Raw genomic sequence first — 57,671 nt, forward strand, 5'->3', positions numbered from 1 at the left:
CCGGACCGCAGCACAAGAAGTTGCTCGTGCACCGCGGTGTCTCGCCCGTCGTGTTCGTCCCGGAGTTCACGATGTCGACCTCGGTTGCGCGCGGCCTCGCACCCCTCCAGGTGACGAGAGAGGATGCCGTTTTCAACGTCTCGCGATCGGCCCTGCTGATTGCGGCGCTCACCCAGAGCCCGGAACTCCTGATGGCGGCGACCGAAGACAAGCTGCACCAGTCCTACCGCGCGCACGCGATGCCGGCGACCGATCACCTGGTGCGCGCCCTGCGTGCCGAGGGCTTCGCGGCCGTCGTCTCGGGGGCGGGGCCGAGTGTGCTCGTGCTCGCCGATGGTCCCGGTCAGCGCCTGGCCGCCGCGGAGCTTGCGGCATCCGTCACCGACACCCCGTGGGAGGCCCGCATGCTGGCCGTCGACGTCCGGGGTGGTACAGTGAGGGACTATCCGGAGGGTTCCACGCTTCGCGCGTGAATCTGGCCTCCGTCGCAATCTGCGAACCCCTGCATCACCCCCCGTCGCGCCGCCATCCGATATCCGTCTCGGATTCACGATGTCTGCACGGGACTACGCGCCTGTCGTGGACGGCGCACGATGCAGTTGCCCTGTCCACGTTCTACTGAAGGAGAACTCATGGAGTCCCTCTCCGAGACCCAGACCGAAGAAAACCAGATCGTCGGCGAGGATGCCGCGGCCCAGAACGTCGCCGCCGAAGCCCCCGCCACCGAAGAAGCGCCCGTCGAGGAGGCTCCCGTCGCTGAGGAGGCCCCCGTCGCCGAGGAGGCTCCCGCTGAGGAGGCTCCCGCCGCCGACGCATCCGTCCAGGAAACTCCCGTCGAGGCGCCTGCTGACGAGGCGCCTGCTGACGAGGCGCCTGCTGACGAGGCGCCTGCTGACGAGGCGCCTGCTGACGAGGTTCCCGCCGCTGACGAGGCTCCCGCCGAGAAGCCGGCCGCTGCCGTGAAGGCGCCCCGCAAGCGCGCGCCGCGTCGCGCCAAGAGCTCCGACGTGCCCGCCGCGGACGCCGCCCCCGTCGAGGCAGCCTCCGCCGACGCGCCGGCATCCGACCAGTCAGCTGCCGACGTCGCACCTGCTGCAGACGACGCACCCGCGTCCGACGCCGCGCCTGCAGAAGAGGCCGCGTCCGCTGAGGCGACGCCCGCCGTCGACAACGCGCCGTCGACCGATGAGCAGTCCGCCACCGAGGGTGAGGCCTCGACCGACGGCCCGGCGCCCGCCGAGGGTGAGACCAGTGGTCGGTCGCGCGGCCGCAGCCGCAGCCGTAGCCGCAACCGCAACGGCAACGCCCAGAACGCTCAGAACGGCAACGCCCAGAACGCGCCCGCCGCGCAGAACCAGCCCGCTGCGGCCGCCGACGACAAGACGGACGACGACGACCAGCCCCAGAGTGGCGGTCGTGGTCGTCAGCGCCCGGCCAAGCGTCGCGGCCAGAACGGTCCGACCGACGAGTTCGACACCGAGATCGGCGAGGACGACGTCCTCATCCCGATCGCCGGCATTTTGGATGTCCTCGACAACTACGCGTTCGTGCGCACGACCGGCTACCTCCCCGGTACCAGCGACGTGTACGTATCGCTCGGTCAGGTCAAGAAGTACAACCTGCGCAAGGGTGACGCCGTCGTCGGTTCGATCAAGCAGCCCCGCGAGGGTGAGCAGTCCAGCCGCCAGAAGTACAACGCGCTCGTCAAGGTCGACTCGGTCAACGGTCTGTCCGTCGAGGATGCCGCCGGCCGCGTCGAGTTCGGCGAGCTCACCCCGCTCTACCCCCAAGAGCGTCTGCGCCTGGAGACGGGTTCGGAGAAGCTGACCCAGCGCATCATCGATCTCGTCGCCCCGATCGGCAAGGGCCAGCGCGGACTCATCGTCGCGCCGCCGAAGGCCGGCAAGACGATCGTCCTGCAGCAGATCGCGAACGCGATCGCGACGAACAACCCCGAGGTCCACCTCATGGTCGTCCTCGTCGACGAGCGGCCCGAAGAGGTCACCGACATGCAGCGCACGGTCAAGGGTGAGGTCATCGCCTCGACGTTCGACCGTCCCGCCGAGGACCACACGACGGTCGCCGAGCTCGCCATCGAGCGCGCCAAGCGTCTCGTCGAGCTCGGTCGTGACGTCGTCGTGCTGCTCGACTCGATCACGCGCCTCGGCCGCGCCTACAACATCTCGGCCCCGACCTCGGGCCGCGTGCTCACGGGTGGCGTCGACGCGTCGGCGCTCTACCCGCCGAAGCGCTTCTTCGGCGCGGCGCGCAACATCGAGAACGGTGGATCGCTCACGATCCTCGCCACGGCGCTCGTAGAGACCGGCTCCAAGATGGACGACGTGATCTTCGAAGAGTTCAAGGGCACGGGCAACAGCGAGCTGCGCCTGTCGCGTCAGCTGGCCGACAAGCGCATCTTCCCCGCCGTCGACGTCAACGCATCGTCCACGCGTCGCGAAGAGATGCTGCTCAGCGCCGACGAGGTCAAGATCACCTGGAAGCTGCGTCGCGCCCTCGCCGGTCTCGACCCGCAGCAGGCGCTCGAAGTCGTCCTCGGCAAGCTGAAGGAGACCTCGAGCAACGTCGAGTTCCTCGTGCAGATGCAGAAGTCGATGCCCGCACCCGCCGCCGGTGGGCACAGCCACGGGCACGAGAACAGCATCCGCTGATCGACGTGTTCGAGTCCGTCAAGGGACTGATCGACGAGCACCGCGCCGTTCAGGAGGAGCTCTCCGATCCGGCGCTGCACGCCGACGCCCGGCGTGCCAAGCGTGTCAACCGTCGCTACGCCGAGCTCAGTCGGATCGTCGCCGCCTACGATGCGTGGGTGGCGGCCTCTGACGACCTCGAGGCGGCGCGCGAACTCGCCCGCGAAGACGATGCCTTCGCGGCGGAGGTGCCGTCCCTCGAGGAACATCGTGCCGCGGCGCAGGAGCGCCTGCGGCGTCTGCTGATCCCGCGGGATCCGGACGACGCCCGCGACGTGATCATGGAGATCAAGGGCGGCGAGGGCGGTGCCGAGTCGGCGCTGTTCGCCGCGGATCTGCTCCGGATGTACCTGCAGTACGCGGCATCCAAGGGATGGAAGACAGAGCTCCTCGAGCGCAACGAATCCGACCTCGGCGGTTACAAGGATGTCCAGGTCGCGATCAAGGGATCCTCCACTGATCCTGCGCAGGGCGTCTGGGCGCACCTGAAGTACGAGGGCGGTGTGCACCGCGTCCAGCGGGTGCCGGCGACCGAGTCTCAGGGCCGCATCCACACGTCGACGACGGGCGTGCTCGTCTTTCCCGAGGTCGACGAGCCCGAAGAAGTCCAGATCGACCCGAACGATCTGAAGATCGATGTGTTCCGCTCGTCCGGCCCGGGTGGACAGTCCGTCAACACGACCGACTCGGCCGTGCGCATCACACACCTGCCGACCGGGATCGTCGTGTCGATGCAGAACGAGAAGAGCCAGCTGCAGAACCGCGAGGCCGGCATGCGTGTGTTGCGTGCGCGGATCCTCGCCAAGCAGCAGGAAGAGTTGGATGCTGCGGCATCCGATGCCCGGCGCTCGCAGATCCGTGGGATGGATCGCTCCGAGCGGATCCGCACGTACAACTTCCCGGAGAACCGCATCGCCGACCACCGCACCGGCTACAAGGCGTACAACCTCGATCAGGTGATGGACGGCGCGCTCGAGCCGATCATCCAGTCCGCGATCAGCGCCGACGAAGAGGCCCAGCTCGCGGCACTCGCCGCAGACTGACATCTGCGCGCTGATCGGGCCGCCGCGCGCGAGGTTCCCGCGCGGCGTGAGCGCGGGGTTCATCCAGCTGAGATCGCGGCATCCGTCTCGGGATGCCGTGTATTGCGCCGTCTGACCCTTTGCATGTCCCACTTACGGCGCTGCGTGTCCCACTAACGGCGGAGAATGTCCCACATTCGGTCGTTCTGACCGGCGTAAACCGACCATAAGTGGGACCGGTCAGATGAAGTACTCGGGCGCAGTCAAGATGCTCCGGGTGTCCTCGCCGGTGGTCCGGGGGCGGGCCTTGGCGGGCACGCCCACGAGCACGGAGTCCTCGGGCGCATCGCGGGTGACGACCGCGTTCGCGCCGATGACGGACCCCGCGCCGATCGTGATCGGCCCGAGGATCTTCGCGCCGGAGCCGACGGCCACTCCGTTGCCGAGGGTCGGATGCCGTTTCCCGCCCTCGCGGGTGCGTCCGCCCAGGGTGACCCCGTGGTACAGCATCACGTCGTCGCCGACTTCGGCGGTTTCGCCGATGACAACGCCCATCCCGTGGTCGATGAAGAAGCGGCGTCCGATCGTCGCACCGGGGTGGATCTCCACTCCGGTGAGCCATCGGGTCAGTTGCGACAGCGCCCGCGCGGGGAAGCGCAACCCGCGCTCCCACAGGAGGTGCGCGACCCGGTAGGACCAGATCGCGTGGAGGCCGGAGTACAGCACCGCGATCTCCAGCCCGCTGCGGGCGGCCGGATCGCGGAGCTTGGCAGCGGCGAGGTCTTCGCGGAGGCGGGAGAAGGCGCTCATGCGGCACCCTCCTCATCGCGAAGGTGGGCGTACAGTGCAGTCGACAAATAGCGCTCCCCGGCATCCGGCACGATCACGACGATTCTCTTCCCGGTCGATTCGGGTCGGCCAGCGATCTCGAGCGCTGCCCAGACGGCTGCTCCCGCCGACATCCCCGCCAGGATCCCCTCACGCGTCGCGAGGTCGCGTGCGACGCGGATCGCATCGTCGAACTCCACATCGAAGATCTCGTCGACGACGGAGCGGTCGAGGACCTCGGGGACGAAGTTGGGGCCGATGCCCTGGATGCGGTGTCCGCCGGCTCGCCCTTCGGTCAGCACGGGGGAGTCCTTCGGCTCGACGAGGGCGACTTTCAACGCGGGGTTCTTGGCCTTGAGCGCCTGGCCCACTCCGGTGATCGTCCCGCCTGTGCCGGAACCCGCGACGAACCAGTCGAGCTGTCCGTCGGTGTCCCGCCAGATCTCCTCGGCTGTGGTCTGCCGATGGATCGCGGCGTTCGCGTCGTGCTCGAACTGATGCGCGAGGACCGCGCCGGGAGTCTCGGCAACGATCCGGTGTGCCGCATCCACCGCCTCCGTCATGCCCTTGTGCGGATTCGTGAGCACGAGCTCCGCGCCATAGGCCTTCAGGAGCGTCCGGCGCTCCTTCGACATCGACGCCGGCATGGTGAGGATCACGCGGTATCCCCGCGCCGCGCCGATGAGCGCCAGCGCGATGCCCGTGTTGCCGCTCGTGGACTCGACGATCGTCCCGCCGGGTCGGAGCTGCCCGGACTTCTCCGCCGCCTCGATGAGTGCGAACCCGAGACGATCCTTGACGGAGCCGCCGGGGTTGTAGAACTCCAGCTTGGCGAGGACGTCGGCACCCACCCCGTCGGTCAGGGCATTGATGCGAACCAGCGGGGTGTCGCCGAACGCCGTGGTGATATCGGGGTGGATGCCCGCCACGTCAGTCGCGGAGGTGCTCGTAGAGCGCCGTCGACAGGTACCGCTCACCGAAGGAGGGCACGATCACGACGATGTTCTTGCCCTCCGACTCGGGACGCGCGGCGACCTCGAGTGCGGCCCAGATCGCGGCGCCGGAGGAGATTCCGACGAGGATTCCCTCCTTCGTCGCCACCTCGCGCGCGACGCGGATCGCGTCGTCGAAGGACACGTCCTGCACCTCGTCGATGACCGACTGGTCGAGGATCGGCGGGATGAAGTTCGGGCCGATGCCCTGGATCTTGTGTGGACCCGGCGTTCCGGTCGTCAGCAGGGGGGAGTCGGCCGGCTCGACAGCGACGACCTGCACGCCCGGCACGCGCTCCTTGAGTACCTGGCCGACGCCGGTGATCGTGCCGCCGGTGCCGATGCCGGCGACGAAATAGCCGATCTGGCCGTCGGTGTCGCGAAGGATCTCTTCGGCCGTGGTCTTGCGGTGGATCTCGACGTTGGCCTGGTTGGCGAACTGCTGCGCCAGGACGGCGCCCGGCGTGGCGGCGGCGATCTCTTCGGCTTTGGCGACGGCGCCCTTCATACCGAGCGCAGGTTCGGTGAGGATGAGTTCCGCACCGTAGGCCTTCAGAAGCAGGCGACGCTCGATCGACATCGACGACGGCATCGTCAGGATGACCTTGTAGCCTCGGGCGGCTCCCACCATCGCCAGCGCGATGCCGGTGTTACCGCTCGTGCCCTCGACGATCGTGCCGCCGGGCTGCAGTGCGCCGGACGCTTCGGCCGCGTCGACGATCGCGATCCCGAGGCGGTCCTTGACGGAGGAAGCGGGGTTATAGAACTCGAGCTTGGCGAGCACCGTGCCCGGCAGTCCTTCGCTGATGCGATTCAGACGGACCAAGGGGGTGTTGCCGAACGCGCTCGTGATGTCGGGGTGAATGCCGGACATGGGTCTGCCTTTCATACGGGAGTCGTTCCAGCCTAATTCGGCCTGCACCACCCGGGCCGAATGTGACGAATCAACACGGCTAGGCTGAGGGGACCCATGACCGCCGTGCCCGACTCCCGTGCGCCCGAGGCCCTTTCCGAGCTGTTGCGCCGCGCCTCCGCGATCCTAGCCGCCGCCGGCGTGACCACGCCGGACGCAGATGCCGAACTGCTCGCCGCCCACGTGTTCGGGCAGAGCAGGGGAGAACTGGCCGCAGCGGCGTTCCGTGGTGACGCCGCCCCGGCGGAGACGCCGGAGTTCGAGGCGTTGGTGGCGCGCCGCGCTGCGCGTGAACCCCTCCAGCACCTCACCGGCCGTGCCCCGTTCCGGCACCTGGAACTGCGGGTCGGGCCCGGGGTGTTCGTGCCGCGGCCCGAAACCGAGATGGTCGCCCAGCTGGCCATCGACGCACTCCGTGCGATGCCGGGCGATGCGCCGATCGCCGTCGACCTCGGTACCGGGTCGGGCGCCCTCGCGCTCGCGATGGCGACCGAAGTGCCGCACGCCGAGGTCCACGCCGCGGAGAACGCGGTGGATGCCTTCGTCTGGGCGAAGGAGAACTTCGCCGAGCATGCTCCGCACGCACGCCTCGCCTTCATCGACCTTGCCGCTGCGTTCCCGGAGCTCGACGGCAGGGTCTCGGTCGTCGTGTCGAACCCGCCGTACGTTCCGGATGCCGCCATCCCGCGTGACCCGGAAGTGCGGTTCTGGGACCCCCCGACCGCGCTCTACGGTGGCGCCGATGGACTCGACGTCGTGCGCGTGCTCTCGGGGGTGGCTCGGCGGCTCCTCCATCCGGGCGGAACGCTCGTGATCGAGCACGGGGAGTGGCAGGGCGCGCCGATCCGCGACCTGCTCACGGCGGACGGGTGGCGCGCCGCGGCCACGCATCCGGATCTGACCACCCGCGACCGCGCAACGACGGCGATCCGGCCCTGACGCGGGAGCCTGCGGCGCTCCGCCGTAGAATGGACGCGCCATGTCCTCCCTCTTCGATTGCCGCGATCCCGAGCAGCTCCTGCCCGGAATGCGCCAGGCCCGTCAGGCCATCGGTCGTGGCGAGCTGATCGTGATGCCCACCGACACGGTGTACGGCGTTGCGGCCGACGCGTTCAGCGCGTCCGCTGTCGCCCGGTTGCTGACGGCGAAAGGGCGTGGACGCCAATCGCCGCCGCCGGTGCTGGTGGCGGGGCTGGCGACTGCTCGCGCCCTGGTGGCCGAGGTTCCCGAACCCATCGAACGGCTCGTCGAGGAGTTTTGGCCCGGGGGGCTCACCATCGTGCTGCCGGCCCAGCCGTCGCTCTCCTGGGATCTGGGAGAGACGAACGGTACGGTCGCCATCCGGATGCCGGCCGAGCGCATTGCGCTCGAACTGCTCGAAGAGTGTGGACCGCTGGCGGTGTCCAGCGCCAACCTGACCGGTAAATCGGCGGCGATCGACATCGACGGCGCGCGCGACATGCTCGGAGACAGCGTCGCGGTCTACCTCGACGGCGGCATGTCGACGACGGGCATCGCCTCCACGATCATCGACGCGACCGGACTCGTCGGTCCCGCCGAGGAGCCACGACGAGTGCGCGTGCTCCGCGATGGTGCCGTCTCGCGCGCGGCCCTGCGCACCATTCTCGGCGATCTTCTCGAGCCCGACCCGGACCACTTGCACGAAGGTCATGGCGCTCAGCCCGGGGTCGCCGGCGGACCGGCGTGACCTTCTACCTGTTCACCGTCATCCTGACGGCCGTCGCGACCCTGGCCTTCACCTGGATCGTGTGGCGGGTGGGCATGCGGTACAAGATCTACCCGGAGATCCGCGAACGCGACGTCCACACGACGCCGAAGCCCCGCATCGGCGGCGTCGGCATGTTCCTCGGTGTGCTCGCGGCGTTCGCGCTGTCATCACAGGTGCCGTACTTCGACATCATCTGGACCGATCCGGCTGTCAATTGGTCGATCATCGGTGCCTGCCTGCTGATCGTGATCGTCGGTGTGGCTGATGACCTGTGGGATCTCGACTGGATGATCAAGCTCGGTGCCCAGTTCCTCGCGGCGGGGATCGTGGTCGGGTTCGGCGGCATCCAGATCTACGCCATCCCCCTGGGCGTCCAGGTGATCGTGTCGAGTTGGGTGAGTTTCGCGCTTTCGGTGCTCGCGATCGTGATCGTCATGAATGCCGTGAACTTCATCGACGGGCTCGACGGGCTGGTCGCCGGCGTTGCGCTCATCGCCAACGGTGTCTTCTTCGTCTACACCTACCTGGTGCTGCGTGACCTGGGGTCCTCGAGTTACTCGGATCTCGCGCCGTTCATCGCGATCGTGCTGATCGGCGTGTGCATCGGCTTCCTGCCGCTCAACTGGAATCCGGCAAAACTCTTCATGGGTGATTCCGGTGCGCTCCTGATCGGTCTGCTCATGGGCGCGTCGGCGATCGCGGTCACCGGCAGCCTCGATCCCGGTCTCCTCGGCGACAACGATGTGTTCGGCCGTTCGCAGCTGCTCGGTGCCTTCATCCCGATCCTGCTTCCGGTCGTCGTCGTGCTGTTGCCGTTGCTCGATTTCGGCATGGCCATCGTCCGCCGCATGGCGCGCGGGAAGTCGCCCTTCTCGCCCGACCGGAAGCACCTGCACCACCGGATGCTCGACATGGGGCACAGCGACCGCGACGCCGTGCTGATCTTCTACGCGTGGACCTCCATCGTGAGCCTCGGCGTCTTGCTGATGTACATCGGCACGACCGAGGAATGGCCCGGCGATTACGTGCTGGGCGTCGCCTATCTTGTGCTCGGTGCGGCGGCCTGCCTGGTCGTCACGCTCCTTCCCTCTAGGGCGACGCCGCCTTCGCCGGCCGCGGTGCCCGCTTCGATCGAACAGAGAGTCTGATGTCCCGACCGACCGTCTCCAGCACGCCCGTCCTGCGCACGACCCTGATGTGGTCGGCCGTCGCGACCGGCGCCCTCGCCGTGATCGGCGCCGTGGTCGGCTTTCTCGTCGGCGGATCGGAGGGCCTGTGGAGTGCGCTGATCGCCGTCATGCTCACCGCAGTCTTCCTCGGCCTCACCGGAGGCAGCATCCTCTTCGCGAACCGCTGGTTCGGCGACCCGCTCTACATTCCGATCTTCTTCGGTTCCGTGATGGGTGCGTGGCTGGTCAAATTCGTCCTGCTCATCGTCGTGCTCTTCGTCCTGCGCGGACAACCGTGGCTCAACCAGGGGGTGTTCTTCGTCGCGCTCGTGATCAGCGTCGTCGTGTCGCTCGTCATCGACGTGCTCGTCATGACGCGGATGCGGATCCCGCACGCCAGTGACGTGACCCTTCCCACCCTCGCCGACCTCCCGGAAGAAGGGAAGGCGCCCGCGGCGGACGAGAACCCGTCTCGGGGCTGATACGCTAGTCCTGCGCCCGCTCGCACCCGCGATGTGCGTGCGCAGTGACGCTCACACCGACCATCGTCGCATCGGTTCACGCCGACGCCCCGAAGCTGGAGCCAGCGCTGTTCAATCTAGCCGCGACTTTGATCGCACAGACTGCCGAAGACGGACCCGAGTTCCACGGACCGTCGATCAATGAGTTCTTCCCCGAGGCGGTCTTCACCTTCCCCGGCATCGTCCTCTTCGGTGAACCCCTTGTCATCAACCGGATCCACCTGATCCAGTTCATCGCGACCATCGCGATCGTCCTGATCTTCTGGCTCGGCACCCGCCGGATGCGTCTCATCCCCGGCCGCGGTCAGTCACTCGTCGAGATGGGCCTGGACTTCGTCCGCGTCAACATCGCCGAAGACCTGCTGGGCAAGAAGGACGGCCGCCGGTTCCTGCCGATCCTGACGACGATCTTCTTCATGATCCTGTTCATGAACATCACGGGAATCATCCCGTTCATGAACATCGCGGGCACGAGCATCATCGCGGTGCCGCTCCTGTTGGCCGTCGTCAGCTATGTCACCTTCATCTACGCCGGCATCAAGAAGAGCCCGAAGAACTTCTTCAAGAACTCGCTCTTCCCGTCCGGCGTTCCGTGGCCGATCTACATCATCGTCACGCCGATCGAGCTGATCTCGACCTTCGTCATCCGACCGGTGACCCTCACGCTCCGACTCCTCATGAACATGATGGTCGGTCACCTGCTGCTGGTGCTGTTCTTCGCCGCCACGCAGTTCTTCCTGCTCGACATGGGCGGGTGGTGGTCGGCACTGGCCGCGGGTTCGCTCGCGTTCGGATTCGTCTTCACCCTGTTCGAGATCCTGGTGGCTGTCCTCCAGGCGTATGTCTTCACCATCCTCACCGCGGTCTACATCCAGCTCGCGGTAGCAGAAGAGCACTGAGCGGGCGGGCGTTAGCCCACCCACCCAACCCCGAAAGGAAACACCCGTGGACGCAACTACGGTTCTCGCTGACATCACCGGCTCGATCGCGACGGTCGGCTACGGCCTCGCCGCCATCGGTCCCGCCATCGGTGTGGGCATCGTCGTCGGAAAGACGATCGAGGGCGTCGCCCGCCAGCCCGAGCTGGCCGGTCGCCTGCAGGTCCTGATGTGGATCGGTATCGCCTTCACCGAGGCGCTCGCCTTCATCGGTATCGCCACCGCCTTCATCTTCGGCTTCTGATCACGCCTACCAGTCTTAAGGAGACAGGATGCTGAATCTTGTCGCGTATGCGGCGGAGGAGGGAGCGGCACCCAACCCGCTCATCCCCGCGTGGTACGACATCATCTGGTCGGCCGTGTGCTTCGTCATCATCCTGTTCGTCTTCTGGAAGATCGCTCTTCCGAAGATGAAGGACATGCTCGACCAGCGCGCTGCCGCCATCGAGGGCAACATCGCCAAGGCCGACGAGGCCCAGCGCAAGGCCGAGGCGGCGCTCGTGGAGTACACCTCCCAGCTCGCCGAAGCGCGTAAGGAAGCGGGCGAAATCCGCGATGCCGCCCGCGAGGACGGCAAGAAGATCGTTGCCGAAGCCAAGGATGCCGCCTCCACCGAGGCATCGCGTCTGACGGCGGCCGCGCACACGCAGATCGAGGCTGAGCGTCAGTCCGCTCTCGTCTCGTTGCGCGGCGAGGTCGGCACGCTCGCGCTCGACCTGGCCGGCGGAGTCATCGGTGAGACCCTCTCCGACGACGCCAAGGCACAGGCGGTCGTCGACCGCTTCCTCGCTGAACTCGAAGCATCCGAGGCGGCGAAGTAATGGGCAGCGCGACCACTCAGGCACGGGCGGCCTCGGCCGCGGCGCTGGACGCCGCGACCGGAGTCGACCTCGACGTCGCACGCGAGCTGTTCGCGGCCGCGCGCGCCCTCGGGGACACCCCCCAGCTGAGCGGCGCGCTGGCTGCCGCGGCGGCTCCGGTCGCCGCGCGGCAGAAGGTCGTCGCCGACGTCTTCGGTGGCTCGGCGCCGGTCACGGTGACCCTGCTGAACGCGATCGCCGCTCAGCGCTGGTCGTCGTCGACCGATCTCGTCGAGGGTGTGGAAGAGCTCGCTGTGCGTGCCGCGTCGATCGCCGAACCGGCCACCGACATTGCGGGGGAGCTGTTCGAGGTCTCGCGCACGGTCGCCGCCAACCCGGAGCTCGAGCTCGCGCTCGGAAGCCGTCTCGGTGACCCGTCCGCGAAGAGCGCTCTCATCGAGACGCTGCTGGCGGGACGCGCCGGTGTGGCGACGGTGCTGATCGCTTCCTCGCTCGTGCGGCAGCCCCGCGATCGTCGAGTGCGTTCGCTGCTGACGTGGGCCAAGGAACTCGTCGCCGAGCAGCGCGGTCGGATCGTCGGCACCGTGTACTCGGCCGTGGCACTGAGCGACGCTCAGGTGGCGCGCCTCGGTGCGTCGCTCGGCCAGCGCTACGGCGGTCAGGTCGAACTCAACGTCGTCGTCGACCCCACGGTCGTCGGGGGACTGCGGGTAGAGATCGGCGACGACGTGATCGACGCCACCGTCTCCTCCCGCCTCAGCGACCTGCGCCAGCGGCTCGCGAGCTAAGAACTTCCCGCTCCACCGGGGCGGTCGCGGTGAGATTCCCTCTCATCGAAAGACATTGCAGAAGAAGGAACACCATGGCAGAACTGTCCATCAGCCCAGATGTCATCCGTGACGCGCTGAAAGACTTCGTCGCCGCATACGAGCCCACCGGGGCCGCAGCGACCGAGGTCGGCACCGTCGTGGATGCCGCGGACGGCATCGCCCACGTCGAGGGCCTCCCCGGCGTCATGGCGAACGAGCTCGTCCGATTCGACAACGGCGTGGAGGGTCTCGCGCTGAACCTCGACGAAGACGAGATCGGTGTCGTCGTGCTCGGCGAGTTCTCCGGCATCGTGGCGGGCCAGAAGGTCACCCGCACCGGTGAGGTTCTTTCGGTCGCCGTCGGTGATGGATACCTCGGCCGCGTCGTCGACCCGCTCGGCAACCCGATCGACGGTCTCGGCGAGATCGCCAACGAAGGCCGTCGCGCTCTCGAGCTCCAGGCGCCCGGCGTCATGAGCCGTAAGAGCGTGCACGAGCCGATGCAGACCGGCATCAAGGCCATCGACGCCATGATCCCCGTCGGCCGCGGACAGCGCCAGCTCATCATCGGCGACCGCCAGACGGGCAAGACGGCGATCGCGATCGACACGATCATCAACCAGCGGGCCAACTGGGAGTCCGGCGACGTCAACAAGCAGGTTCGCTGCATCTACGTCGCCATCGGTCAGAAGGGTTCCACGATCGCCTCCGTCAAGGGTGCGCTCGAGGATGCCGGTGCCATGGAGTACACGACGATCGTCGCTGCTCCCGCATCCGACCCCGCTGGCTTCAAGTACCTCGCTCCCTACACCGGCTCGGCCATCGGCCAGCACTGGATGTACGGCGGCAAGCACGTCCTGATCATCTTCGATGACCTGTCGAAGCAGGCTGAGGCCTACCGTGCGGTGTCGCTGCTCCTGCGTCGCCCGCCGGGCCGCGAAGCGTACCCGGGTGACGTCTTCTACCTGCACTCGCGTCTGCTCGAGCGTTGCGCCAAGCTCTCCGACGAGCTGGGCGCGGGCTCGATGACGGGTCTGCCGATCATCGAGACGAAGGCCAACGATGTCTCGGCCTACATTCCGACCAACGTGATCTCGATCACCGACGGCCAGATCTTCCTGCAGTCCGACCTCTTCAACGCCAACCAGCGTCCCGCGGTCGACGTGGGTATCTCGGTGTCGCGTGTCGGTGGTGATGCTCAGGTCAAGTCGATCAAGAAGGTCTCCGGAACCCTGAAGCTGGAGTTGGCCCAGTACCGCTCGCTGGAGGCGTTCGCGATGTTCGCCTCTGACCTCGACGCGGCTTCGCGCCGTCAGCTCGAGCGTGGTGCGCGTCTGACCGAGTTGCTCAAGCAGCCCCAGTACGACCCGTACCCGGTCGAAGAGCAGGTCGTGTCGATCTGGGCCGGTACCAACGGCAAGCTCGACACGATCGCGGTGGAGGATGTCCTCCGCTTCGAGCGTGACCTCTTGGACTACCTGAAGCGCAACACGTCGATCCTCGACACTCTGCGTGAGACCAACGTTCTCGACGACGACACTCTCGCCGAGCTGGAGAAGCGCACGGACGAGTTCGTCCTGGAGTTCCAGGGCGGCAAGGGACAGGCGATCAACGCGCCGGGTCACGAGGAGATCGCCGCGGCACACGCGGAAGACGTGAACCAGGAGAAGATCGTCAAGGGTCGCCGCGGCTGACGCCGGGGTTCTTCAGCCATGGGCGCACAACTCCGGGTCTACAAGCAGAAGATCGCTTCTGCTCAGACGACCAAGAAGATCACGAAGGCGATGGAACTCATCGCGGCTTCGCGTATCCAGAAGGCGATGACGCGCGTGCGCGCATCCTCGCCGTTCGCGCGGGCTGTGACGCGTGCTGTTTCGGCCGTCGCCACCCACTCCAACATCCAGCATCCGCTCACCACCGAGCGCGCCGTGATCAAGCGTTCGGCCGTCGTGATCTTCGCGTCGGACCGGGGCCTCGCCGGTGCCTTCAACTCGCAGATCCTCCGCGAGGGTCTGCAGTTGGGTGAACTCCTGCGCAGCGAGGGCCGCGAGCCGGTCTACTTCCTCGTCGGGCGTCGTGCCGTCGGCTACTTCCAGTTCCGGCAGATGCCGTGGGCCGGCGAGTGGAGCGGTGACACCGACACCCCGCACTTCAACACCGCGGAACAGATCGCTGGCGCCCTCTTGGACGCCTACGACCGCGGCGGCGACGAAGAGGGCGGCGTGGACGAGATCCACCTCGTGTTCAACCGCTTCGTCAGCATGATGACGCAGGAGCCCGAGACTGTCCGGCTCCTGCCGCTCGAGGTCGTCGAGGCCGATGAGGTTGCTGCCGAGCAGGCGGCGCCGCAGCAGGTCTACCCGCTGTACGAGTTCGAGCCGAGCCCTGAGGTCGTCCTCGACGCGCTCCTGCCGGTGTACGTGCAGAGTCGGGTGTTCAACGCACTCCTGCAGTCTTCCGCTGCCAAGCACGCCGCGACGCAGAAGGCCATGAAGTCGGCCAGCGACAACGCGGACAACCTCATCACCGATTACACGCGTCTGCGCAACAACGCGCGCCAGGCGGAGATCACTCAGCAGATCGCAGAGATCGTCGGCGGCGCCGACGCTCTGTCGAGCAGCAAGTAATACCCAACCGAAAGAGACAACAATGACCACCACCGCCGAAGCCCCGACCACGGTCGTCGGCCGGGTCGCGCGCGTCACCGGGCCTGTCGTCGACATCGAGTTCCCGCACGACTCGATTCCCGACATCTACAACGCGCTGAAGACCACGATCACGATCGGCAGCGATTCCACCGAGATCACGCTCGAGGTCGCTCAGCACCTCGGCGACGACCTCGTGCGCGCCATCTCCCTCAAGCCCACCGACGGCATGGTCCGCGGCCAGGAGGTGCGCGACACGGGCGGCCCGATCACGGTGCCCGTCGGTGACGTCACCAAGGGCCGGGTGTTCAATGTCACCGGTGACATCCTCAACCTGGAGCCGGGCGAGCAGGTGGAGATCACCGAGCGCTGGGGCATCCACCGTCAGGCGCCGAACTTCGACCAGCTCGAGTCGAAGACCGAGATGTTCGAAACGGGCATCAAGTCCATCGACCTCCTCACCCCGTACGTCCAGGGTGGAAAGATCGGCCTGTTCGGTGGTGCCGGTGTCGGCAAGACCGTGCTGATCCAGGAGATGATCCAGCGTGTCGCGCAGGATCACGGTGGTGTGTCGGTGTTCGCCGGTGTCGGTGAGCGTACCCGTGAGGGCAACGACCTGATCGCCGAGATGGAAGAGGCGGGCGTCTTCGACAAGACCGCCCTCGTCTTCGGCCAGATGGATGAGCCGCCGGGAACGCGTCTGCGCGTGGCCCTGTCGGCCCTGACGATGGCGGAGTACTTCCGCGATGTGCAGAAGCAGGACGTGCTGCTCTTCGTCGACAACATCTTCCGCTTCACGCAGGCCGGATCCGAGGTCTCGACCCTTCTGGGCCGCATGCCCTCCGCGGTCGGTTACCAGCCGAACTTGGCCGACGAGATGGGTGTGCTCCAGGAGCGCATCACGTCGACGCGTGGACACTCGATCACGTCGCTCCAGGCCATTTACGTCCCCGCCGACGACTACACCGACCCGGCCCCGGCGACGACCTTCGCGCACCTCGACGCGACGACCGAGCTGAGCCGTGAGATCGCGTCGAAGGGTCTGTACCCCGCGATCGACCCGCTCACCTCGACGAGCCGTATCCTCGACCCGCGCTACATCGGCGACGACCACTACCGGGTCGCCACCGCGGTGAAGCAGATCCTCCAGAAGAACAAGGAACTGCAGGAGATCATCGCGATCCTCGGTGTCGACGAGCTCTCCGAAGAGGACAAGATCGTCGTGTCGCGTGCGCGCCGCATCCAGCAGTTCCTCTCGCAGAACACCTACATGGCCAAGAAGTTCACCGGCGTCGAGGGCTCCACAGTCCCGATCAAGGAGACCATCGAGTCGTTCGACGCGATCGTCAAGGGTGACTTCGACCACGTCGCCGAGCAGGCATTCTTCAACGTCGGTGGCATCGCCGACGTCGAAGAGAAGTGGGCGAAGATCCAGAAGGAGAACGGCTGACATGCGTGCACTGAGCGAGCGGGGAGAGTCGAAGTGGCGCTGACCGTCACCCTCGTCTCCGCCGAGGAGCAGGTCTGGCACGGCGAGGCGAGCCTCGTCGTCGCCAAGACCGTCGAGGGCGAAATTGGCTTCATGTCCGGCCACGAGCCCGTATTGGCGATCCTCGCCGAAGGTCAGGTGCGCATCACCCAGGCCGATGGCACGAAGGTCGTCGCGACGGCTGAGGACGGTTTCCTCTCCATGGAAGCCGACCAGCTGACGATCGTCGCCGGTCACGCCTCGCTCGCGTCCTGAGTAGACACCACCGCAGAGAGACCACCCCCGCGCACGCCGCCACTGCACAGTGGCACGTGGGGCGGGGGTGGTTTCTCGCTGTTTCCGGGAGAAGTACCATGCTCGTCCTGCTGCCCCCGAGCGAGACCAAGCGTGAGGGCGGCGAGGGCCCCGCGATCGATCTCGACGCGCTCGCGCTGTCCGTGCTCACGCCTCAGCGCTCGGTAGTCATCGATGCGCTCGTCGCGCTCAGCGCGGATCCCGTTGCGGCGGCGCGGGTACTGAAGCTCTCCGCACGCCAGCGGGGAGACATCGCGCACAACGCGGTGCTGCGGAGCGCCGCCACGATGCCGGCGGTCGATCGCTACACCGGTGTGCTCTACGACGCGATGGATGCCGCTGTGCTTCCCGCCGCGGCCCGCCGGTGGCTCGGCGCCCACACGATGATCCACTCCGCCCCGTTCGGCCCGGTGGGGGCTCTTGACGGCATCCCCTCCTACCGCCTCGCTGCGGGGGCGTCTCTCCCCGGCATCGCGCCGCTCCGGCGCGTGTGGGCGGATGTGGTGAGCTCGGCGTTGGAGGGTGCGGCCCCGTCCTTCGTCCTTGATATGCGTTCAGAGGCATACGTTGCTCTCGGACCGGTGCCAGCCGGCATCCCATCGGCGTATGTGCGCGTCGTGACCGAAGCTGAGGGCTCGGCTGTGCGGGCACTCAACCACTTCAACAAGCATGCCAAGGGAGCGTTCGTGCGCACCCTGGCGGAGGGACGCCCCGCCGCCCAGACGCCCGCCGGACTGTGTCGCTGGGCGCAGACGCGCGGGTGGATGCTGCGACCCGGCCGACCCGGCGAGCTCGAGCTCGTCGTCTGAGCTCAGACGCGCTTCGTGTGCGCGGCGGTCCGCTCGGTGTTCTCGGCGATCGCGACCAGGGCGACCCCCGCTTCGATCACGAAGCGCACGACGACGATCGCGAGGAACGCGAGCACCGGAACGACGATCAGGGTCGAGATGATGAGAGCGATGCCCCCGCCGGGGTTCCACCACAGGGCATTGATGCCCGAGACGATGCCCCCGACGAAAGCCGAGACGAAGCCGATCCCGATCGCGACGAGTCCGACGAGGTAGAACACGCTGGCGAGCCGCCGCGTGATGAAGTGGGTGAAGCTGACATCGAACAGTGCCGAGAGGAACCCGCGGCCGATCGTGTCGATCTCCCCGCCCAGGGGCCGCACTCCGGTGTCGTCCACTCCGGCCACTCCGGGCGCGGGTGCGGCTGCGGCCTCGGCGGCAGGCTGGTGGGGCAGCGGGGGAGGCGTGGAGTCGCTCATGGCGGGTCCTTTCGATGGATGCTGTGGCCAGGCTAGCGAGCCGTGGCGCTCACCCGCATCCGACGCGGCCGAAACGTGGCATCACGGCGACACGCGCGCTCACTACGATGTGACTCAGCACGGCCATCGGGGCGGTGCACATCAGGCGACGCAGATCGCCGCGAGAGGACAGTGACCATGGGCGACACCACAGGCTCGGCGGCTGCCGCCGCCGCACTCCTGATTTTCGGGTTCTTCCTCTTCGTCGTGGCGATCGCTGCCTACGTGATCGGCTCCTTCTTCCTGATGAAGGTCTTCGAGAAGGCTGGAGTGGAGGGGAAGTGGCGGGCCTGGGTGCCGGTCTACAACGTCATGATCTTCGCCAAGCTCGGCGATGTGAGCCCGTGGGTGATGCTGATCGCCGTCGGTGCCGCGGCGGTGCTGAACCAGGTTCCGGTTCTGGGTCCGCTGCTCGGTCTCTTGCCGCTGGCGGTGAGCGCCCTGGCCGCGTGGCGCGTGGGGCTGAAGCTTCAGAAGGAAACCCCGTGGGTGGTCCTGTACATCTTCCTCGCCCTGGTCTGGTTGGGTATCAACGCCTTCGACCGTTCCCGCTGGAATCCTGTCGTTGGTCCGGCGCCCTGGGCAGGTAACGCGTTCCTTGCCGACGCAACGGTCTGGGCGGGCGTTCCTGTCCAGCCGCAGCCGGCTGCCGGGTCAGCGCCCGCACCGGGCTTCGCGCCGCCGGCCGGGTACACTCCTGCCGCGCCTTCAACGGGGTACGCGCCGCCTGCGCCGCCGACGGGGTACGCACCGCCTGCCGCGCCGCCCGCGGCGAGCCCGCCCGCTCCGCCCGCCGGTGATGTGCCGCCCGCTCCGCCCGCCGGTGATGTGCCGCCCGCTCCGCCCGCTCCCGCCGGTGACCAGAACGACTGATCAGGCGAGCACGGGTGCCGGATCGTTGCGGGCGGCAACGGCGGGCGGGGGCGGGGCGTCCACTAGAGTGTGACCGTGCCCGAATCCGCCACTGTCTCGCGTAGCGTCCCCCTTGCGGACGGTGAGCTGTCGCTCGAGTGGTCGCAGATCACACACCGCGGTCGCCGGCGCGAGATCAACCAGGACGCGGTCCTGACCCACTTCCCGCTGTTCGTCGTCGCCGACGGGATGGGCGGACACATCGGTGGCGAGATCGCCAGTGCCAGTGCCGTCGATCGGTTGCGCGCGGTCGCCGAGAAGGGCGACGTCTCACCGAAGACCATCGAAAAGGCACTGGCCCGCGCCGTGGCCGATATCGCCACGCACCCCGAGACGACGGATGAAGGGACCGGCACGACGGTCACCGGCGTCTACCTCGACACCACGACCCCCGAACCGACCTGGGTCACTCTGAACATCGGCGACTCGCGCGTCTATCTCTTCCGCGACGGTGGACTCGCTCAGGTGACGACGGATCACTCCGTCGTGCAGGAGCTGATGGCGGCCGGTCGCCTCACGCCGGAAGAAGCCGAGAACCACCCGTACGGCAACGTCATCACTCGAGCCGTCGGCCCGAGCGACGGAGTCGCCCCCGACTACATCCGACTCGACGTCCTGGACGGTGACCGGTTCGTCGTGTGCAGCGACGGTCTGACGAAGGAACTCACCGACTACGGCATCCTGCACTTCCTGCTGCAGCACGCCGACCCGACCGATGCCGCCGACGCCATGCTGGAAGCGGCGCTGGAGAACGGCGGCCGCGACAACGTCACGATCGTCGTCCTGAACGTGCGGCGCACCGTCTCCTCCCCAAACGAGATCTGACGCGCCTCCTCCACCGATCGAGGATCGGCAGTCCCAGGGACAACGTCGGCGCGATTGACTGCCTCCGTGCGCTCAGACATCGATCTCGACACCGACGGCCCGCTGCGACTTCCGGATGCCCCCGGGGAGAGTCCGCGACCGCCCCTTCCGCTCCTGTCCGCCGTCGTGCCCGTGATCGGCGCTGTGGTGCTGTGGCTGCTCACCGGCTCGATCTACGCATTGTGGTTCGCGGCCCTCGGGCCGTTGCTGGCGATCGCGGCTCTCGGCGATGCCCTGCGCGGCCGGCGCAAGACTCGGCGGACCGCGCGCCGCGATGCGGAGCGACTGATGGATGCGGTGTCCGCCGCCGTCGACGAGCGTCACCGTGAGGAGCGCGACGCACGGTGGGCGCGGCATCCGGACGTCGCGGGGTACGCGGCTCGTCCCGCGGAGATCTGGCGCCCGGTACCGGGACGGGCGGAGGTCATGGTGGTCGGTCGCGGCCAGGGCGCGAGCGATCTGCGCCTCGAGGGGACGCCGCACAGCGACCGGGAGCGTGCCCTCCGGCAGGCGGCCCGCACGCTCACCGCAGCCCCCGTCGTCCTTCCGGTGACGGCGGGTATCGCCGTGACGGGACCACCGATCCTGGCCGCGGCCGTGGTTCGTGCGCTCGCGGTACAGATCTGCCTCGCGCAGGCGCCGGGCGACGTTCGGGTCGCCGGCTCCGGACTCCCGGACGGGCTTCCGCACGCCGAGGCCACGCACGGTGCGCTCGTCTACATCGGCGACGGCGGACGCGCGCTGCCGGCGGGTGTGGACATTCCCGTGATCCGTCTCGACCCGGGAGTGCCGCCGCCCCCACGGTGCGCGGCCGTGCTGACGGTGCTCGCGCCGCGAAGCGCCCGGCTCGATCACGCGGGGAGGTCGCAGAGCGTCGAGGTGGAGGCGCTCTCGAGGGATCAGGCCGCGCGGATGGTGGCGGACCTCGCCGATCGCGCTCAACGCTCGCTCGGGCACCGAGCCGACGCGGCGACGGCGCTCGCCGAGGTGTTCCGCGTCGTCGCGGAGGAGAGCGGTCGTCTCTCGGCGCCGATCGGGGTTGCCGCAGGGGAGCCCGTCGTGATCGACCTCGTCGAGGACGGTCCGCACGCCGTCGTGATCGGCGTGACGGGCTCAGGAAAGAGCGAGCTACTCACCACGTGGGTCGCGGGGCTGTGCCGAGGGCGATCTGCGCAGGAGGTGAGCGTCCTGCTCGTGGATTTCAAGGGTGGGCGCACGTTCGACGCGCTCGTGGGGCTGCCGCATGTGACGGGTGTGCTGACCGACTTGGACGACGCACAGGCCCTGCGTGCGATCGACAGTCTGCACGCCGAGATCCGCCACAGGGAGCGGACGCTGGCCGAGCACGGCGCGCGCGATGTGGCGGCGGTACCCGGAGTGCTGCCGCGTCTCGTGATCGTCGTCGACGAATACGCTGCTTTGGTCGCGGCCCATCCCCGCTTGCACGATCTGTTCGGCGACATCGCCGCGCGCGGGCGAGCGCTCGGCATGCACCTGATCCTCGCCTCGCAGCGTGCGGCCGGATCGTTCCGTGACGCCGTGCTCGCCAATGCGCCGCTGCGCATCGCGATGCGGGTGACGGATGCCGCGGACTCACGTGCGGTGCTCGGGACCGATGACGCGGCGCACCTATCCGGACTGCCGCACGCCCGTGGCCTGGCGCTCGTGCGACGCGCCGCCGACCTCGCACCGCTCACGGTCCGCGTGGCGCTCTGTGCGCCGGAGACGATCGCCGGTCTGATCGCGGCCTCCGCGCCGCAGCGTGCCCGCGCGCCGTGGCTCCCCGCGCTCCCGGGGCGCGTGCCGCTGGCAGAGGTTCGCCGGAACGGCGAGATCATTCTCGGCCGGGCAGACGACCCCGCCGCACAGCGGCAGCCGCTCTTGCGTCTCGGTACCGAGGGCGCTGGATTCACCGTCGTCGGGAGCGCCGGATCGGGCAAGACCACTCTCCTGCGTGCGGTCGCCGCTCAGGCGGGCTCGGTGGTGTGGGTGTCGGCGGACCTTGAACACGCCTGGGATGCGCTCGCCGGCATCGACGTTGTCGAGCGTGGTGCGACGGTGATCGTCGACGACGCCGATGTCGTCGCGGGGCGCCTCGGGATCGACTACGCGGCGCCATGGCTCGGGATGCTCGAGCGCGCCGCCCGCGAGGCCCGCGGACGCGGCATCCGGCTGGTGGTCTCGACGGCGCGATTGAGCGGCGCCGTGGCCCGCGTGGCGGATCTCCTTCCCCAGCGCGCGCTGCTGAGGCTCCCCTCGCGGGCCGACCACGTCGCGGCGGGAGGCGACGCGGGGGACTTCCTGATGGATCTGCCACCCGGACGCGGCTGGTGGGCGCGCAGACTCGTGCAGTTCGTCGATGTTCCGGCCGCTCCGTTCACGGTCCCGTCGGTGCCGGCGTGGATCCCGGGGCCGCGCTCCCTGGGGATGATCGCCCCGGCGGGGCCGCGCCTGCGCGAATTTCTCGCGTCGTGCGCGAGCGCCGGCATCCCTACCCGCCCCGTCGATGAGCCCGGAGCGACGCCCCGTCCGGGGGTGCTGCTGTGGGGCAGTCCCGAGGCCTGGCTCGGACGGTGGGCGGTGCTCGCGGCATGCCGCGCCGAGGGTGAACTGATCGTCGACGCCGCGTGCGCCGCCGAGTACCGCACGCTCACGGGACGACGCGATCTCCCACCCTTCGCGGCCCCGGGCGCATACCGGGCCTGGCGCCTTCTCCCGGAGGGCCCGGTTTCTCGCGTGCGCCTTCTCTGACTCTCTCTACCCCCAAAGAGTGGGCGCACATGGATGCTTTCCCCTCCGGAAGGGGCAACAAGCGCCCACTATTCCGCGCGCGTGGCTGCCAGGGGCGAGGCGGCTCAGGCCAGGATCTCTGCCAGGGGCGCGCCCTCGAGGCCGTGCGCCGCAGCGACGCCCGGGTTCACGACCCGGCCACCAGCGACGTTGAGCCCGGCGGCCAGGGCCGCATCGGCGGCGAGCGCCGGACGCCAGCCGCTGCCCGCGAGGCGGCGGATGTAGGGGAGTGTCGCGTTCGTCAGCGCCGAGGTGGAGGTGTTCGGTACGGCTCCGGGCATGTTCGCTACGCAGTAGAACACGCTCCCGTGCACCGGGAAAGTCGGCTCGGCGTGCGTCGTCGGACGCGTATCGGCGAAGCATCCGCCCTGGTCGACGGCGATGTCCACGAGGACCGAGCCCGGCCGCATCTGCGCGACCATGTCGTTCGTGACGAGCTTCGGGGCCTTCGCGCCCGGGATGAGCACCGAGCCGATCACCAGGTCACTGCCAACGACCGCGCGGTCGAGGTCCAGAGGGTTCGATGCGGCTGTCTTCACCCGCCCCTGGAAGTGATCATCGAGGAAGCGCAACCGCTGGATGTTGGTGTCGAAAATCGTGACATCCGCGCCGAGGCCCGCCGCGATCAGAGCTGCGTTGGCGCCGGCGACGCCGCCGCCGATCACGGTGACGGCGGCCGGTCGGGTGCCCGGGACACCCGACATGAGAAGTCCGAGGCCGCCGGCCGAGCGCAGGAGGGTCGCCGCACCGACGGTCGGCGCGAGGCGGCCGGCGACCTCGCTCATCGGGGCGAGCAACGGCAGGCCGCCACCGGGAAGTTCGACGGTCTCGTACGCGATCGCGGTGATCCCGGAGGCGACGAGGCGATCGGTCAACGGACGATCCGCCGCCAAATGCAGGTAGGTGAAGAGCACCAGGTCGTCGCGGAAATACTCGTACTCGCTCTCGATCGGCTCCTTGACCTTGAGGAGCAGTTCGGCGCGTGCCCACACCTCGGCGGGGTCGTCGATGAGGATGGCGCCGGCGTCCGCATACTCGGCATCCGTCATCGACGAGCCTGCACCCGCGCCGCTCTGGACACTGACCTCATGGCCGGCCGTGATGAGATCGTGCACGCCCGCGGGGGTCAATGCGACCCGGTACTCGCTGTTCTTGATCTCGGTGGGAACACAGATGCGCATGGCTACCCTTTCTGCGCCCCTGCCTCCTTCTGTGAGGGCGAGGCGGCTACACCGTCGGCCGGATGGACCCGACGACCTGCCCGCCGCCCAAGACGGTCAGCGGAAGCTCTGCCATGGTGGTGGCGACCTCGGCGGCCGGCACGGCGCCGACCCGTGCGAGGAGCGCGAGGGCGATCGCCGCCTTCGCCCGGTCACCGCCGTCGAGGACCTTGAGGGCCACGGTCGTGCCGTTCGGTGCGACCACGACCTGCACGCCTTCGGCGCCCCCCTTGGCGAATACGCCGAGCCGCTCGATCATGACGGTGTCCTGCCCACCGGGCCCGTCGATCGCCCAGGGGCTGTCGCGGACGGCGCGCACGAGGGTGCCGGCCGTGCGGTGGAGAGCGAACGGCGAACGCTCCGATGACGTGCCGATGCGATGGATCGCGCGTCCGAGTGCCGACAGGCTCATCGCGTGCACCGGAGCGCCGCACCCGTCGATCGCCGTGGTGGTGATCCGCGAACCGGTGAGGCGCTCGATCACGTCGCGGATGTGGAGCTGCAGCGGATGCGCGGGATCGAGGTACGTCGCGGTGTCCCACCCGTTGACGACACACGTCAAGAGCATCGCGGCATGCTTTCCCGAGCAGTTCATGCGGATGCGGGAGGGCTGGCCGAGCTCGCGCACGAGTTCGTCGCGCGTCGCGCGGTGGGTGGGCCACGCCGGAGGGCACTGGAGATCATCCTCGCCGAGGCCTCCGGTCGCAAGGATGCTGCGGACGACGTCCACGTGCCGGTCGGTTCCCGAGTGGCTTGCGGTCGACAGGGCGAGGCGTTCGTCGTCGAGGCCCGCTCCCGCGGAGGCGCACGCCAGCGCCTGCAGCGGCTTGAGGCTCGAGCGGGGCAACACCGGAGTCTCGACGTCGCCGAGTGTAAGGACGGGCACACCGTCCGGGCCGAAGACGATTGCGGCGCCCGCGTGGCGCGATTCGACGAAGCCGTTGCGTTCGACCACGGCAAGCTCCACCGACGACGCCACACTCACGGTTCCGCTTACGACTGCCACCGCGCCAGCCTACCGCCCGGCTTCGGCCCGGCCGAAGAGAGACGGTGCGCGGCGTGGCAGACTGGCCGCATGATCGGGCAGCACAGCTATCGCCTCCGCAGCCGCTGGGACGGCAACCGCGGCACAGGGACGAGCGGATATCGGGACTACGATCGCTCGGTGACTGTCGAGATCGAAGGAAAGACCCCCCTCGCCGCGTCGGCCGATCGGCCGTTTCGGGGCGATGCCGCCAAGTGGAATCCCGAGGACCTACTCCTGGCGGCCCTCAGCGAGTGCCATCTGCTGTCTTATCTCTATGCCTGTGTGCAGGCCGGCGTCGTCGTCGTGTCCTACGAGGATGCCGCGACCGGAACCATGGTCGAAGACGGGCGAGGTGGGGGCGCGTTCACCGATGTGCTGTTGCAGCCCACGGTCGTGGTGGCCGAGGTATCCATGATCGACGCGGCGCACGCGGCGCACGCACAGGCGCACGCGCAGTGCTTCATCGCCAACAGTGTGAACTTCCCCGTGCGGCACGAGGCGACCATCACCGCCGCTCGTGCGGAAGCACCTGCTTGAGTCGCTCGACCGGAGTGGCTGCGGGGGCCTCGTTGTACGCGCCCGCGAGCTCTTGCCCCGAGAGGGCGTGGATCGCCGACATGATCTCGTCGGTGGCCATCCGCCGCGCGCGCCCGGACGTCGCCGGCCCGTGTCCGGAGAGATCGATGGGCTCGCCGTAGCGCACCGTGACGCGGGGGGACATCCGGGGCCACTTCGCCCCGACGGGCATCGCCTCGTTCGTCCCGACGAGGCCCACCGGCACGACCTGCGCGCCCGTTTCCAGGGCGAGGAAGGCGACCCCGGTGCGTCCCTTGTAGAGGCGCCCGTCGAGCGACCGCGTGCCTTCGGGGTACAGGGCGATCGCACGTCCCGACGAGAGGATGCGGCGCTGCTGGTCGAGGGCTTCGAGCGCTGCCTGACCTGCACCGCGCTCGACGGGCGTCGCCCCGATCGCGGTGAAGAAATTGCGGCTGAACCATCCGGACAGGCCGGATCCTTCGAAGTACGACGACTTCGCCAAGAAGTACACCGGACGGGGCGCGAACGCGGGGATGAGGAAGGAATCGATGAACGACAGATGATTGCTCGCGAGGATCACCGGTCCCGTACGAGGGACGTTGCGCCGACCCTCGATGTGGGGGCGGTAGATGAGACGGGCCAGCGGGGCGAGGAGCCAACGGATGACGTAGTAGGTCGCTCCGACACCGGACACGCGCTCGGGAGCGGGCGCGGCCTCGTCGGGCGGAGTCTCCTGCGCTTCGGTCACCACAAGAGGCTACTCCCGATTCATGCCGCCGCCGGCATGACGGCCTCACAGCCCGGACAGAAGAAACTGAGAGAGGATGAGTGAGCACCCCCGTTACTCCACCCGAGAGGTTTCTCGTGCGTCTGCGCCCGTTCGCCGCCCTGTCCGTCGCCGCTGTCGCGGTCGTCCTGCTCGCCGGTTGCGCCGGAGACGGGGGAGACTCGGCCTCGCCGAGTGCCTCCGGAGGCGTCACCGGTGATCTGTGTGCTGCAGCGGCACCGAGCGGCGACATCTCCGATGCGATCTCTGCCTCCGGTGAGGTCGGGTCGGTCCCGACGCTGGAGTTCGCGAAGCCGATCGACATCGACGGTCTGACGATTCAGCGCACGGTCATGGTCGAAGGTGACGGCGAGCCGCTCGCGGCGGGGAACTTCGTGGACTACGCCGCGACGATCGTGGATGGGGCGACCGGCGAGGTGCTGTCGGAAAGTGGCTACACGGCGGGCGAAGTGCTTCCGGAGCAGATCTCGCCGGAAAGCGGCGGGCAGATCTTCGGATGCGCGACGGTGGGCTCTCGCTTGGCGCTCGCCGCCGCCACCTCGGACGAGGCGAACCCGTCGCTCGTCTACATCATCGACATCCTCGGCGTCACACCCACGACTGCCTGGGGCACCGAGCAGGAGCCTGTTGCGGGCTTGCCGACCGTCACTCTCGACGAGTCGGGCGCGCCGACGATCACCATCCCCGACGCTGATCCACTCGCCGAGACGACCGTGGTGGCGCTGAAGACGGGTGACGGGGCCACCGTCGAACCGGGTGACCAGGTCTTGCTGCAGTACCGCGGTGTGCGGTGGTCCAACGGCGAAGAATTCGACTCGACGTGGTCCAAGGGCGGCGTGCCGATCCCGCTCGCGACGACCGGTGTCGTCTCCGGCTTCCGCCAGGCGCTGGAGGGCCAGACCGTGGGGTCGCAAGTGCTCGTCAGCATGACACCGGCCGACGGCTACGGAGACGGCGAGATCAACACCACGGATCTGAAGGGCGACACCCTCGTTTTCGTGATCGACATCCTGGGTACGGCGACACCCGCTGCTGCCACCGCTCCGTAAGAGCCGCTGGGTAGGCTGACGGCATGCGCCGCATCCTGATCCTCGGTTCCACCGGCTCGATCGGCACGCAGGCCCTCGACGTCATCCGCTCGCGGCGCGCGCGATTCGAGGTCGTCGGTCTCGCAGTCGGTCGTGATACCGACACCATGGCGGCGCAGGCCGTCGAGTTCGGCGTCGCGCACACGGCGGTCGGCGCCGACGAAGCCGAGCAGCTTGTGCGTGATGTGGATGCCGACGTCGTCCTCAACGGCATCACCGGCTCCGTCGGCCTCGGGCCGACGCTGGCGGCGCTCGAGACGGGACGCACGCTCGCCCTGGCGAACAAGGAGTCCCTCATCGTCGGAGGCGATCTGGTCACCCGGCTCGCCGCACCGGGACAGATCGTGCCCGTCGACTCCGAGCACTCGGCGATCGCGCAGGCGCTGCGCGCCGGCGACACCGGGGAAGTGCGCCGGCTCGTCCTGACGGCATCCGGCGGTCCGTTCCGAGGGCGCACGCGAGACGAGCTGTCGTCCGTGACGCCCGCGGAAGCGCTCGCGCACCCGACGTGGGACATGGGGCGAATGGTCACGACGAACTCTGCGACGCTCGTCAACAAGGGCCTCGAAGTGATCGAGGCCCACCTGCTCTTCGGTGTCGACTACGACGCCATCGACGTTGTCGTGCACCCGCAGTCGATCGTCCACTCGATGGTCGAGTTCGTCGATGGTTCCACGATCGCCCAGGCGTCGCCCCCCGACATGCGGTTGCCGATCTCGCTCGGTCTGGACTGGCCGCACCGGGTCTCCGGCGTCGGCGTGCCGCTCGATTGGACGCGCGCACAGGCGTGGGCCTTCGAGCCGCTCGATGAGACGGCCTTCCCGGCGGTCGCCTTGGCCAAGCAGGTCGGCCGCGCCGGCAGTACCTACCCTGCCGTCTTCAACGCCGCGAACGAGCAAGCGGTCGATGCCTTCCACGAGGGACGATTGAGCTTCACCGGCATCGTCGACACGGTCTCCGCGACCGTGGACGCCCACGACGCGCCCGCGGTGCTGTCTCGAGAGGCGCTCGTCGATGCGGAGAGCTGGGCGCGCCGCGCGGCCGACGCGCGCATCGCGCGCGCCTGAGGCCGCGGACCCGAGTGTCGACGACGCGGATCGGCCCGCCGGGGGGCGGCAGGCCGATCGCTGCACGTCGTCGTGCGACTGATCGGTGTCGGGGGAACCGCGATCAGTACGTCGGCAGGCCGTGCGCGCGGAATTGTGCCCGCACGCGCTCGGTCAGCTCGGGTGCGGGCGCCGGCGTTCCGTCGAGCTCATAGCGACGGCCCAACGCATCCCACTTGTCACGACCCATCTGGTGGAACGGCAGGACCTCGACCCGTGTCACCATGCCGGGCCGGATGAGGGCGAGCGAGGCTGCGTACTCCGCGACCTTCTCCACGTTGTCGACGTCGTCGGTGAGGCCCGGCACCAGCACGAAACGGATCCAGACCTCGGGTCCGTCCGCGCGCTTGGCGAGTCGGCGTCCGAACTCCAGCGTGGGTTCGAGTTCACGCCCGGTGACTTTCCGATACGTGTCGGGGTTGCCGCTCTTGACATCGAGGAGCACGAGATCGACGTCGTCGAGCATCGCATCCGTCGCCGCAGCGCCGAGATAGCCCGACGTGTCCAACGCCGTGTGCACGCCGAGGTCTTTCGCTCCGCGAAGGATGCGCGCGGCGAACGCGGGCTGCATGAGCACCTCGCCGCCGGAGAGCGTGATGCCGCCGCCGGTCGCGCGGAAGACCGCGAGATAGCGGCGGATGCGGGTCAGCAGCTCGTCGCTGGTGACGCTCCGCCCGTTCTTCATGGCCATCGTGTCGGGGTTGTGGCAGTACAGGCACTGAAGCGGGCAACCGCTGAGGAACGTCGTCAGGCGGGTCCCGGGACCATCGACCGCGGTCACCAGCTCCCACGAATGGACCGATCCGAGGCGTCCTTCGCGCATCGCCGTGAGGCGGTCGTGGTGTGAAGCGTCCGAGGTGGTGAGCCCATCGAGACCGGCGCCCGCGCGCCGCAGCGCGGGCGCCTGGAGGGGGACCTCCAGGCGCACCGCGTCGGCGGGGACGTCGCTCTTCACCGCGACGTCACACTCGGGGCGACGCAGGATCGTCGCAGCCATGTCATCGACTCTCTCTGTTGATCCCGCGCGTCAGATCGCGCCGTGGAATGTGCGCGACAGGACATCGAGCTGCTGCTCGCGCGTCAGTCGCACGAAGTTCACGGCGTAGCCGGACACACGGATCGTCAGCTGCGGGTAGTTCTCGGGGTGCTCCATGGCGTCTTCGAGAGTGTCCCGGTTGAGGACGTTGACGTTCATGTGGTAGCCCTGAGAACCGACGTAGGCGTCGAGAAGACCCGCCAGGTTGGCGATCTGCTCGTCCTTCGTCCGGCCGAGACCAGAGGGGACCACCGTGTTGGTCAGCGAGATGCCGTCCTGAGACTGGTCGTAGGGGAGTTTCGCGACTGAGAGAGCGGATGCCAGCATCCCGTGGGTGTCGCGGCCGTTCATCGGGTTGGCACCCGGAGCGAAGGGCTCTCCGGCGCGGCGGCCGTCGGGCGTGTTGCCGGTGGCCTTGCCGTAGACGACGTTCGACGTGATCGTCAGCACCGACTGGGTCGGCATGGCGTTGCGATACATCGGGTGACGACGGATCTTCGCCATGAAACGCTCGACCAGGTCAACGGCGATGTCGTCGGCGCGGTCATCGTCGTTGCCGTACGTCGGGTACTCGCCCTCGGTGATGTAGTCGACCACGACACCGCGATCGTCGAACACCGGGGTGACCGAGGCGTACTTGATCGCCGACAGCGAGTCGGTCGCGACCGAGAGGCCGGCGATGCCGCAGGCCATCGTACGCAGCACGTCCTTGTCGTGGAGCGCCATCTCGAGGCGTTCGTAGGCGTACTTGTCGTGCGACCAGTGGATGCAGTTGAGCGCCTCGACGTAGGTCTCCGCGAGCCAGTCCATCGTGAGGTTGAACCGGGCCATGACGTCATCGAAGTCGAGTCGTCCCTCGGCGACGGGCGCCGCAACGGGGGAGATCTGCTTGCCCGAGACCTCGTCGCGGCCGCCGTTGATGGCGTAGAGGAGGGTCTTGGCGAGGTTGACGCGAGCGCCGAAGAACTGCATCTGCTTGCCGACGCGCATCGGGCTCACGCAGCACGCGATCGCCGCGTCATCGCCCCACGCCGGCCGGATGATCTCATCCGACTCGTACTGGACGGCGGACGTGTCGATCGAGACCTGAGCGCAGAAGTCCTTGAAGCCCTGCGGAAGGTTGGGGCTCCAGAACACCGTCATGTTGGGCTCGGGGGCCGGGCCGAGGTTGTAGAGCGTCTGCAGGTAGCGGAACGAGTTCTTTGTGACGAGGGGACGACCGTCTTCGCCCATACCGCCGATCGTCTCGGTGACCCACGTCGGGTCGCCGGAGAAGAGGGCGTCGTACTCGGGAGTACGCAGGAACCGGACGATGCGGAGCTTGATGACGAAGTCGTCGATGATCTCCTGGGCCTCAGACTCGGTGATGAGGCCGGCGGCGAGATCGCGCTCGATGAAGATGTCGAGGAAGGTCGAGGTGCGGCCGAGCGACATCGCCGCGCCGTTCTGCTCCTTGACGGCACCGAGATACGCGAAGTACAGCCACTGGACGGCTTCACGGGCCGTCTTGGCGGGGCCGGAGATGTCGACGCCGTAGGAGGCAGCCATCTGCTTGAGCTCGCCGAGCGCGCGGATCTGCTCTGCGTGCTCTTCGCGCATCCGCACGACTTCTTCCGTGAACGGCGTCGTGTCGAGGCCGAGCTTGTCGACCTTCTTGGCGGCGATCAGCGCGTCGACGCCGTAGAGCGCGACGCGGCGGTAGTCGCCGATGATGCGGCCACGGCCGTAAGCGTCGGGAAGGCCGGTGATGATGTGTGAGCTGCGTGCGGCGCGCACATTCGGGGAGTAGGCGTCGAACACGCCTTCGTTGTGGGTCTTGCGGTAGGTCGTGAAGACCTCTTTGAGGCTCTGGTCCACCTCGTATCCGTAGGTGTTCAGGGCGCCTTCGACCATCCGCCAGCCGCCGTTGGGCATGATCGCCCGCTTGAGCGGTGCGTCGGTCTGCAGGCCCACGATCACGGTGTCATCGTCGCTGATGTACCCCGGCGCGTGAGCGACGATGCTGGCGGGAGTATGCGTGTCGACGTCGTAGATTCCCTTTTCGCGCTCGGCGGGGAACATGTCGCTGAGGGTCGCCCAGACGCGTGTGGTGCGATCGGTGGGACCGGCGAGGAAGGCGCTGTCACCGGTGTAGGGCGTGTAGTTGCGCTGGATGAAGTCGCGGACGTCGATGTCGTCCTGCCACGGTCCGGTGGTGAATCCGGTCCAGGCGGCGGGCTGCACATCTTGTGCGGCGGGGGTGAGAGTAGTCATCGGGATCGCTTCCTTATCCTCGTGGGATCGGCTCTTCAAGGGAGTCGTGCTCTCAGGTTAAACCTTGTGGTCCGACCACACCGGAAGGTGCACGGAATCGACAATGAAAACGTCGATGACGGCAAGATTCTCGTAGTCAGTCCACAAGCATCCCGCTCTCGGAATGGTGTCAGGACAGCGGGCGCGTGGGGTCCGAAAGCGGGGTCGACTCATCCGGGTACGGAACATGCCACGAGGGCTCCGGGACGGCCCAGCCCGCATCGCGCAGCGCGCGCCGCGCAAGCTCTCGCGCCGAGTAGGGCGTGCGGACGCCGCGGATGTCGCGGTAGTCCTGATGGCCGGGACCGGCCCATAGGACGGCATCACCGTCACCGACGAGCTTCACCGCTTCGAGGATCGCGCGCTCCGGGGGTGAATACTCGTGGATCTCGGCATCCGGCTGCGCGCGCCGAGCGCCTTCGATGAGGGCGCGCCGGATCTCATCCGGATCCTCATGGCGAGGGTGATGGTCGGTGACGATGAGGACGTCGCTGCCGAGCACACCCGTGCGCCCCATATCGTGCCGCTTGGTCTTGTCACGGTCGCCGTCGGCGCCGAACAGCATGACGACACGTCCCGGTGTCACCCGGCGCACCGCGGCGAGCGTCTTCTCGAAGGCGTCCGGTGAGTGTCCGAAATCGACGTACACGGCGGGGCCGGTATCGCCCGAGACCCGCTGGGTGCGTCCCGGAAGATGCGCGTCGATTCGGCCCCCATCGAGTGCGTCGACCAGACGCGTCCAGTCGTAGCCGGCTTCGAGCAGCATGACGATCGCGAGCCCGGCGTTTGCGGCCATGTGCCGGCCGATCACGGGGACCGTTGTCGTGAGCGTCCCGGCCGGGCCCGTGAGGGTGAACTCGGTCCCATCCTGACGCTCCGCAACGATGTCCACGGTCCAGTCGGCGGGACCGTCCGGGTCGGCGGCGATGTCCGGAGTGATGATGGTCACGACGGGCACCTCGCTGCGCGTGGCGACTTCGACACCGTAGGTCGAATCGAGGCACACGACGCCGCGACGGGCGCGGTCGGGACGGAACAGCGGAAGCTTCGCCTCGAAATACTCCCGCATGTCGGCGTAGTCGTCGAGGTGATCGTGGGTGAGATTGGTGAATCCGGCGACGTCGAACACGATGCCGTCGACACGGTGACGGCTGAGGGCCTGGGCGCTCACCTCGACGGCGACCGCCTCGACGCCCCGCTCGCGCATGAGCGCGAGAAGTGCGTGGAATTCGCTCGCTTCGGGGGTTGTCAAGCGTGAGACGATGACGTCGCCGGCGATGTGACGTTCGGCGGTGGAGGACAATCCCGTCACGACGTTCAGCTGACCGAGGATGCCTTCCAGCAGATGGGAGACGCTTGTCTTGCCGTTGGTCCCGGTCGTCGCGAGCAACACCGGGAGGTTCTCGGACGTTCCGTAGACCCAGGCCGAGAGGTCACCGAGGATCGCGCGCGGGTTCGCCACGACGACCATCGGCAGCCCGGCCGGGGCGGCGATGGCGGCGCCGGCGGCATCCGTCACGATCGCGACGGCGCCCTGTTCCGCTGCCGTGGCGGCGAAGTCGGCGCCGTGGCGGTTGACGCCTTGGATCGCCACGAACGCCTCGCCGGCGCGAAGGTCAGCCGTCGCGAGGGTGAGGCCGCTGAGGATCACGTCCGTGGCATCGCCCTCGATCAGGCCGCCGAACCGCTCGGCGAGCTCCACGAGGCGGCGCTCCGGTGGGCGGGAGGGCCGGAGGACGGGAGGCAACTGGGCGGGAGTCGAATCACTGGGCATATCTCGTCCATCCTCTCATCCGGGGGCGGCGAGGCGGGGACGCGAATCCCCGCCTCGCTGTGCTCACGCGCGGCGGCGGAAGAGCGCGACGCCGAGGGCGGCGAGCGCGACGACCAGCGCGCCGCCGGACAGCCACAGGGCCGTCGGGTCGGTGGCGGGGGCAGCCTCGGCGTGGTCGGTCGCCTCGGCGTGCTCATCCGCATCCGCCTCGGCGTGGCCATGACCGTCTGTGGCCGCGACCGCGCCGACGGCGACGATGGGAGCCGGCGCCTCGAGGTCATCCGCGGTCTGACCGTCCGCTGCGACCTCCGCCCACTCGGTTTCGCCGGTGACGCACTCCTGCAGGACCGGGAACGCGACGTCGGAATCGGCGACGGACGACGCGAAAATGACGTCCATCTCGACGCTCGCCGCGATCCCGTTCTCGACCGGAGTGACGGCCGTGTAGGTCAGTTGCGTCGGGATGCCGTCGTCGCCGGTGACGCGGCTGATGGTCCACGCGCCGTCCAGCACCGGGGTTGCCCCGTCGATGCCCTCGGGCAGATCGAACACGAGCGCCGTGGTCGGGGAATCCTCGCATCCGTGGCTGAAGCTGAAGGCCAGGCGCGTCGACGCGCCGGCGCTCGAGTCTTCCGGCGTCACGTGGACATGTGCCGAGGCGGCCAACGGGGCGGCGACGGCAAGGGCGGTCCCGGCAAGGATGCCGGCGAAAAGGCGCGCGCGACGGCGCGCAGGGGTCGTGGTGTTCATGAGATCTCTCTGTGTCTGTGAAAAAGGGGATGCCGCCGGAGCGGCGTTGCTCAGTGAGCGAACGCCGGCGGCCCCCGTCGTGACACACGTGAGGATCGTGGCCGCGTGCGGGCGCGGCTGCCACGAGACCGGGCGGCGCGGGGCGGCGGCCGGCAGGAGTGGGGACTCGGGGAGGAGCAGCAGGCGTCGGATGCCGCGCCCGAGGGCTGCCAGCATCCGTTCGCCGCTCGCGAGAAGAATCGTGGTGACGACCGCGGCCACGGCGTGGCCGGCAGTCATTCCCGCGTCCGCCGAGGAGAACCCGGCCGTGAGGGAGAGGAGGCCGTGGACGTGGCCGTGCAGGGTCGCCGGAGCGTCTGTGCCGACGGCCGCGAAGGCGGTGTGCAGCATCAGTTGCGCAATGGCGACGGTGCCGGCCAGTCGGGGAAGAGAAGGACGACGGCCGATGAGGGCGACCGCGATCGGTGTGGCGAGCACGGCGACCGCGAGCAGGAGCCAGAAGGGCGGTGCCCCGCCACCGGAGAGCGTGTGTGCCGCCCCGGCGACGATCGTCGCCACGAACGCCGCGGCCGACCCGCGGAGCACCCGCAGTCGGCGTGCCCGCATCCGCTCTTTCTGCACGCCTGAAGCCTACCCGCCGAGCAGGGCAGCCCCGGCTGGGCCAATTCCAAGCGTCGGAAGGTAGCGTGATCGCTCGTGACCGTCATTGCCTTCATCATCGGGGTCGTCCTTCTCGTCGTGGGGCTCGCCGTCTCGATCGCGCTCCACGAGATGGGACACCTCCTGCCGGCGAAGAAGTTCGGCCTCCGCGTGGGGCAGTACATGATCGGCTTCGGCCCGACCCTGTGGTCGCGGCGGTTCGGCGAAACCGAGTACGGCATCAAGGCGATCCCGCTCGGCGGGTACATCTCGATGGCTGGCATGTATCCGCCCTCGCCGACGGCGACCGGTGACAGCAAGGCCGGCGGCGGCTTCTTCGCGACCATGGTCCAGGACGCGCGGTCTGCCAATGACGACACGCTCGCGGCCGCCGACACCCACCGGAACTTCTACGAGTTGTCGGTCTGGAAACGTGTCGTCATCATGCTCGGCGGGCCCGTGATGAATCTCCTCCTCGCGTTCGTGCTGTTCGCGATCGTCTTCAGTGGCATCGGCGTGCAGACCGCGACGACGACGATCGCGTCGGTGAACCAGTGCGTGCTGACCGCTGACGATGACCCCGATCGCGCGTGCACGGACGCGGATCCCGCGTCACCGGCGGCTGCGGCCGGCATCCTGCCCGGGGACGTTCTCGTGTCGGTCGACGGGACCCCGGTCGACACGTTCGCCGAGGCGTCCGCGATCATCCAGGCCTCGCCCGGCACCGCTCTCGAGGTCGTCGTCGTCCGAGACGGCACCGAGCGGAGCCTGCAGGCCACCCCCATGCTCGCCGAGCGCCAGGTGCAGGGCGCCGACGGGCAGGTCACGACCGCCGAGGTCGGATTCGTCGGGATGACGGCGACCGTCGAGTACGTCCGTCAGCCGATCTGGTCGGGCCCCGACGCAGCGCTCGAGCAGACGCAGCAGGTGGCCGGGATCATCTGGCAGCTGCCCGCCAAGATCTACCAGACGGCCGCCGACATGGTCACCGGGCAGGAGCGCGACCCGAACGGACCGCTGTCCGTCGTCGGTGCCGGGCGGCTCGCGGGTGAAGTCGCGTCGGTCGATGCGCCCATCCTGAACCGCGTCTCGGGTCTGCTCGGACTCCTCGCGTCACTCAACATCGCGCTGTTCGTCTTCAACCTGATTCCCCTGCTGCCGCTCGACGGCGGCCATGTGGTGGTGGCGCTCTGGGACGGCGTCAAGCGCGCATGGGCGAAGATCTTCGGCCGACCGGCGCCGAAACCGGTCGACGCGACCAAACTCGTCCCGGTGACTTTCGTCGTGGTGGTCGGCCTGATCGTGATGGGCGGCATCCTGATCCTGGCGGACGTCGTCAACCCGATCTCGCTCCTCGGCTGAGCGGCCCGCTCAGCCGAGCGCGTGGGTGACCAGGCGATCGAGTGTGGTGAGCCCGTCGCGCGACAGGATCGACTCGAGGTGGCCCTGCACCGAGGCGTAGCCCGGGCCGCGGAGCGCATACACATCGCCGGATGACGGATCGGCTGAGACCGTCGTCTCGCCGATCACTTCCGTGCCCGCCGGGACCCGCGCCGTGAACGTGTTGTAGAAACCGATGGATGCCGGAGTCCCGAAGATGTCGACGGTCTTCTGCAGGCCCTGATGCGGGGCATCGAGCGGTGCGAGCGAGATTCCGAGGCGATCGGCGAGGATTTGGTGGCTGAGGCACACCGCCAGCAGCGGTCGCTCGGCAGCGAGCCGGGCGTGGACGACGGCGCGCATCGCTGCGATGCGCGCGCTGTCGTCGTCCCGTGGATCGCCGGGCCCGGGGCCGGCCACGACCAGATCGACCGCGTCGAGCGCCCCCGGATCCGCCTCGGTCCAGGGCGTGATCGTGACGGTGAAGCCCAGGTGACGCAATTGGTGGGCGAGCATCGTGGTGAATCGGTCTTCGGCGTCGACGACGACCGCGGTGCGCCCCGTCGCGGGGACTTCTCCGCCCTGTGGGTTGAGCCAGAACGCCGCCAGGCGGGCATTGCGCGACGCGAGCAGGTCGGCGATCGCGGGGTCATCCGCGAGGGCTCGCGCGGGAGCCGTGGGTGCGTCGAGGTCCATGGCGGTCACCGCGACCGTGTCGCGGGGGACCGCTCCGATCGCGCCCAGCACGCCGGCAGCCTTCCCGTGCGTCTCGCCGACCTCGCCGTCCGGATCGGAATGACGCACGAGCGTTGCGCCGACCGGCACCCGCAGTGTGCCGTCCTGGAGATAGGCCGTGCGGATGAGGATCGGGGCATCCAGATCGTGCGTGCCGTCGGCGCGCGGCGTGAAGAGTGCCGCGACACCGGAGTAGTACCCGCGCGGCGCCCGCTCGTGCCGCCGAATGACGGTGCACGCGTTCTGCATGGGGGAGCCGGTCACGGTCGGCGCGAACATGGTCTCCCGGAGGATGTCGCGGGGATCCATCGTGCTCTGGCCGCGGAGCATGTACTCCGTGTGCGTGAGGCGGGACATCTCTTTCAGGTGCGGGCCGGTGATCCGGCCGCCGTCGCTGCAGACCGCCGACATCATCTTCAACTCTTCGTCGACGACCATGAAGAGCTCTTCGGTCTCTTTCGTCGACGAGAGGAATTCGGTGAGCGTCGCGGCCGTCGCCCCTCCGGCCGGGTGGCGGAACGTTCCCGAGATCGGGTTCATCGTGACGACGCCGGCCTGCGCGCTCACATGGGCTTCCGGGCTCGCGCCGACGGCGACATGCCCGTCGGTGACGACGAGGAAGGTCCAATACGCGCCACGCTCATGCTCGAGGAGCGCACGGAACCAGGTGAGTCCGGCGGTGACCGGGTCTTCGTCGATGGATGCCGTGAAATCGCGCCGGATGACGAAGTTCGCGCCCTCCCCACGACCGATCTCGTCGGCGATCACCCGCCGCACGATGTCGGCGTATTCCTCATCGGTGATGTCGAAGCCCGCGTCGTGGAGCGGGACAGGGGCGGAGGGGAGCGCGGCGAGCGCGTCACCCAGCGGAAGGTGGGTGTGGCCGTCGACGACGAGGCACCGCAGCGGTGCGTGGTCGTCGTGGCACTCGAACCCGCGCTCGACGACCTGGCGGAACGGCACGAGGGCGAGCACTTCGCGCGGGGTGCCGGCGGCATCCGTCAACGGAATGTCGGCGAGAAGGGCGACGTCGACGACATCGCCGGTGAGGACCTCGACTGTCGCGCCGTCGCGTGCGATCAGGGCGAACGGGCGACCGGAGCGTCGGAGCGCGTCCAGGTGAGGGGGGCTCGGGATCATCGCCGGGCCTTTCGTGTCATCGGGCGGGCCATCGTCGCGGAAACGAAAAGACCGCCTCGGCGGGCGGTCTGCTGGTTCGAACGCACACACCGCTTCAGCGGGTGGGCCACCACGAGGCGCATGCGAACATGCGGTCACCCTAGCACGCAGCGGGGGCGTCGATCCGGCACCGGAGGTTCGCGGCATCCGCTCAGGTGAACACCGGCCGACAAGCTTCTCGGGGTCGTAGGCTGGGGGCGTGCCAGCAGTCAATCTCGGGATGCCGCGCGTGCCGGAGGTTTTGTCCCCCCGCCGCAAGAGCCGTCAGATCAAGGTCGGAAAAGTCCTCGTCGGCGGTGACGCTCCCATCAGCGTCCAGTCGATGTGCACCACGCCGACGACCAACATCAACGCCACGCTGCAGCAGATCGCTGAGCTGACGGCATCCGGCTGCGAGATCGTGCGCGTCGCGGTTCCCAGTCAGGACGACGCGGATGTGCTGCACATCATCGCGAAGAAGAGTCAGATCCCGGTGATCGCCGACATCCACTTCCAGCCGAAGTATGTCTTCCAGGCGATCGACGCCGGGTGCGCCGCCGTGCGGGTCAACCCCGGGAACATCCGGAAGTTCGACGATCAGGTCGGGTCGATCGCCGCCGCCGCGAAGGCCGCGGGCGTGTCGCTGCGGATCGGCGTGAACGCGGGATCGCTCGACCCGCGTCTGTTGCAGAAGTACGGCAAGGCGACGCCCGAGGCGCTCGCCGAGAGCGCGAGATGGGAAGCATCCCTCTTCGAAGAGCACGACTTCCACGACTTCAAGATCTCGGTCAAGCACAACGACCCGATCGTCATGGTGAAGGCCTACCGCCTGCTCGCCGAGATGGGGGACTGGCCACTGCACCTGGGTGTGACCGAGGCCGGTCCCGCCTTCCAAGGCACGATCAAGAGCGCGACGGCGTTCGGCATCCTCCTCTCGGAGGGCATCGGCGACACGATCCGCGTCTCTCTCTCCGCGCCCCCGGCCGAAGAAGTCAAGGTCGGCCACCAGATCTTGCAGTCGCTCAATCTCCGCGAGCGCAAGCTCGAGATCGTCTCCTGCCCCTCCTGCGGCCGCGCGCAGGTCGACGTCTACTCGCTTGCGGACAACGTCACCGAGGGTCTGAAGGATGTCACCGTTCCGCTCCGCGTCGCGGTCATGGGATGCGTCGTCAACGGTCCGGGTGAAGCGCGCGAGGCCGACCTCGGAGTCGCGTCGGGCAACGGCAAGGGGCAGATCTTCGTCAAGGGCGAGGTCATCAAGACCGTGCCCGAGGCCGACATCGTCGCGACCCTCATCGAGGAAGCGCGGCGCATCGCCGACGAGATGGGCCCCGACGCTCAGATCGGCACCGCGCAGGTCATCACCGCCTGACGTCAGCTCCAGAGTGAGTGGTACGCGTTGATCGCGGGTTGCCCACCCAGGTGCGCGTAGAGCACCGTGGAATCCTTCGGGATGTCGCGTGCGCCGACGAGATCGATGAGGCCGGCGAGGGACTTTCCCTCGTAGACGGGATCGGTGATCATGGCCTCGAGCTGAGCGCCGAGAGCGATCGCCTCCATCGTGGAATCGACCGGGATGCCGTAGAGATCCCCCGCCCACCCCTCGAGTACCTGGATCTCGTCATCGCGGAGATCCCGGCCGAGCTCGATGAGCGCGGCTGTGTCGCGGGCGATGCGCCCGACCTGATCGCGGGTCTTCTCGAGCGTGGCGGAGGCGTCGATGCCGAGAATCCGACGCTTCACCCCCGTGAGGTCCTCCAGCGCGGCGAAGCCGGCGATCATCCCCGCGTGCGTCGAGCCGGTCACGGTGCAGACGACGATGGTGTCGAAGAACACCCCTGTCTGCTTCTCTTGCTCGGCAACTTCGAACGCCCAGTTCGCGAAGCCGAGGCCGCCGAGCGGGTGCTCGGACGCGCCCGCCGGGATCGGATAGGGCGTGCCGCCGGCGCTCTCGACCTCTTCGAGCGCCTGCTTCCACGAATCCCGGATGCCGATGTCGAACCCGGCGTCATCCAGGCGCGAGTCGGCTCCCATCATGCGCGAGAGCAGGATGTTGCCGACCTTGTCGTTGGTGTCGTCGTCCCACGGCACCCATTTCTCCTGCACAAGTCGGGCCTTCAGGCCGAGGTGAGCGGCGACGGCGGCGACGGCACGCGTGTGGTTGGACTGGTAGCCACCGATCGACACGAGCGTGTCGGCGCCGGAGGCGAGCGCGTCGGGAACGATGTATTCGAGCTTGCGCACCTTGTTGCCGCCGAAGGCCAAGCCGCTGTTGACGTCTTCGCGCTTGGCCCACACCTGTGCGCCGCCGAGGTGCTGCGTCAGGCGTTTCAGGTGGTGCACCGGGCTCGGCCCGAACGTGAGCGGGTAGCGGGGGAATTCGTGCAACTTCATGCGCGCGGTCCTTCGGGGTCGGGGTCGGCGGGGGGATCGGTGAGAGGGCCGAGCGTCTGCCAGGTCTGCTGGGCGAGCCGGGCGGCGCCGTCGGCGTCGCCCGCGGCGCACAGGGCGATCAGTCGCTCGTGGCGTTCGACCGATTCGGCGCCCTCGTGGGAGGCGAACCGCAACCGCTCGGCGCGGTGGAGCACCGGCTCGTACTGTGCGATGACCGAGCGGACGGCACCGTTGTCCGAGACCTCGAGCGCCACAGCGTGGAAGTCGGCGTCGGCGCGGAGCGCGGCGTCGATGTCGCCGGCCGACCGCGCGGCGGCGAAGGTGACGTTCGCGCGCCGCATGCGATCCAGGTCGCGGTCGCCGAGGAGCGGCACGGCCTGACGCACCGCGAGTGCGTGCATCGCCGCCACGACCGCCCGAGCATCGCGGACACTACGTTGGTCGATCGGGGTGACGACCGTCGAACGCCCGGGGATCGCTCGGACGAGTCCGGCTCGGCCGAGTTCGAGCAACGCTTCACGGACAGGGGTGCGGCTGACGCCGAGCCAGGTAGCGAGCTCGCCGTCGCGGAGCTGCTCGTCGGGGGCCAGAGTGCCGTCGACGATCGCATCGCGGAGACGCGTGAAGACATCGTCGCGGAGAAGTCCGCGCGGCGGCAGGGTCTCAGACGGGATGGGCACGATATGCAATATATCGCACGATCGTCGCCGTTCTTTCGCCCGCAGGTGCACCGAGCGTGTGTTCGGACGACAGGAAGTTCTGGCCCGATGCCCCCAAACCGGCCAGGTCGAGGGGGTGCGGTCCGAAATCTCCTGTCAGCCGAACGGCGAGTGTGCCGTTCTCCGACCAGGTCCGACCAGCGGCTCACGCGGGGACGAGCGTGACCGTTCCATCCGGGATCGACACGGACGCGAGCCGGAGGCGCACGTCGCTGCCCGGCTCGGCATCGAGGTCCTTCACCTTCGCGACCACCGGCGGATCGGTCAGTTGCACGCGGGTGCCGTCGCCGCTCTGGCGCAGGACGATCCCTTCGAAGACCTGGCCCTCGCGCCCCTGCAACAGGGCTGCTTCGACGCGGTCGAGGGCGCCCGCGGCGAGCTGACTGGCTTTCTGCGAGCTCCGCGCCATCAGGTCCGGAAGGGCTTCGAGGCTGTCGCGAGCCCACGCGGGGACCTCCCGTCCGTTCGCCAGCGCCTCGCAAACGACCAGGGACCACCGGTCGACGAGCCGGCGCAGCGGCGCCGTGGTGTGGGCGTAGGCCGCGCCGATCGCGGCCTGGGTGATCTCTTCGGGCACGGCGCCGTCGAAGGCGACGTACCCCGCGCCGCGGAAGAGGCCGGCCGCGTACTCTCGTACGGCGCGCTCGAGGGGGCCACGTCCGAGGTCGCGCAGGTAATCGCCGTAGGGCACGCCCTCCCGCCAGGGCACCCCGAGCGCGACGGTCTGCGCGCGGAAAGCCGCGACGGCCGCGGGATCGGCCGGCGGCATCGTCCGCAGGATGCCGACTCTGCCACGCACCATGATCTCGGCGGCGGCCATTCCCGTCAGTAGCGACACATGAGCGTTCCAGTCCTCGAGTGGCACGCCCTCCGATTGCTCGATCCGATACCCGTCGCCCTCGGCGACCACCCGCGTCTCGGGGAGATTCAGGCTCGCGCCCCCGCGATCACGCTCCCGCTCGGCCCGTTGGTGTCCGAACCATTCCAGGGCCGCGATCGATGCAGGCGCATCACCGGCATCGATCGCCCGCTGGGCGTCGTGATAGTTCCACTGCGCACGCGAGCGCACGATCGCGCGCACCAGCGTCGTCTCCCGTGGGCGTGCCCCCTCGTCGAGGTCGAACCGCCAGACGTACGCGCGACGGTCGCGGTCCGGGAGCAGCGACGCGGCGTCCTCGCTGACGACGGGCGGATGCAGCGGAATCCGCCCGTCCGGCGCGTACAACGTCTGGCCGCGTCGGCGGGCCTCGGCGTCCACCGGGCCATCCGGCGTGACGTACGCGGGCACATCGGCGATCGCGTAGTGGAGCACCGCGCCGGATGCCGTCCGTTCCAGGTGCAGCGCCTGATCGAGGTCGGTGGAGCCCTCAGGGTCGATCGTGAGGAACTCGATGCCGCGGAGGTCGGCGAGGCCGGAGGTGACCGTGTCGGCGGAAACCGTCTCCGCGGCGTGTGTGGCCGCAGCCTCCACCTCGAGAGGGAAGGCTGCGGGCAGGTCGAGTTCTGCGCGCAGTGCCTGCAGGGCGGCAGTGAGCTCGCCGCGGGCGATCGGAGGGACGAGGCGCGAGCGGCGAGGAAGCACGGGGCCAGTGTAGGCGGAGCCCCGCCGACGGAGAGGGAACGGCTGGCTAAGCTTGGTCCTCGTGGTCACCCGTCTCAGCACCTTCTTCCTCCGCACGCTCCGTGAAGACCCGGCCGATGCCGAAGTCACCAGCCATCGGCTCCTCGTGCGCGCCGGATACATCCGTCGCGCCGCCCCCGGCATTTTCACCTGGTTGCCGCTGGGGTTGAAGGTCAAGGCGAAGATCGAGGGCATCATCCGCGACGAGATGGCCGCGGCGGGTGCCTTCGAAGTGCACTTTCCCGCTCTGCTGCCGCGTGACCCGTACGAGCAGTCTGGACGATGGACCTCCTACGGCGACGGGATCTTCCGACTGCAGGACCGTCGCGGCGCTGACTATCTGCTCGCGCCCACGCACGAGGAGATGTTCACGCTGCTCGTGAAGGATCTCTACTCGTCCTACAAGGACCTGCCCCTGACGATCTACCAGATCCAGGACAAGTATCGCGACGAAGCGCGTCCCCGCGCGGGCCTTCTGCGTGGTCGTGAGTTCACGATGAAGGACGCGTACTCCTTCGACTACACCGATGACGGTCAGGATGCCTCCTACCAGTCGCAACGGGACGCCTACGAGCGCATCTTCCAGCGGCTCGGGCTCGAGTACGTCATCGTCGCTGCCGACAACGGCCTGATGGGTGGGGCGCGCAGCGAAGAGTTCCTGCACCCGATCGCGGTGGGCGAAGACTCCTTCGTCCGCTCGGCGGGCGGCTACGCGGCCAACGTCGAGGCGTTCACGACGGTCGCCCCGGAACCGACTCCGGTGGAGGGACTGCCTGCGCCGGTGATCTTCGACTCGCCGAACACGCCCACGATCGATACGCTCGTCGCCCACTCGAACGCCGTGCTGGAGGGGGAGTACACCGCCGCCGACACGCTGAAGAACGTCGTGCTGGCCCTCACGCACCTGGACGGATCGCGCGAGCTCGTCGTCGTCGGTCTTCCCGGCGACCGCGACGTCGATGACAAGCGCGCCGAGGTCGCGTTCGCTCCCGCGGCGGTCGAAGCCGCGACGCCCGAGGACTTCGAAAAGCACCCGCTGCTCGTCAAGGGATACATCGGTCCCTGGTCGCCGGAGGGTGCGATCCTCGGCGAGGAGTCGGCCACCGGCATCCGCTACCTCTTGGATCCGCGGGTCGTGGAAGGAACCGCGTGGATCACCGGTGCCAACGTCGACCAGAAGCACGTGCACTCACTCGTCGCCGGCCGCGATTTCGTCGGCGACGGATTCGCCGAGGTGGCGAACGTCCGCGCCGGCGACCCGGCGCCGGATGGCTCGGGTCCCGTGGAGATCGCGCGCGGCATGGAGATCGGTCACGTCTTCGCGCTCGGTCGCTTCTTCGCCGAGACGCTGGGGCTCAAAGTCCTCGATGAGAACGGCAAGCTCGTCACGGTGACGATGGGGTCGTACGGGATCGGCGTGACGCGCATCCTCGCGATCCTCGCCGAGCTCAACAACGACGCCAAGGGTCTCGTCTGGCCGGCGTCGATCGCCCCCTTCGACGTGCACGTGGTGGCTACGGGCCGCGACCAGGCGGCGTTCGCGTTGGCCGAGCAGGTGTCGGCGCAGCTCGACGAGGCGGGCCTCGACGTGCTCTACGACGACCGGCCGAAGGTCTCTCCCGGGGTCAAGTTCGGTGATGCCGAGTTGGTCGGCGTGCCGCTGATCGTGATCGTCGGCCGCGGGGCTGCCGACGGCGAAGTCGAGCTCTGGGACCGCCGCACGGGCGAGCGTGAGGTCATTGCCGTCGCCGAGGCTGTCGCCCGACTCACCACGTCCCGCTAGATCGGCTCGTCATGGACATCGAGCCCGTAGCCGGTCCACCCCACTACGCTCGGACGCAAGCTCGCCCGGGCCGGGGTCCGCCCCCGAGTCGCCCGCAACTATGCCATGCTCGCCCTTGCCACAGACCTGCCCGCAGCCGTCGTGGCCACCCAGCTGGGCCTCACCGCCCAGACCACGAGTCGATGGGCTCAGTTTTCCCAACGGGACAGTATCGAGTACATCGTCGCGCGGACGAACCCGTAGCCCACCGATGTCCTGAGTCATCACACCCGTGGCCGACCGATCGAGACCGGCGGAGAGGACAGTCAGCGCGAGCCACTCTCGGGGAGTGTGCAGTGCGATAGTGGCATGCCGGGTGTCACGACTCGACAGCGATGCCACCACGGGCGCGGTCCCGCGTGATAGCGCGGCCGAGAGCGAGGAACAGAAGCACCATCGCAGTGGTGAGCAGGATGTGGCCGGTTCCGGCGATCCCGGCGATCATCTTGGTGGACTCTTCGCCGAGCACGGTGAGGATGCCGTGCCAGATCAGCATCGCTGAGGTGAGGATGACGCCGGCGTTGTAGAGCCAGAAGAACCACCCGAACAGCTTGCTGCTGGAGAGCGTGAACAGTTTCTCGAGTGCGAGCACGATGAGCAGCACGAGGAAACCGAGCGTGAGCAGGTGGGTGTGCGCGAGGCCGAGTTGCGTGAACTGTCCCTCAGGGAAATCGTTGAGCTTGGTGAATTCCCGGTAGAACAAGCCGGACAGCACACCGATGACCATGTAGGCGAATGAGGAGTAGAAGAGGCGACGCATGAGTTTCCTTTCGAAGTCATCTTCCGCGTTCGTCGCTTCTGACGACGGGGGGATCATTCGAACGGTTGAGATCGCGGCGGATCAGAGGAGCCCGGTATCGCGGGCGACTGCGACGGCGCGGGATCGGCTGTCGACGCCGAGCTTGTCGAAGACGTGCACGAGATGAGTCTTCACGGTCGCTTCGGTCACGAACAACTCCTTCGCGATCTCGCGGTTCGACGCGCCGGTCTCCAGCTGCCGTAGCACGTCCAGCTCACGATCGGTGAGCTTCACGCGCGGCGCCCGCATCACCTGTACCATCCGGGCGGTGAGTTCGGGGGAGAGGACCAGCTGCCCTGCCGCGGCGTTTCGGATCGCGGCGACGATCTGTTCGGACGGCGAGTCCTTGAGCAGATAACCTGCCGCGCCGGCCTCTATTGCGCCGAGAATCTCCGCGTCGCGGTCGAATGTTGTCAGGATGACGACCGCGGGGGCGGGGTCGAGAGTGCGCAGCGCCTCGGTCGTCTGCACGCCGTCCATGCCGTCGCCGAGTCGCAGGTCGCACAGCACCACGTCGGGGTGCAGGTGGCGGGCGAGGGCGATCGCTTCTTCGCCCGTGGCGGCTTCGCCGACGATCTCGACGTCCGCGGTCGGTGTGAACAATGACCGCAGGCCCGCGCGAACGATCGGGTGATCATCGACCAGGAGGACCCGGAGTGTCATCATCGGTGCTCCGCTGCCGTCGCCAACGGGAGCGAGGCCGACAAGGCAGCGCCCTCACCCGGGACGCTCTCGACGTCCAGGTCACCACCGATATCCCGCAGCCGGGCGCGCATGGCGCGGAGCCCGTATCCGCCGTCGTCTCGGCGAGGCTGCTTCGCGTTCCACCGCGTCGCGTCGAAGCCGACCCCGTCATCGACGATGTCGAGTCGGACGGTATCGCCGGCGTCGGCTAACGTCACGACGACGCGCTCCGCGGTCGCGTGACTGCGGACGTTGGCCAGCGCGGACTGCGCGGTGCGCAGCAGTGCGACCTCGGCAGCCATCGGCAGGATGGGGATGCTGTCGTCGATGTGCAGATCTGTGCGGATGCCGGTTTCCTCCTCCATCCGCATCAACATCCGTCTCAGCGCGTCGCCGAGGGCGGAGCCTTCCAGTTCGGCCGGAGTCATCGCGTTGACGATGCGGCGGGCATCGACAAGACCCTCCCGGGCTAGCTGTTCGATCTGCGCCAGCGACTCGTTCTGGGGTGTTGCCTCTGTGCTGCGCGCGGATCGGGCGAGCATGCCGATGGAGGAGAGGCTTTGCGCGACGGTGTCGTGGATGTCGCGCGACACGCGTGTTCGTTCCAGACCGGCGCCGGTCTCGCGCTGGCTGCGGGCGAGCTCGTCCTGCAATTGCGCGGTCTCCTCCTGTGCGGCCACGAGCGACGCGATGAGACGGCGACGCTCTCTGCCGTCGCGGACCAGTTCGAGGTAGCCCCGAGCGATCCCGAGCGCGAACACACCCCCGACGACCGGCCCGATCACGTTCGCGTACGATGTGGCGCCGGTGTGCAGGATCGGCGCGGCGATGACCACGGCGAGGATCACAACGCTGAGTGTGAGCGCCCATGTCAGCGGGAGGATGAAGCCGGCCAGCAGCCACAGCGGGAAGGCGAGCCAGACGAACTCTGACGAGACCGCGACCGCACCTGTCCAGATGAGCGCGAGGCCCACGAGCCACCAGATCGCAAGGGCGAGGTCGCGGGTGCGATCTCCGAGGATCAGTCCTCCCAAGTACCAGCCGGCGAACACGAGAGAGAGCGCCAGCACCCACGGCAACGGCACGCCGTCCGCCGCTGCCCGGATGGCGGCGATCACGAGCAGCACGACCGTAATCGCCACCTGTCCGAGCCGGATGGCCCAGATCACCCGCCCGCCATTGCCACGCACGCCGCGTGCGTCAGCGCGCGACCGGCGAGACAGCTTCTTCGACATGATCCGATTCTCCCGTGCCGCCGCGAGAGCGGAAAGCCGGAAGGCGTCCAGGCCACCACATCCGGTCCCCAACGAGGGAGAACAGTGCCGGTACGACGAGGGTGCGCACGACCAGGGTGTCCACGAGTACTCCGACACCGACAATGAGCCCGATTTGCCCGAGCGTAACGAGCGGGAGCAAACCCAAGGCTGCGAACACACCCGCCAGCACGATCCCCGCGCTGGTGATGACGCCGCCTGTCGTCGCAAGCGCGGTGACCATGCCGGCTCGCGTCCCGCTCGTCAGAGCTTCGCTACGTGCCCGGTGGACGAGGAAGATCGTGTAATCCACCCCCAGCGCGACCAGGAAGAGGAATGCCAGCAGCGGAACCTGCAGGTCGAGCGCGTTCCAGCCGAATAGCGTGCGGCCCAGCCATGCGCCCGCCCCGATCGCGGCGACCGCGCTAAGCGTGTTCACGGCGAGCAGGATGAGTGGTGCGACCACGGCGCGCAGCAGCACGATGAGTACGAGGAGAGTCCCGAGCAGGATGAGTGGTGCGACAAGCAGGAAGTCTCGCAGGTTGCCGTCTCGGGCATCCACATCCATTGCGCCCTGTCCGCCGACGATGGCGTCGGCATCCGGCACGGCGTGCACGGCGGATCGCAGCTCGGTGACCAGCTCGCGGCTCTCAGCTGTTCCCGGTGCCGGTTCACCGACGACCGACAGTCTGACGAGGCTACCTCCGGTACTGGTTGCTGACTCTGTGACCCGCACAACACCATCGACAGAGGCGGCCGCGTCCTGGACCGCCTGCGATTGGGCTGCGGCTGCGACGATGACGAAGGGCTGCGCCTGGCCTGCGTCGAAGTGGGCACCAAGCACCTCGAGGCCGACGGCTGACTCGGACGGCACCCGGAACTTCTCAACTTGGCTGAGGCCGACAGAAGCGCCCAGCAGCCCCGCCGACATCACCCCGAGCAACGCGAGCCCACCCGCCAGCGGCAGCCAGGGGCGCCGCACGACGCGGGTCGCGACCCTCCGCCAGACACGCCCCTGTCGTGCGGTCGTGTCGCCCGGACGGGGTACGAACGGCCAGAACACGCCCCGCCCGCACACCGCCAGCACCGGAGGAAGCACCAGCAATACCGCAGCCAGCGCGATCACCAAGCCCACAGCGCACGCGACCCCCAGCCCACGTGTCCCCGGAATGACCGCCAGGACGAGCGTCAGCAAAGAGAGCACGACCGTCACGTTGGACGCCAGGATCGCCGGCACGGTCGCACGCCACGCGACCGCGAGCGCGTTCCGATGATCCTCGTCGACAAACAACTGTTCGCGGTACCGCGAAATCATCAGCAGCGCATAATTCGTTCCCGCTCCGAACACGAGAACGCTCACGATGCCGGTATCGAACTGCAAACCCATTGCGCTGCCCAGCGCTGCGGTCGCCTTGCTCGCGGCCTGATCGGCGAATCCGACCACGGCCAGCGGAATCAACCACAGTACAGGCGAACGGTAGGTGAAGATCAACAAGACGGCGACGATCGCGATCGTCACCAGGAGCAGAGTGAAGTCGGCACCGTCGAACGCCGATGCGACGTCCGCGCCGAACGCCGGGCCGCCCGTCACCTGCACCTGAACTCCGTCGATGTCGTGATCCGCGACGACATCGCGCACGTTCTCCACAAGCGCTCGATCAGCCGCCGAGTCATCGCCGTCCACCGGCGCAGTCAACTGGATGACCTGCGCGATGCCGTCCCCGCTCGGGAATGGCCCGAGCACCTCCGCCCCCTCGACAGCACTCAAGTCATCTCCCAGCGCCGCGACCCCTTCGCTTTCGCCCTGCGAGAGCTGGCCGTCGTTGGCGCTCGACGCCACGACGATCACCGTTCGATTGTCAGCGTCGGGGAAGTCCTCTGCAACGACTGCCACCCGCGCAGACTCGGAGTCCGGCGGTGCACTCTGAGCGGTCGCAGTCATCTCCGCCTGGCCAAACAGACCGAACAGCGCGACAAGCGCGAGAACGCCAAACGCCAGGGAGAGCCACGCGCCACGGCGAGAGGTCAGGACACGAGACAAGGATTGAGAAAGAGTGCTCACACCTCAAGCACAGCGCGCGGCTACCCCCGGGCACATCGCACGCTTCACCGACGAAGATCTCAACCAGAAGATGGATGTGCGGCGCCACCGGCAAGGATCCGACTCTCAGGGTGAGTAGATGAATCGCCCCAATCTACGGACAGACGCCTGACGCGGCTCTCGAGTTGCGTCGTGCATCACGTATCGGTGTGGTGCGCTTCTTCAGCCAAAAGGTGGCGACGCCTGGCGAGGTCGACCCTACGGAAGCGTCGATCCTCCAAGAGACCTATCAAGACGAAACCGGCGAATATCACAGCGCTCAATATTGCCTCTCCGCCAGTCGTCACGTCGCGAAGGCCTCGAGCAGCTGCGCGGGTCGCCCCACCAGGACGGACGCGGAACGGGCTCGGGGGCAGCGAGCCGTCGAGTTGCGCAGGGGTCGTGGCGATGAAGAGATCCTCCATGTTGATCAGGAGCTGGCTGAAACCCTTCTTGCCGACCAGTCGGGGAAACGTCGCGGGAAGGTTCTGCTCGTCGAAATCCGGCGCCGCCCGCCAGGGGCCCCGTTCACTCATCGGACACCGCGTGCTCGTCCGACGTGCCAGGCTGAGTGCATGACGGAGAGCTCCATCCCGCCCGAAGCCACCGAGGACATCCGTGCGCTGCTGACGGATGCCGGGGTGACCCACGATCCCGACCTGGTCGCCCGTATCCTCACGACCGGAGTCGGACTGGGCCTGGACGGCACCGACCGCCTCGACCTGAAGATCACGTCCGCAGCGTTGACCGAGATGCGTGCGGCCTTCCGCCTGTTCGCGCCGTACCGCGGCATCCCCAAGGTCACGGTGTTCGGCTCCGCGCGCACACAACCCCATGACGCGCTCTACCGGCAGGCATCGGCGGTGGCCGCGGTGCTCGCGCAGCGTGGATGGATGGTGGTCACGGGAGCCGGTCCCGGAATCATGCAGGCAGCGGCCGAGGGAGCAGGGCCAGACCGCTCGCTGGGCGTGTCGATCCGGTTGCCGTTCGAGGAGAAGCCGAACGCGGTGATCGCCTCCACGGCGAACAACGTCGCGATGAAGTACTTCTTCACGCGCAAGCTCATGCTGGTCAAGGAATCGAGCGGCTTCATCTGCGTGCCCGGCGGGTTCGGCACGCTTGACGAGATGTTCGAGCTTCTGACGCTCCAGCAGACCGGCAAGGCTGAGCCGACTCCGATCGTGCTCCTCGATGCGCCCGGCGGAGACTTCTGGGCGGGATTCCAGCGATACGTCGCGGACCAACTCATCCCTGCCGGGGTGATCTCGCCCGATGATCTCGAGCGGGTCCTCATCACCGACTCGGTGGAGCAGGCGGCGGCCGAGATTACCGGGTTCTGGCGCAATTACGATTCGCTGCGGTGGGTCGGTGGGAGACTGGTTCTGCGCCTGCGTGCAGAGCCGACGGCCGCTGAGGTGGTCGATCTCAACGCACGGTTCGGTCATCTCCTTGCCAGTGGCGAGATCGAGCTCCGCGGACCGCTGCGCGTCGAGCGCGACGACGACGACCGCGTCGATCTCCCCCGCTTGGTGATGCGGTACGAGCAGTTCCGGGTCGGTTCGCTCTTCCACCTCATCCGCGCGGTCAACGCGCTCGGAAGTGCCCCGGAGCCGGCGGCCCCGCCGCATCCGGCGGCCTGAGGTCACAGACGCGCGTAGCGCGCACGGAAGAAGCAGAACACGCCGTACGCGATGAATCCCGCGCCGACGAGGCCGACCAGAAGCGGCCCGAGGAAGACGTACAACAGTGCCTGGATCGCCCCGTCGAGGCCGCCGGCCGATTCGGCGTCGACTTTCACCGCGGCGACCACCAGCAGCACGCCGACGATCGTGAGCGCGACGCCCTTCGCGACGAAACCCACGACACCCAGGGCCCTTCCGACCTCGCCCTCCGGCCCGGACGGAAGGGAGATCTTCTTCTCGAAGCTCCGACGCACTCCCATCACGACGAACGAGATTCCGCCGATTCCGATCCCGACACCGGCGAGTGCGAGCAGCCACGACCCGCCCGGAAGATTCAGCACCCCGCGGCTCACGGCCTTCGCCGCACCGTCGCCGCTGGGTTTCGCGCCGAGGGCGACGGAGGCGGAAATCGTCCCGAGCGCCACGAACACCACCGCCTGACCCCACTCCGACACGCGCACGCCCCACTTCTTCACGTCCGAGGCGCGACTGGCGAGGACCCCCTCCAGGACGTGCCAGATCCCGAGCGCCCACAGCAACGCGGCGAGGATCCACAGCGCGACGAAGCCGAGCGGGGCGGCCGCGATCGCCAAGAAGGCGCCCGCCTGATCGCTCTCGCCGCGCGCGCCGAATGCGATCGTGAGAACGATCACCCCGATGAGTGCATGCACCACCCCGTTGGCCGCATACCCGCCGCGAGCCAGCGCCCGCAGGGGGGCGCTGTTCTCGGCTTCGCGCACCGCGGCCTTGACCGGGTGTTCGCTCACGTCACGATTCCGGGTCGACCGGATCACGCGTTCCGGCCGTCAACCACGGCGGTCCGAGGGGGACGACCCGGCGCTGCATGGTGCGCCAGTAGAACTTCTCGAGCAGCATGTAGGCCGCCAGTGCCGAGGCCGCCAGCAAGAACCAGGCCCCGATGATGCCCAGCGCATCGGACGCCGCGAAATATCCCGCCGATTCGAGACCGAGGCCGATCGAGACGAACAGGAGCGTGAGAGGCAGGACCGTATTGTGCAGTGCTCCGGCGAACATGAACCCGAAGGCCAGGATCGCGAACATCATCGAGAACAGGGGGCGAGCCGGCCCCGAGACCTCGAAGAAGCCGAGTTCGCCGCCGAGCAGGAAGCCCGGCATGCAGATCCAGTACCAGCCGAACGCGTTGTAGACGATGAAGTGGAAATCATCGCCGATGAAGTACGACAGCATCCCCGCCGTCACCTGCACGACCCCGCCGAAGACGGCACCGACCCAGAAGACGGCGCTCTCGTTCTGGACGCCGAGGTGTGCCAACTGCGCCGTGAGAGTGGCGATGACGAAGCCGAGGAGCCCGATCAGGCCGGGATCCGCCATCTGTCGTGAGGTTCCTACCGGTGACCTCGTCATTGTGTGCCTCCATGCAGGTGATCGCGGTGCTTCTTCGCGTGGCGCGTGCTGGTGACCACCGAGATCGGTCCCGTCACGGTGAGCGAATCCTCCCAGCATTCCACACCGGTGACGTCCGGAAGAAGATTCCGGGTGAACACGGGGTCGAGTCCCTCCCGGCGTTGACGGGTGTAGTCCTTCAGTAGGCGGAACGCGATCGGGGAGAGCAGTCCGATGGCGACGAGGTTGAGCAGAGCCATGAGCCCCATGACGCCGTCGGCGAAGTTCCAGACCAGGTCGGCCGTCGCGATCGAGCCGAGGAGAACGGCGGCGACGACCAGAAGACGATACCCGGTGAGCACGCTCCGGTTCTTCGTCATGAACTCAATGTTCGACTGCCCGTAGTAGTAGTTGCCGAGGATCGAGGAGAACGCGAGGAGGAAGACGATGACGCTCAAGGCGACGTTGGCCCAGGATCCGAGCGTGGAGGTGAGGGCGCCCTGGGTCAACCCGATCCCGCGCGTGGCTCCCGCGAGGTCCGGTACCGAGACCAGGATGATGAAGGCCGTGATCGAGCACACCAGGAACGTGTCGAAGTAGACGCCGAGGGTTTGCACGAGGCCCTGCTTGACGGGGTGCGTGACGGCCGCGCTGGCGCCGGCGTTCGGAGCGGAGCCGAGCCCGGCCTCGTTCGAGAACATTCCGCGCTTGACACCCGTGAGCACGATGTATCCGAAGGCGGCGCCGACCACTTCGTTCGGTCCCCACGCCTGCGTGAAGATCTGGCCGAAGACGTCGGGCAGACGCTCCACGTGGAGGGCGACCACGAGAAGCCCGAGCAGGAGATATGCCAGCGCCATGATCGGCACGAGCAACTGGGTGACCGAGGCGATCCGCCGGACCCCGCCGAAGACGACGAGCGCCGTCAGTGCCGCGATCCCCCCGCCGATCAGCCAGGGGAGCCAGTCGGGCACGTCGCCCATTCCCCCCGTGATGGTGGCCGTGATCGTGTTGGCCTGCAGTGAGCTGAATGCGAACGGGAAGCAGATGATGAGGATCACCGCGAAGATGATGCCGAGCCACCGCGCCTTCAGCCCGCGCTCCATGTAGTAGGCGGGTCCTCCGCGGAACGTGCCGTCGGCGCGCACTTTGAAGAGCTGCGCGAGGCTCGACTCGATGAAACTTGACGCGCCCCCGACGAATGCCATCAACCACATCCAGAACACGGCACCCGGACCGCCGATCGCGATCGCGGTGCCCACGCCGGCGATGTTGCCGACGCCCACCCGGGACGCCGCCGAAATCGTGAAGGCCTGGAAAGCGGAGACCGACTGGGGCTCACCGCTCTCGGTGCGCGGGGTCTTGTCCGTGAGAGTGCGGAACATTTCCGGGATGAGGCGGAACTGCACCACTCCCGAGCGGAGTGTGAAGTACACACCGAGGATCACCACCACCGGCAGGACGGCCCACGTCCACAGGTAATCGCCCCACGTCAGCAGCCACTCGTTGATCGCATCCATCGGCCCAGTATTGCGGCACCGGCGGCCACAGCACTACCGGGGTTCTTCCCGGCGGCGATCGGGTAACGTTGATGGGATGGCGTCGGGGTGACCCGAGGTCGAGAGCTGAATAGGGAGGCCAAAGTGGATATCGATCTGGGACTGCTGCGTACGGTGGAGCGCGAGAAGGAGATTCCCTTCGACGAACTGGTCCACATCATCGAGCAGGCCATTCTGACGGCCTACGCGAAGCACACCTCCCCGGACGGCGAGTTGCCCACCGGCGCTCGTGCAGTCCTCGACCGCAAGACCGGTCACGTCGCGATCTTCATGCCGTTGCTCGACGAGGACGACATCGTCATCGGTGAGGAAGAGTCCACCCCCGACGACTTCGGTCGGATCGCCGCGTTTGCTGCGAAGCAGGTCATCAGCCAGCGTCTGCGCGATATCGCCGATGACGCGATCCTCGGCGAGTTCAAGGGCAAAGAGGGCGACATCGTCGCCGGCGTGATCCAGCAGGGTCCGAACCCGCGGATGGTGCATGTCGATCTCGGCACGATCGAGGCCATCCTCCCGCCCGAAGAGCAGGTCGCCGGCGAAGAGTACCCGCACGGCGCGCGTCTGCGCGTCTACGTGACGGGTGTCTCGAAGGGCACCAAGGGCCCGCAGATCACCGTGTCGCGCACGCACCCGGGGCTCGTCCGCAAACTCTTCGCCCTCGAGGTACCCGAGATCGCCTCCGGCCTCGTCGAGATCGTCTCGCTCGCGCGGGAGGCCGGGCACCGTACCAAGATCGCCGTCAAGGCCAACGATCCCGCGATCAACGCCAAGGGTGCGTGCATCGGTGAACTCGGGCGCCGCGTCCGCGCCGTGACCGAGGAACTCGGTGGCGAGAAGATCGACATCGTGGACTACGACCCGGAGCTGGCCAAGTTCGTCGCGAACGCGCTGTCGCCGGCGAAGGTGACGTCCTCGTTCGTGCTCGATGCCACCATCAAGGCCGTCCGTGCCCTCGTCCCCGACTATCAGCTGTCGCTCGCGATCGGCAAGGAGGGCCAGAACGCCCGCCTCGCCGCCAAGCTCACGGGCGCCAAGATCGACATCCAGCCCGACAGCATCTTGGAAGACGCGTAACGGGGTAGGATGGAACCTGTTCGAACGTGCGTGGGATGCCGCGCACGCGCTCCCCGTTCTGCTCTCTTGCGAGTCGTGGAACAGGCCGGTGTCCTTGTCGCTGACGAGAAAGCCGTCCTCCCCGGGCGAGGCGCGTGGGTGCATGCCACGGATGCGTGCGTAAGTACAGCCATCCAACGTCGCGCTTTCGAACGTGCATTGCGTGTGTCCGGTCCGCTGGACACGCAGACCCTTCCCACCACCTACCAGCGAAACGGCTGAACGGCTATGGACTCACAGTGAACGGCTCGAAATGAGACCCGTCCGCAAATAACGGTCTGCCCTGTCCGGGGGAGACCTCAGACAGGAGAATTGTGGCAAACGCCAAACCGCGCGTGCACGAGATCGCTTCCGAACTCGGCGTCGACAGCAAGGTCGCACTTGCAAAGCTGAAGGAGCTCGGCGAATTCGTCAAGAGCCCCTCATCCACCATCGAGCCCCCCGTGGCTCGGAAGCTCCGCGCTGCCCTCGAAGCAGACGGCGCAGCCAAGCCCGCGCAGACGGCCCCGGCCAAGCCGGCGGCTGCGGCGCGTCCGTCCTCGGGCCCGCGACCCGGTCCGGCGCGTCCGACGCCCGCTCCGGCTCCCACGCCCGCTGCCCCGGCGGCTCCGGCTGCTGACGTGGCTCCTGCCGAAGCTCCGGCATCCACGCCCACGCCGGCTGCTCCGGCGCCCTCGGTACCCGCCGACGCTCCCGCGGCGTCCGGCGACAGCGCTGCACCGCGTCCCGGTGGAGCGCGCCCCGGCAACAACCCGTTCGCTTCGGCGCAGGGCATGGGACAGCGTCCCGCTGGACCCCGACCCGGCAACAACCCGTTCGCCTCGGCACAGGGCATGGGCCAGCGCCCGAGCCCGACGCCCGGTAACATCCCGCGTCCCCAGGCGCCGCGCCCCGGCGCCCCCCGTCCCGGCGCCCCGCGTCCCGGTGGACCGGGTCGTCCCGGTGGCGCAGGTCGTCCCGGCGCCCCGTTCCAGCAGCGTCCCGGCGGCCCCGGTCGTCCCGGCGGCGCGGGTGGCTTCCAGCGTCCGGGTGCTCCCGGCGCCGGTGCTCCGGCCGGCGGTTTCGCCGGACGTCCCGGCGGTGGTGGTGGTCGTGGCCGTGGTCCCGGCGGTGGTACCGCTGGCGCGTTCGGTAAGGGCGGCGGCAAGTCCAAGCAGCGCAAGTCGCGTCGGGCGAAGCGCCAAGAATTCGAAATGCGGGATGCCCCGACCGTCGGCGGCGTCAACGTTTCGCGCGGTAACGGCGAGGTCATCCGGATGCGCCGCGGCGCATCGATCTCGGACTTCGCCGACAAGATCGAGAACATCACCGGCTACACCGTGCAGCCCGGAACGCTCGTCACCATCCTGTTCAACCTGGGTGAAATGGCGACGGCGACCGAGTCGCTCGACGAAGCGACCTTCGAGGTTCTGGGAGCCGAGCTCGGCTACAAGATCCAGATGGTCTCTCCGGAGGACGAGGACAAGGAGCTCCTCGAGACCTTCGGTCTGGACCTCGACCAGGAGCTCGCCGACGAGAACGAAGACGACCTCGAGATCCGCCCGCCCGTCGTGACGGTCATGGGTCACGTCGACCACGGTAAGACGCGCCTTCTCGACGCGATCCGCAACGCGAACGTCGTGGCGGGTGAAGCCGGTGGCATCACCCAGCACATCGGTGCGTACCAGGTGTGGACCGAGCACGAGGGTATCGAGCGGGCCATCACGTTCATCGACACCCCGGGCCACGAGGCCTTCACCGCGATGCGTGCCCGTGGAGCGCAGGTCACCGACCTCGCGATCCTCGTGGTCGCCGCCGACGACGGCATCATGCCGCAGACGGTCGAGGCGCTCAACCACGCTCAGGCCGCGAACGTGCCGATCGTGGTCGCGGTCAACAAGGTCGACAAGCCCGACGCCAACCCGGCCAAGGTCCGTCAGCAGCTGACCGAATACGGTCTGGTCGCCGAGGAGTACGGCGGAGATGTGATCTTCGTGGATGTCTCGGCCCGCGACGGCCTCAACATCCAGGGTCTGCTCGACGCGGTCCTCCTCACGGCGGATGCCGGGCTCGACCTCACGGCCAACCCGAACAAGGCGGCCCGCGGTGTCGCGATCGAAGCGAAGCTCGACAAGGGCCGCGGTTCGGTTGCCACCGTCCTCATCCAGTCCGGAACGCTGCGCGTCGGTGATTCGATCGTCGCCGGTACGGCGTACGGCCGTGTGCGGGCGATGGCCGACGAAAACGGCGACGCTGTTCTCGAGGCCTACCCGTCACGTCCGGTGCAGGTGCAGGGTCTGAACTCGGTGCCGCGCGCCGGTG

The 57,671-nt window shown here is 68.2% G+C and carries 53 protein-coding genes (2 of these 53 cut by a window edge); 30 read left to right on the top strand and 23 right to left on the bottom strand.

Features of this window, described 5'->3' with window-relative positions; all coding sequences use genetic code 11:
• The 3 genes from thrB to prfA all read left to right on the top strand — a co-directional run.
• Nucleotides 1–473, top strand: partial view of a homoserine kinase gene (gene thrB / locus Q0653_RS08790; RefSeq protein ID WP_298944268.1) — the end only. Its footprint begins 484 nt before the window's first position; the window shows 473 of its 957 coding nt (coding positions 485–957); the start codon falls outside the window, past its left edge; the stop codon is at nt 471–473.
• 159 nt (nt 474–632) lie between these two features.
• Nucleotides 633–2,669 carry a transcription termination factor Rho gene (gene rho, locus Q0653_RS08795; RefSeq protein ID WP_298944270.1) on the top strand — a complete coding sequence of 679 codons (2,037 nt, stop codon included), beginning with the start codon at nt 633–635 and terminating at the stop codon, nt 2,667–2,669.
• 5 nt (nt 2,670–2,674) lie between these two features.
• Nucleotides 2,675–3,751 (top strand): peptide chain release factor 1, encoded by a 1,077-nt coding sequence (prfA, locus tag Q0653_RS08800; RefSeq protein ID WP_298944272.1) that lies wholly within the window; start codon nt 2,675–2,677, stop codon nt 3,749–3,751.
• 219 nt (nt 3,752–3,970) lie between these two features.
• Here the strand turns inward: prfA and epsC are convergent, their stop codons facing one another.
• From epsC to cysK (Q0653_RS08815), 3 genes are read right to left on the bottom strand one after another with little or no spacing between them, the layout of a single operon-like run.
• Nucleotides 3,971–4,540 (bottom strand): serine O-acetyltransferase EpsC, encoded by a 570-nt coding sequence (gene epsC / locus Q0653_RS08805; protein ID WP_298944274.1) that lies wholly within the window; start codon nt 4,538–4,540, stop codon nt 3,971–3,973.
• Complete coding sequence (cysK, locus tag Q0653_RS08810; protein ID WP_298944276.1) at nt 4,537–5,487, bottom strand: cysteine synthase A; 951 nt, start codon at nt 5,485–5,487, stop codon at nt 4,537–4,539. The genes epsC and cysK (Q0653_RS08810) overlap by 4 nt, the downstream gene beginning before the upstream one ends.
• 1 nt (nt 5,488) lies before the next feature.
• The gene (cysK, locus tag Q0653_RS08815; protein WP_298944278.1) at nt 5,489–6,424 is read right to left on the bottom strand and encodes a cysteine synthase A; all 936 of its coding nucleotides are present in this window, start codon (nt 6,422–6,424) and stop codon (nt 5,489–5,491) included.
• A gap of 96 nt (nt 6,425–6,520) precedes the next feature.
• On the opposite strand from cysK (Q0653_RS08815), the gene prmC reads away from it, so the two are divergent.
• The 13 genes from prmC to yaaA all read left to right on the top strand — a co-directional run bounded on the left by prmC (nt 6,521) and on the right by yaaA (nt 17,687).
• A complete protein-coding gene (prmC, locus tag Q0653_RS08820; protein ID WP_298944280.1) occupies nt 6,521–7,402 on the top strand; it encodes a peptide chain release factor N(5)-glutamine methyltransferase in 882 nt (293 codons plus the stop codon).
• Nucleotides 7,403–7,442: 40 nt separating this feature from the next.
• Nucleotides 7,443–8,171: an L-threonylcarbamoyladenylate synthase gene (locus Q0653_RS08825; protein WP_298944282.1), complete on the top strand. Its 729-nt coding sequence runs from the start codon at nt 7,443–7,445 to the stop codon at nt 8,169–8,171.
• Entirely contained in the window at nt 8,168–9,340 is a 1,173-nt protein-coding gene (locus Q0653_RS08830) for an MraY family glycosyltransferase (RefSeq protein ID WP_298743501.1), read from the top strand. The genes Q0653_RS08825 and Q0653_RS08830 overlap by 4 nt, the downstream gene beginning before the upstream one ends.
• Nucleotides 9,340–9,843 carry a hypothetical protein gene (locus Q0653_RS08835; RefSeq protein ID WP_298944285.1) on the top strand — a complete coding sequence of 168 codons (504 nt, stop codon included), beginning with the start codon at nt 9,340–9,342 and terminating at the stop codon, nt 9,841–9,843. The genes Q0653_RS08830 and Q0653_RS08835 overlap by 1 nt, the downstream gene beginning before the upstream one ends.
• Nucleotides 9,844–9,971: 128 nt before the next feature.
• Entirely contained in the window at nt 9,972–10,781 is an 810-nt protein-coding gene (gene atpB, locus Q0653_RS08840; RefSeq protein ID WP_366521976.1) for a F0F1 ATP synthase subunit A, read from the top strand.
• Between the two features lie 46 nt (nt 10,782–10,827).
• Entirely contained in the window at nt 10,828–11,064 is a 237-nt protein-coding gene (gene atpE / locus Q0653_RS08845; RefSeq protein ID WP_067226465.1) for an ATP synthase F0 subunit C, read from the top strand.
• 28 nt (nt 11,065–11,092) lie between these two features.
• Nucleotides 11,093–11,641, top strand: coding sequence for a F0F1 ATP synthase subunit B (locus Q0653_RS08850; RefSeq protein WP_298743510.1), 549 nt, complete (start codon nt 11,093–11,095; stop codon nt 11,639–11,641).
• Entirely contained in the window at nt 11,641–12,429 is a 789-nt protein-coding gene (locus tag Q0653_RS08855; protein ID WP_298944291.1) for a F0F1 ATP synthase subunit delta, read from the top strand. The genes Q0653_RS08850 and Q0653_RS08855 overlap by 1 nt, the downstream gene beginning before the upstream one ends.
• Before the next feature lie 74 nt (nt 12,430–12,503).
• A complete protein-coding gene (gene atpA / locus Q0653_RS08860) occupies nt 12,504–14,144 on the top strand; it encodes a F0F1 ATP synthase subunit alpha (RefSeq protein ID WP_298743515.1) in 1,641 nt (546 codons plus the stop codon).
• An 18-nt stretch (nt 14,145–14,162) separates the two neighbouring features.
• Nucleotides 14,163–15,077: a F0F1 ATP synthase subunit gamma gene (locus Q0653_RS08865; RefSeq protein WP_298944294.1), complete on the top strand. Its 915-nt coding sequence runs from the start codon at nt 14,163–14,165 to the stop codon at nt 15,075–15,077.
• A gap of 22 nt (nt 15,078–15,099) precedes the next feature.
• Nucleotides 15,100–16,545, top strand: a complete 1,446-nt coding sequence (gene atpD / locus Q0653_RS08870) for a F0F1 ATP synthase subunit beta (protein ID WP_298743518.1) — start codon at nt 15,100–15,102, stop codon at nt 16,543–16,545.
• 33 nt (nt 16,546–16,578) lie between these two features.
• Entirely contained in the window at nt 16,579–16,839 is a 261-nt protein-coding gene (locus Q0653_RS08875; RefSeq protein WP_298743520.1) for a F0F1 ATP synthase subunit epsilon, read from the top strand.
• 98 nt (nt 16,840–16,937) lie between these two features.
• A complete protein-coding gene (yaaA, locus tag Q0653_RS08880) occupies nt 16,938–17,687 on the top strand; it encodes a peroxide stress protein YaaA (protein WP_298944296.1) in 750 nt (249 codons plus the stop codon).
• A gap of 2 nt (nt 17,688–17,689) precedes the next feature.
• On the opposite strand, the gene Q0653_RS08885 is transcribed toward yaaA, so the two are convergent.
• Nucleotides 17,690–18,145, bottom strand: a complete 456-nt coding sequence (locus tag Q0653_RS08885; protein ID WP_298743524.1) for a DUF4282 domain-containing protein — start codon at nt 18,143–18,145, stop codon at nt 17,690–17,692.
• 177 nt (nt 18,146–18,322) lie between these two features.
• Here Q0653_RS08885 and Q0653_RS08890 point away from each other — a divergent pair, with 177 nt between their 5' ends.
• The 3 genes from Q0653_RS08890 to Q0653_RS08900 all read left to right on the top strand — a co-directional run bounded on the left by Q0653_RS08890 (nt 18,323) and on the right by Q0653_RS08900 (nt 22,711).
• On the top strand, nt 18,323–19,057 hold the full coding sequence (locus Q0653_RS08890; protein ID WP_298944299.1) for a large exoprotein: 735 nt from the start codon (nt 18,323–18,325) through the stop codon (nt 19,055–19,057).
• A 75-nt stretch (nt 19,058–19,132) separates the two neighbouring features.
• A complete protein-coding gene (locus Q0653_RS08895) occupies nt 19,133–19,921 on the top strand; it encodes a protein phosphatase 2C domain-containing protein (RefSeq protein ID WP_298743528.1) in 789 nt (262 codons plus the stop codon).
• 66 nt (nt 19,922–19,987) lie between these two features.
• Nucleotides 19,988–22,711 (top strand): FtsK/SpoIIIE domain-containing protein, encoded by a 2,724-nt coding sequence (locus tag Q0653_RS08900; protein ID WP_298944301.1) that lies wholly within the window; start codon nt 19,988–19,990, stop codon nt 22,709–22,711.
• A gap of 104 nt (nt 22,712–22,815) precedes the next feature.
• On the opposite strand, the gene ald is transcribed toward Q0653_RS08900, so the two are convergent.
• Together ald and Q0653_RS08910 are read right to left on the bottom strand one after the other, a co-directional pair.
• Nucleotides 22,816–23,931: an alanine dehydrogenase gene (gene ald / locus Q0653_RS08905; protein ID WP_298743532.1), complete on the bottom strand. Its 1,116-nt coding sequence runs from the start codon at nt 23,929–23,931 to the stop codon at nt 22,816–22,818.
• A 46-nt stretch (nt 23,932–23,977) separates the two neighbouring features.
• Nucleotides 23,978–24,976, bottom strand: coding sequence for an asparaginase (locus Q0653_RS08910; protein WP_298944303.1), 999 nt, complete (start codon nt 24,974–24,976; stop codon nt 23,978–23,980).
• Between the two features lie 69 nt (nt 24,977–25,045).
• Here Q0653_RS08910 and Q0653_RS08915 point away from each other — a divergent pair, with 69 nt between their 5' ends.
• Entirely contained in the window at nt 25,046–25,534 is a 489-nt protein-coding gene (locus tag Q0653_RS08915; protein WP_298743536.1) for an OsmC family protein, read from the top strand.
• Here the strand turns inward: Q0653_RS08915 and Q0653_RS08920 are convergent.
• Entirely contained in the window at nt 25,503–26,282 is a 780-nt protein-coding gene (locus Q0653_RS08920; RefSeq protein WP_298944306.1) for a lysophospholipid acyltransferase family protein, read from the bottom strand. The two genes, Q0653_RS08915 and Q0653_RS08920, sit on opposite strands and share 32 nt — an antisense overlap.
• Nucleotides 26,283–26,362: 80 nt before the next feature.
• On the opposite strand from Q0653_RS08920, the gene Q0653_RS08925 reads away from it, so the two are divergent.
• Nucleotides 26,363–27,370: an FKBP-type peptidyl-prolyl cis-trans isomerase gene (locus Q0653_RS08925; protein WP_298944308.1), complete on the top strand. Its 1,008-nt coding sequence runs from the start codon at nt 26,363–26,365 to the stop codon at nt 27,368–27,370.
• Between the two features lie 23 nt (nt 27,371–27,393).
• Nucleotides 27,394–28,476, top strand: a complete 1,083-nt coding sequence (dxr, locus tag Q0653_RS08930; RefSeq protein WP_298944309.1) for a 1-deoxy-D-xylulose-5-phosphate reductoisomerase — start codon at nt 27,394–27,396, stop codon at nt 28,474–28,476.
• Between the two features lie 103 nt (nt 28,477–28,579).
• Here the strand turns inward: dxr and pflA are convergent, their stop codons facing one another.
• From pflA to Q0653_RS08950, 4 genes are all read right to left on the bottom strand, one after another.
• Entirely contained in the window at nt 28,580–29,512 is a 933-nt protein-coding gene (gene pflA, locus Q0653_RS08935) for a pyruvate formate-lyase-activating protein (protein WP_298944310.1), read from the bottom strand.
• Between the two features lie 30 nt (nt 29,513–29,542).
• Nucleotides 29,543–31,804 carry a formate C-acetyltransferase gene (gene pflB / locus Q0653_RS08940; protein ID WP_298944311.1) on the bottom strand — a complete coding sequence of 754 codons (2,262 nt, stop codon included), beginning with the start codon at nt 31,802–31,804 and terminating at the stop codon, nt 29,543–29,545.
• 169 nt (nt 31,805–31,973) lie between these two features.
• Nucleotides 31,974–33,617 carry a UDP-N-acetylmuramoyl-L-alanyl-D-glutamate--2,6-diaminopimelate ligase gene (locus tag Q0653_RS08945; RefSeq protein ID WP_298944312.1) on the bottom strand — a complete coding sequence of 548 codons (1,644 nt, stop codon included), beginning with the start codon at nt 33,615–33,617 and terminating at the stop codon, nt 31,974–31,976.
• Between the two features lie 63 nt (nt 33,618–33,680).
• Complete coding sequence (locus Q0653_RS08950; RefSeq protein ID WP_298944313.1) at nt 33,681–34,988, bottom strand: DUF1775 domain-containing protein; 1,308 nt, start codon at nt 34,986–34,988, stop codon at nt 33,681–33,683.
• Nucleotides 34,989–35,063: 75 nt separating this feature from the next.
• Here Q0653_RS08950 and Q0653_RS08955 point away from each other — a divergent pair, with 75 nt between their 5' ends.
• Nucleotides 35,064–36,368 carry a site-2 protease family protein gene (locus tag Q0653_RS08955; RefSeq protein WP_298944314.1) on the top strand — a complete coding sequence of 435 codons (1,305 nt, stop codon included), beginning with the start codon at nt 35,064–35,066 and terminating at the stop codon, nt 36,366–36,368.
• Nucleotides 36,369–36,377: 9 nt separating this feature from the next.
• Here Q0653_RS08955 and Q0653_RS08960 read toward each other — a convergent pair whose 3' ends face one another.
• Entirely contained in the window at nt 36,378–38,261 is a 1,884-nt protein-coding gene (locus tag Q0653_RS08960) for a chorismate-binding protein (protein ID WP_298743558.1), read from the bottom strand.
• Nucleotides 38,262–38,499: 238 nt separating this feature from the next.
• On the opposite strand from Q0653_RS08960, the gene ispG reads away from it, so the two are divergent.
• Entirely contained in the window at nt 38,500–39,651 is a 1,152-nt protein-coding gene (gene ispG / locus Q0653_RS08965) for a flavodoxin-dependent (E)-4-hydroxy-3-methylbut-2-enyl-diphosphate synthase (protein WP_298743560.1), read from the top strand.
• A 2-nt stretch (nt 39,652–39,653) separates the two neighbouring features.
• Here the strand turns inward: ispG and Q0653_RS08970 are convergent, their stop codons facing one another.
• The 3 genes from Q0653_RS08970 to Q0653_RS08980 all read right to left on the bottom strand — a co-directional run bounded on the left by Q0653_RS08970 (nt 39,654) and on the right by Q0653_RS08980 (nt 42,974).
• Nucleotides 39,654–40,673 carry a 1-aminocyclopropane-1-carboxylate deaminase gene (locus Q0653_RS08970; RefSeq protein WP_298944315.1) on the bottom strand — a complete coding sequence of 340 codons (1,020 nt, stop codon included), beginning with the start codon at nt 40,671–40,673 and terminating at the stop codon, nt 39,654–39,656.
• Nucleotides 40,670–41,353: a GntR family transcriptional regulator gene (locus Q0653_RS08975; protein ID WP_298944316.1), complete on the bottom strand. Its 684-nt coding sequence runs from the start codon at nt 41,351–41,353 to the stop codon at nt 40,670–40,672. Before Q0653_RS08975 ends, Q0653_RS08970 begins: the two co-directional genes overlap by 4 nt.
• Nucleotides 41,354–41,537: 184 nt before the next feature.
• Complete coding sequence (locus tag Q0653_RS08980; RefSeq protein WP_298944317.1) at nt 41,538–42,974, bottom strand: RNB domain-containing ribonuclease; 1,437 nt, start codon at nt 42,972–42,974, stop codon at nt 41,538–41,540.
• A gap of 61 nt (nt 42,975–43,035) precedes the next feature.
• Between Q0653_RS08980 and Q0653_RS08985 the strand changes: the two genes are divergently transcribed.
• Nucleotides 43,036–44,796, top strand: a complete 1,761-nt coding sequence (locus Q0653_RS08985) for a proline--tRNA ligase (protein WP_298944318.1) — start codon at nt 43,036–43,038, stop codon at nt 44,794–44,796.
• A gap of 105 nt (nt 44,797–44,901) precedes the next feature.
• Nucleotides 44,902–45,039, top strand: coding sequence for a hypothetical protein (locus tag Q0653_RS08990; protein WP_298944319.1), 138 nt, complete (start codon nt 44,902–44,904; stop codon nt 45,037–45,039).
• A 115-nt stretch (nt 45,040–45,154) separates the two neighbouring features.
• On the opposite strand, the gene Q0653_RS08995 is transcribed toward Q0653_RS08990, so the two are convergent.
• The 5 genes from Q0653_RS08995 to Q0653_RS09015 all read right to left on the bottom strand — a co-directional run bounded on the left by Q0653_RS08995 (nt 45,155) and on the right by Q0653_RS09015 (nt 50,187).
• A complete protein-coding gene (locus tag Q0653_RS08995) occupies nt 45,155–45,595 on the bottom strand; it encodes a DUF2871 domain-containing protein (protein ID WP_298743783.1) in 441 nt (146 codons plus the stop codon).
• Between the two features lie 81 nt (nt 45,596–45,676).
• Nucleotides 45,677–46,300, bottom strand: coding sequence for a response regulator transcription factor (locus Q0653_RS09000; protein WP_298743574.1), 624 nt, complete (start codon nt 46,298–46,300; stop codon nt 45,677–45,679).
• On the bottom strand, nt 46,297–47,553 hold the full coding sequence (locus tag Q0653_RS09005; RefSeq protein ID WP_298743576.1) for a sensor histidine kinase: 1,257 nt from the start codon (nt 47,551–47,553) through the stop codon (nt 46,297–46,299). The genes Q0653_RS09000 and Q0653_RS09005 overlap by 4 nt, the downstream gene beginning before the upstream one ends.
• A complete protein-coding gene (locus Q0653_RS09010) occupies nt 47,519–49,633 on the bottom strand; it encodes an MMPL family transporter (RefSeq protein ID WP_298944320.1) in 2,115 nt (704 codons plus the stop codon). The genes Q0653_RS09005 and Q0653_RS09010 overlap by 35 nt, the downstream gene beginning before the upstream one ends.
• Before the next feature lie 176 nt (nt 49,634–49,809).
• The gene (locus Q0653_RS09015) at nt 49,810–50,187 is read right to left on the bottom strand and encodes a hypothetical protein (protein WP_298743580.1); all 378 of its coding nucleotides are present in this window, start codon (nt 50,185–50,187) and stop codon (nt 49,810–49,812) included.
• A gap of 39 nt (nt 50,188–50,226) precedes the next feature.
• On the opposite strand from Q0653_RS09015, the gene Q0653_RS09020 reads away from it, so the two are divergent.
• The gene (locus Q0653_RS09020; protein ID WP_298743582.1) at nt 50,227–51,291 is read left to right on the top strand and encodes a TIGR00730 family Rossman fold protein; all 1,065 of its coding nucleotides are present in this window, start codon (nt 50,227–50,229) and stop codon (nt 51,289–51,291) included.
• A gap of 2 nt (nt 51,292–51,293) precedes the next feature.
• On the opposite strand, the gene Q0653_RS09025 is transcribed toward Q0653_RS09020, so the two are convergent.
• From Q0653_RS09025 to Q0653_RS09035, 3 genes are read right to left on the bottom strand one after another with little or no spacing between them, the layout of a single operon-like run.
• Nucleotides 51,294–52,100, bottom strand: coding sequence for a DUF1206 domain-containing protein (locus Q0653_RS09025; RefSeq protein WP_298743584.1), 807 nt, complete (start codon nt 52,098–52,100; stop codon nt 51,294–51,296).
• A gap of 1 nt (nt 52,101) precedes the next feature.
• The gene (locus Q0653_RS09030; RefSeq protein ID WP_298743586.1) at nt 52,102–52,686 is read right to left on the bottom strand and encodes a GPR1/FUN34/YaaH family transporter; all 585 of its coding nucleotides are present in this window, start codon (nt 52,684–52,686) and stop codon (nt 52,102–52,104) included.
• A gap of 29 nt (nt 52,687–52,715) precedes the next feature.
• A complete protein-coding gene (locus Q0653_RS09035; protein WP_298944321.1) occupies nt 52,716–54,218 on the bottom strand; it encodes an alanine/glycine:cation symporter family protein in 1,503 nt (500 codons plus the stop codon).
• Between the two features lie 123 nt (nt 54,219–54,341).
• On the opposite strand from Q0653_RS09035, the gene nusA reads away from it, so the two are divergent.
• The 3 genes from nusA to infB all read left to right on the top strand — a co-directional run.
• The gene (gene nusA / locus Q0653_RS09040; protein WP_298743590.1) at nt 54,342–55,331 is read left to right on the top strand and encodes a transcription termination factor NusA; all 990 of its coding nucleotides are present in this window, start codon (nt 54,342–54,344) and stop codon (nt 55,329–55,331) included.
• Nucleotides 55,332–55,340: 9 nt separating this feature from the next.
• Nucleotides 55,341–55,592 carry a YlxR family protein gene (locus Q0653_RS09045; protein WP_298944322.1) on the top strand — a complete coding sequence of 84 codons (252 nt, stop codon included), beginning with the start codon at nt 55,341–55,343 and terminating at the stop codon, nt 55,590–55,592.
• A 113-nt stretch (nt 55,593–55,705) separates the two neighbouring features.
• Nucleotides 55,706–57,671, top strand: the 5' portion of a protein-coding gene (gene infB, locus Q0653_RS09050; protein WP_298944387.1) for a translation initiation factor IF-2. Its footprint extends 761 nt past the window's final position; 1,966 of the gene's 2,727 nt are visible here — the first part of the coding sequence; its start codon is at nt 55,706–55,708; the stop codon falls past the right edge of the window.

The sequence above is a fragment of the uncultured Microbacterium sp. genome, from assembly GCF_947488465.1.
Taxonomy (GTDB): Bacteria; Actinomycetota; Actinomycetes; order Actinomycetales; family Microbacteriaceae; genus Microbacterium.

Coding starts and splice junctions, on each gene's coding strand:
- Q0653_RS08885 (WP_298743524.1), bottom strand. CDS start 18,145: ATGAGCGACTCCACGCCTCCCCCGCTGCCCCACCAGCCTGCCGCCGAG.
- Q0653_RS09035 (WP_298944321.1), bottom strand. CDS start 54,218: ATGGATGCGATCAACGAGTGGCTGCTGACGTGGGGCGATTACCTGTGG.
- Q0653_RS09015 (WP_298743580.1), bottom strand. CDS start 50,187: ATGAGTGAACGGGGCCCCTGGCGGGCGGCGCCGGATTTCGACGAGCAG.
- Q0653_RS08850 (WP_298743510.1), top strand. CDS start 11,093: ATGCTGAATCTTGTCGCGTATGCGGCGGAGGAGGGAGCGGCACCCAAC.
- ald (WP_298743532.1), bottom strand. CDS start 23,931: ATGCGCATCTGTGTTCCCACCGAGATCAAGAACAGCGAGTACCGGGTC.
- Q0653_RS08865 (WP_298944294.1), top strand. CDS start 14,163: ATGGGCGCACAACTCCGGGTCTACAAGCAGAAGATCGCTTCTGCTCAG.
- cysK (WP_298944278.1), bottom strand. CDS start 6,424: ATGTCCGGCATTCACCCCGACATCACGAGCGCGTTCGGCAACACCCCC.
- Q0653_RS09020 (WP_298743582.1), top strand. CDS start 50,227: ATGACGGAGAGCTCCATCCCGCCCGAAGCCACCGAGGACATCCGTGCG.
- pflA (WP_298944310.1), bottom strand. CDS start 29,512: ATGGCTGCGACGATCCTGCGTCGCCCCGAGTGTGACGTCGCGGTGAAG.
- Q0653_RS09045 (WP_298944322.1), top strand. CDS start 55,341: ATGGAACCTGTTCGAACGTGCGTGGGATGCCGCGCACGCGCTCCCCGT.
- rho (WP_298944270.1), top strand. CDS start 633: ATGGAGTCCCTCTCCGAGACCCAGACCGAAGAAAACCAGATCGTCGGC.
- atpD (WP_298743518.1), top strand. CDS start 15,100: ATGACCACCACCGCCGAAGCCCCGACCACGGTCGTCGGCCGGGTCGCG.
- Q0653_RS08995 (WP_298743783.1), bottom strand. CDS start 45,595: ATGCGTCGCCTCTTCTACTCCTCATTCGCCTACATGGTCATCGGTGTG.
- epsC (WP_298944274.1), bottom strand. CDS start 4,540: ATGAGCGCCTTCTCCCGCCTCCGCGAAGACCTCGCCGCTGCCAAGCTC.
- atpA (WP_298743515.1), top strand. CDS start 12,504: ATGGCAGAACTGTCCATCAGCCCAGATGTCATCCGTGACGCGCTGAAA.
- Q0653_RS08960 (WP_298743558.1), bottom strand. CDS start 38,261: ATGATCCCGAGCCCCCCTCACCTGGACGCGCTCCGACGCTCCGGTCGC.
- Q0653_RS09005 (WP_298743576.1), bottom strand. CDS start 47,553: ATGTCGAAGAAGCTGTCTCGCCGGTCGCGCGCTGACGCACGCGGCGTG.
- Q0653_RS08890 (WP_298944299.1), top strand. CDS start 18,323: ATGGGCGACACCACAGGCTCGGCGGCTGCCGCCGCCGCACTCCTGATT.
- Q0653_RS08825 (WP_298944282.1), top strand. CDS start 7,443: ATGTCCTCCCTCTTCGATTGCCGCGATCCCGAGCAGCTCCTGCCCGGA.
- Q0653_RS09030 (WP_298743586.1), bottom strand. CDS start 52,686: ATGGCGGATCCCGGCCTGATCGGGCTCCTCGGCTTCGTCATCGCCACT.
- dxr (WP_298944309.1), top strand. CDS start 27,394: ATGCGCCGCATCCTGATCCTCGGTTCCACCGGCTCGATCGGCACGCAG.
- Q0653_RS09000 (WP_298743574.1), bottom strand. CDS start 46,300: ATGATGACACTCCGGGTCCTCCTGGTCGATGATCACCCGATCGTTCGC.
- Q0653_RS08970 (WP_298944315.1), bottom strand. CDS start 40,673: ATGAAGTTGCACGAATTCCCCCGCTACCCGCTCACGTTCGGGCCGAGC.
- pflB (WP_298944311.1), bottom strand. CDS start 31,804: ATGACTACTCTCACCCCCGCCGCACAAGATGTGCAGCCCGCCGCCTGG.
- Q0653_RS08835 (WP_298944285.1), top strand. CDS start 9,340: ATGTCCCGACCGACCGTCTCCAGCACGCCCGTCCTGCGCACGACCCTG.
- Q0653_RS08945 (WP_298944312.1), bottom strand. CDS start 33,617: ATGCCCAGTGATTCGACTCCCGCCCAGTTGCCTCCCGTCCTCCGGCCC.
- Q0653_RS08855 (WP_298944291.1), top strand. CDS start 11,641: ATGGGCAGCGCGACCACTCAGGCACGGGCGGCCTCGGCCGCGGCGCTG.
- Q0653_RS08990 (WP_298944319.1), top strand. CDS start 44,902: ATGCTCGCCCTTGCCACAGACCTGCCCGCAGCCGTCGTGGCCACCCAG.
- yaaA (WP_298944296.1), top strand. CDS start 16,938: ATGCTCGTCCTGCTGCCCCCGAGCGAGACCAAGCGTGAGGGCGGCGAG.
- prmC (WP_298944280.1), top strand. CDS start 6,521: ATGACCGCCGTGCCCGACTCCCGTGCGCCCGAGGCCCTTTCCGAGCTG.
- Q0653_RS08915 (WP_298743536.1), top strand. CDS start 25,046: ATGATCGGGCAGCACAGCTATCGCCTCCGCAGCCGCTGGGACGGCAAC.